Source organism: Sphingosinicella sp. LHD-64 (genome assembly GCF_031157375.1).
In the GTDB taxonomy this organism is placed as follows: domain Bacteria; phylum Pseudomonadota; class Alphaproteobacteria; order Sphingomonadales; family Sphingomonadaceae; genus Allosphingosinicella.
Genome location: NZ_JAVIFV010000001.1, coordinates 1 through 56,613, shown reverse-complemented (window position 1 = coordinate 56,613; position 56,613 = coordinate 1). Strand labels below are relative to the sequence as shown.

51 protein-coding genes and 3 tRNA genes (1 of these 54 only partly in view) are annotated in these 56,613 nt (G+C 68.2%); 7 read left to right on the top strand and 47 right to left on the bottom strand.

Annotation, left to right across the window (positions count from 1 at the left end):
* The 7 genes in view from RCO27_RS00270 to ccmC are tightly spaced (each overlapping or abutting the next) and all read right to left on the bottom strand, a layout consistent with a single transcriptional unit that may run on beyond the window.
* Positions 1-568, bottom strand: the 5' portion of a protein-coding gene (locus tag RCO27_RS00270; protein ID WP_309000639.1) for a tetratricopeptide repeat protein. Its footprint begins 131 nt before the window's first position; 568 of the gene's 699 nt are visible here — the first part of the coding sequence; it begins with the start codon at positions 566-568; its stop codon lies beyond the left edge, outside the window.
* Complete coding sequence (locus tag RCO27_RS00265) at positions 568-975, bottom strand: cytochrome c-type biogenesis protein CcmH (RefSeq protein ID WP_309000638.1); 408 nt, start codon at positions 973-975, stop codon at positions 568-570. The genes RCO27_RS00270 and RCO27_RS00265 overlap by 1 nt, the downstream gene beginning before the upstream one ends.
* The gene (locus RCO27_RS00260) at positions 972-1,502 is read right to left on the bottom strand and encodes a DsbE family thiol:disulfide interchange protein (protein WP_309000637.1); all 531 of its coding nucleotides are present in this window, start codon (positions 1,500-1,502) and stop codon (positions 972-974) included. Before RCO27_RS00260 ends, RCO27_RS00265 begins: the two co-directional genes overlap by 4 nt.
* Entirely contained in the window at positions 1,499-3,472 is a 1,974-nt protein-coding gene (locus RCO27_RS00255) for a heme lyase CcmF/NrfE family subunit (protein ID WP_309000636.1), read from the bottom strand. The genes RCO27_RS00260 and RCO27_RS00255 overlap by 4 nt, the downstream gene beginning before the upstream one ends.
* Positions 3,469-3,906, bottom strand: coding sequence for a cytochrome c maturation protein CcmE (ccmE, locus tag RCO27_RS00250; RefSeq protein WP_309000635.1), 438 nt, complete (start codon positions 3,904-3,906; stop codon positions 3,469-3,471). The genes RCO27_RS00255 and ccmE overlap by 4 nt, the downstream gene beginning before the upstream one ends.
* Positions 3,903-4,034 carry a heme exporter protein CcmD gene (locus RCO27_RS00245; RefSeq protein WP_309000634.1) on the bottom strand — a complete coding sequence of 44 codons (132 nt, stop codon included), beginning with the start codon at positions 4,032-4,034 and terminating at the stop codon, positions 3,903-3,905. Before RCO27_RS00245 ends, ccmE begins: the two co-directional genes overlap by 4 nt.
* Complete coding sequence (gene ccmC / locus RCO27_RS00240) at positions 4,031-4,777, bottom strand: heme ABC transporter permease CcmC (protein ID WP_309000633.1); 747 nt, start codon at positions 4,775-4,777, stop codon at positions 4,031-4,033. The genes RCO27_RS00245 and ccmC overlap by 4 nt, the downstream gene beginning before the upstream one ends.
* Before the next feature lie 78 nt (positions 4,778-4,855).
* Between ccmC and RCO27_RS00235 the strand changes: the two genes are divergently transcribed.
* Positions 4,856-5,764: a DMT family transporter gene (locus RCO27_RS00235; RefSeq protein WP_309000632.1), complete on the top strand. Its 909-nt coding sequence runs from the start codon at positions 4,856-4,858 to the stop codon at positions 5,762-5,764.
* On the opposite strand, the gene RCO27_RS00230 is transcribed toward RCO27_RS00235, so the two are convergent.
* The 8 genes from RCO27_RS00230 to lon all read right to left on the bottom strand — a co-directional run bounded on the left by RCO27_RS00230 (position 5,761) and on the right by lon (position 12,651).
* A complete protein-coding gene (locus RCO27_RS00230; protein WP_309000631.1) occupies positions 5,761-6,810 on the bottom strand; it encodes a Glu/Leu/Phe/Val dehydrogenase dimerization domain-containing protein in 1,050 nt (349 codons plus the stop codon). The genes RCO27_RS00235 and RCO27_RS00230 overlap by 4 nt on opposite strands.
* Before the next feature lie 30 nt (positions 6,811-6,840).
* Positions 6,841-6,917: transfer RNA gene (locus tag RCO27_RS00225), tRNA-His, on the bottom strand.
* A 64-nt stretch (positions 6,918-6,981) separates the two neighbouring features.
* Positions 6,982-7,134 (bottom strand): hypothetical protein, encoded by a 153-nt coding sequence (locus RCO27_RS00220; RefSeq protein WP_309000630.1) that lies wholly within the window; start codon positions 7,132-7,134, stop codon positions 6,982-6,984.
* Between the two features lie 164 nt (positions 7,135-7,298).
* On the bottom strand, positions 7,299-8,822 hold the full coding sequence (locus RCO27_RS00215; protein WP_309000629.1) for an ABC transporter permease/substrate-binding protein: 1,524 nt from the start codon (positions 8,820-8,822) through the stop codon (positions 7,299-7,301).
* Positions 8,819-9,556 (bottom strand): ABC transporter ATP-binding protein, encoded by a 738-nt coding sequence (locus tag RCO27_RS00210; protein ID WP_309000628.1) that lies wholly within the window; start codon positions 9,554-9,556, stop codon positions 8,819-8,821. The genes RCO27_RS00215 and RCO27_RS00210 overlap by 4 nt, the downstream gene beginning before the upstream one ends.
* Before the next feature lie 10 nt (positions 9,557-9,566).
* Positions 9,567-9,641, bottom strand: a tRNA-Val gene (locus RCO27_RS00205).
* Positions 9,642-9,823: 182 nt separating this feature from the next.
* A complete protein-coding gene (locus RCO27_RS00200; protein ID WP_309000627.1) occupies positions 9,824-10,099 on the bottom strand; it encodes an HU family DNA-binding protein in 276 nt (91 codons plus the stop codon).
* A gap of 140 nt (positions 10,100-10,239) precedes the next feature.
* Positions 10,240-12,651: an endopeptidase La gene (gene lon / locus RCO27_RS00195; RefSeq protein WP_309000626.1), complete on the bottom strand. Its 2,412-nt coding sequence runs from the start codon at positions 12,649-12,651 to the stop codon at positions 10,240-10,242.
* A 195-nt stretch (positions 12,652-12,846) separates the two neighbouring features.
* On the opposite strand from lon, the gene RCO27_RS00190 reads away from it, so the two are divergent.
* Both RCO27_RS00190 and RCO27_RS00185 read left to right on the top strand, forming a co-directional pair.
* Positions 12,847-13,335, top strand: coding sequence for a hypothetical protein (locus RCO27_RS00190; protein ID WP_309000625.1), 489 nt, complete (start codon positions 12,847-12,849; stop codon positions 13,333-13,335).
* A 29-nt stretch (positions 13,336-13,364) separates the two neighbouring features.
* Entirely contained in the window at positions 13,365-14,165 is an 801-nt protein-coding gene (locus RCO27_RS00185) for a hypothetical protein (RefSeq protein ID WP_309000624.1), read from the top strand.
* Between the two features lie 16 nt (positions 14,166-14,181).
* Here the strand turns inward: RCO27_RS00185 and RCO27_RS00180 are convergent, their stop codons facing one another.
* The 3 genes from RCO27_RS00180 to clpP form a co-directional block, all read right to left on the bottom strand.
* Complete coding sequence (locus tag RCO27_RS00180) at positions 14,182-15,252, bottom strand: ionic transporter y4hA (protein WP_309000623.1); 1,071 nt, start codon at positions 15,250-15,252, stop codon at positions 14,182-14,184.
* A 53-nt stretch (positions 15,253-15,305) separates the two neighbouring features.
* Positions 15,306-16,562 carry an ATP-dependent Clp protease ATP-binding subunit ClpX gene (clpX, locus tag RCO27_RS00175; RefSeq protein ID WP_309000622.1) on the bottom strand — a complete coding sequence of 419 codons (1,257 nt, stop codon included), beginning with the start codon at positions 16,560-16,562 and terminating at the stop codon, positions 15,306-15,308.
* Positions 16,563-16,719: 157 nt separating this feature from the next.
* The gene (clpP, locus tag RCO27_RS00170) at positions 16,720-17,358 is read right to left on the bottom strand and encodes an ATP-dependent Clp endopeptidase proteolytic subunit ClpP (protein WP_309000621.1); all 639 of its coding nucleotides are present in this window, start codon (positions 17,356-17,358) and stop codon (positions 16,720-16,722) included.
* Between the two features lie 150 nt (positions 17,359-17,508).
* On the opposite strand from clpP, the gene RCO27_RS00165 reads away from it, so the two are divergent.
* Positions 17,509-17,988 (top strand): GAF domain-containing protein, encoded by a 480-nt coding sequence (locus RCO27_RS00165; RefSeq protein WP_309000620.1) that lies wholly within the window; start codon positions 17,509-17,511, stop codon positions 17,986-17,988.
* Between the two features lie 7 nt (positions 17,989-17,995).
* On the opposite strand, the gene RCO27_RS00160 is transcribed toward RCO27_RS00165, so the two are convergent.
* The 17 genes from RCO27_RS00160 to RCO27_RS00080 all read right to left on the bottom strand — a co-directional run bounded on the left by RCO27_RS00160 (position 17,996) and on the right by RCO27_RS00080 (position 38,134).
* Positions 17,996-19,528: a PepSY-associated TM helix domain-containing protein gene (locus RCO27_RS00160; protein ID WP_309000619.1), complete on the bottom strand. Its 1,533-nt coding sequence runs from the start codon at positions 19,526-19,528 to the stop codon at positions 17,996-17,998.
* Positions 19,525-20,112, bottom strand: a complete 588-nt coding sequence (locus RCO27_RS00155; protein WP_309000618.1) for a hypothetical protein — start codon at positions 20,110-20,112, stop codon at positions 19,525-19,527. The genes RCO27_RS00160 and RCO27_RS00155 overlap by 4 nt, the downstream gene beginning before the upstream one ends.
* Positions 20,109-22,388, bottom strand: a complete 2,280-nt coding sequence (locus tag RCO27_RS00150; protein ID WP_309000617.1) for a TonB-dependent receptor — start codon at positions 22,386-22,388, stop codon at positions 20,109-20,111. The genes RCO27_RS00155 and RCO27_RS00150 overlap by 4 nt, the downstream gene beginning before the upstream one ends.
* A 140-nt stretch (positions 22,389-22,528) precedes the next feature.
* Positions 22,529-23,029 (bottom strand): hypothetical protein, encoded by a 501-nt coding sequence (locus RCO27_RS00145; protein ID WP_309000616.1) that lies wholly within the window; start codon positions 23,027-23,029, stop codon positions 22,529-22,531.
* A gap of 181 nt (positions 23,030-23,210) precedes the next feature.
* A complete protein-coding gene (locus RCO27_RS00140; protein WP_309000615.1) occupies positions 23,211-26,432 on the bottom strand; it encodes an autotransporter domain-containing protein in 3,222 nt (1,073 codons plus the stop codon).
* A 138-nt stretch (positions 26,433-26,570) separates the two neighbouring features.
* Positions 26,571-29,006 carry a TonB-dependent receptor gene (locus RCO27_RS00135; RefSeq protein WP_309000614.1) on the bottom strand — a complete coding sequence of 812 codons (2,436 nt, stop codon included), beginning with the start codon at positions 29,004-29,006 and terminating at the stop codon, positions 26,571-26,573.
* Positions 28,993-29,937 (bottom strand): FecR domain-containing protein, encoded by a 945-nt coding sequence (locus RCO27_RS00130; protein WP_309000613.1) that lies wholly within the window; start codon positions 29,935-29,937, stop codon positions 28,993-28,995. Before RCO27_RS00130 ends, RCO27_RS00135 begins: the two co-directional genes overlap by 14 nt.
* Positions 29,938-29,973: 36 nt before the next feature.
* On the bottom strand, positions 29,974-30,471 hold the full coding sequence (locus RCO27_RS00125) for an RNA polymerase sigma factor (protein ID WP_309000612.1): 498 nt from the start codon (positions 30,469-30,471) through the stop codon (positions 29,974-29,976).
* A 58-nt stretch (positions 30,472-30,529) separates the two neighbouring features.
* A complete protein-coding gene (speD, locus tag RCO27_RS00120; protein WP_309000611.1) occupies positions 30,530-30,934 on the bottom strand; it encodes an adenosylmethionine decarboxylase in 405 nt (134 codons plus the stop codon).
* Entirely contained in the window at positions 30,931-32,547 is a 1,617-nt protein-coding gene (locus RCO27_RS00115; protein WP_309000610.1) for an FAD-dependent oxidoreductase, read from the bottom strand. Before RCO27_RS00115 ends, speD begins: the two co-directional genes overlap by 4 nt.
* Complete coding sequence (locus tag RCO27_RS00110) at positions 32,537-34,063, bottom strand: polyamine aminopropyltransferase (protein WP_309000609.1); 1,527 nt, start codon at positions 34,061-34,063, stop codon at positions 32,537-32,539. Before RCO27_RS00110 ends, RCO27_RS00115 begins: the two co-directional genes overlap by 11 nt.
* Positions 34,056-34,274 (bottom strand): DUF350 domain-containing protein, encoded by a 219-nt coding sequence (locus RCO27_RS00105; protein ID WP_309000608.1) that lies wholly within the window; start codon positions 34,272-34,274, stop codon positions 34,056-34,058. The genes RCO27_RS00110 and RCO27_RS00105 overlap by 8 nt, the downstream gene beginning before the upstream one ends.
* Before the next feature lie 12 nt (positions 34,275-34,286).
* Positions 34,287-34,433, bottom strand: coding sequence for a hypothetical protein (locus tag RCO27_RS00100; RefSeq protein ID WP_309000607.1), 147 nt, complete (start codon positions 34,431-34,433; stop codon positions 34,287-34,289).
* Positions 34,433-35,785 carry a DUF4178 domain-containing protein gene (locus RCO27_RS00095; RefSeq protein WP_309000606.1) on the bottom strand — a complete coding sequence of 451 codons (1,353 nt, stop codon included), beginning with the start codon at positions 35,783-35,785 and terminating at the stop codon, positions 34,433-34,435. Before RCO27_RS00095 ends, RCO27_RS00100 begins: the two co-directional genes overlap by 1 nt.
* Before the next feature lie 4 nt (positions 35,786-35,789).
* Positions 35,790-36,464: a DUF4178 domain-containing protein gene (locus RCO27_RS00090; protein WP_309000605.1), complete on the bottom strand. Its 675-nt coding sequence runs from the start codon at positions 36,462-36,464 to the stop codon at positions 35,790-35,792.
* Positions 36,465-36,473: 9 nt separating this feature from the next.
* The gene (locus RCO27_RS00085; RefSeq protein WP_309000604.1) at positions 36,474-37,478 is read right to left on the bottom strand and encodes an SPFH domain-containing protein; all 1,005 of its coding nucleotides are present in this window, start codon (positions 37,476-37,478) and stop codon (positions 36,474-36,476) included.
* 95 nt (positions 37,479-37,573) lie between these two features.
* Entirely contained in the window at positions 37,574-38,134 is a 561-nt protein-coding gene (locus RCO27_RS00080; RefSeq protein WP_309000603.1) for a CGNR zinc finger domain-containing protein, read from the bottom strand.
* Positions 38,135-38,345: 211 nt separating this feature from the next.
* Between RCO27_RS00080 and RCO27_RS00075 the strand changes: the two genes are divergently transcribed.
* Positions 38,346-39,182: an alpha/beta hydrolase gene (locus RCO27_RS00075; protein ID WP_309000602.1), complete on the top strand. Its 837-nt coding sequence runs from the start codon at positions 38,346-38,348 to the stop codon at positions 39,180-39,182.
* Between the two features lie 66 nt (positions 39,183-39,248).
* On the opposite strand, the gene RCO27_RS00070 is transcribed toward RCO27_RS00075, so the two are convergent.
* Positions 39,249-39,325, bottom strand: a tRNA-Arg gene (locus RCO27_RS00070).
* 117 nt (positions 39,326-39,442) lie between these two features.
* Here RCO27_RS00070 and RCO27_RS00065 point away from each other — a divergent pair.
* The gene (locus RCO27_RS00065) at positions 39,443-39,946 is read left to right on the top strand and encodes a hypothetical protein (protein ID WP_309000601.1); all 504 of its coding nucleotides are present in this window, start codon (positions 39,443-39,445) and stop codon (positions 39,944-39,946) included.
* Positions 39,947-40,003: 57 nt separating this feature from the next.
* Here RCO27_RS00065 and RCO27_RS00060 read toward each other — a convergent pair whose 3' ends face one another.
* Positions 40,004-40,258 carry a hypothetical protein gene (locus RCO27_RS00060; RefSeq protein WP_309000600.1) on the bottom strand — a complete coding sequence of 85 codons (255 nt, stop codon included), beginning with the start codon at positions 40,256-40,258 and terminating at the stop codon, positions 40,004-40,006.
* A 182-nt stretch (positions 40,259-40,440) separates the two neighbouring features.
* Here RCO27_RS00060 and RCO27_RS00055 point away from each other — a divergent pair, with 182 nt between their 5' ends.
* Positions 40,441-42,105: a M28 family metallopeptidase gene (locus RCO27_RS00055; protein ID WP_309000599.1), complete on the top strand. Its 1,665-nt coding sequence runs from the start codon at positions 40,441-40,443 to the stop codon at positions 42,103-42,105.
* A 134-nt stretch (positions 42,106-42,239) separates the two neighbouring features.
* Here RCO27_RS00055 and RCO27_RS00050 read toward each other — a convergent pair whose 3' ends face one another.
* The 10 genes from RCO27_RS00050 to proS form a co-directional block, all read right to left on the bottom strand.
* Complete coding sequence (locus RCO27_RS00050) at positions 42,240-43,211, bottom strand: polysaccharide deacetylase family protein (protein ID WP_309000598.1); 972 nt, start codon at positions 43,209-43,211, stop codon at positions 42,240-42,242.
* Positions 43,208-44,062: a cupin-like domain-containing protein gene (locus RCO27_RS00045; protein WP_309000597.1), complete on the bottom strand. Its 855-nt coding sequence runs from the start codon at positions 44,060-44,062 to the stop codon at positions 43,208-43,210. Before RCO27_RS00045 ends, RCO27_RS00050 begins: the two co-directional genes overlap by 4 nt.
* On the bottom strand, positions 44,059-45,231 hold the full coding sequence (locus RCO27_RS00040; RefSeq protein ID WP_309000596.1) for a GNAT family N-acetyltransferase: 1,173 nt from the start codon (positions 45,229-45,231) through the stop codon (positions 44,059-44,061). The genes RCO27_RS00045 and RCO27_RS00040 overlap by 4 nt, the downstream gene beginning before the upstream one ends.
* Before the next feature lie 83 nt (positions 45,232-45,314).
* Complete coding sequence (locus RCO27_RS00035) at positions 45,315-46,925, bottom strand: long-chain fatty acid--CoA ligase (RefSeq protein ID WP_309000595.1); 1,611 nt, start codon at positions 46,923-46,925, stop codon at positions 45,315-45,317.
* A 117-nt stretch (positions 46,926-47,042) separates the two neighbouring features.
* Positions 47,043-50,522, bottom strand: a complete 3,480-nt coding sequence (gene dnaE, locus RCO27_RS00030) for a DNA polymerase III subunit alpha (protein WP_309000594.1) — start codon at positions 50,520-50,522, stop codon at positions 47,043-47,045.
* Between the two features lie 62 nt (positions 50,523-50,584).
* The gene (locus tag RCO27_RS00025; RefSeq protein WP_309000593.1) at positions 50,585-51,115 is read right to left on the bottom strand and encodes a hypothetical protein; all 531 of its coding nucleotides are present in this window, start codon (positions 51,113-51,115) and stop codon (positions 50,585-50,587) included.
* 72 nt (positions 51,116-51,187) lie between these two features.
* Entirely contained in the window at positions 51,188-53,065 is a 1,878-nt protein-coding gene (locus RCO27_RS00020; RefSeq protein WP_309000592.1) for a CocE/NonD family hydrolase, read from the bottom strand.
* A 57-nt stretch (positions 53,066-53,122) separates the two neighbouring features.
* A complete protein-coding gene (locus RCO27_RS00015; RefSeq protein WP_309000591.1) occupies positions 53,123-53,794 on the bottom strand; it encodes an ABC transporter ATP-binding protein in 672 nt (223 codons plus the stop codon).
* Positions 53,787-55,037 carry a lipoprotein-releasing ABC transporter permease subunit gene (locus tag RCO27_RS00010; protein ID WP_309000590.1) on the bottom strand — a complete coding sequence of 417 codons (1,251 nt, stop codon included), beginning with the start codon at positions 55,035-55,037 and terminating at the stop codon, positions 53,787-53,789. The genes RCO27_RS00015 and RCO27_RS00010 overlap by 8 nt, the downstream gene beginning before the upstream one ends.
* Before the next feature lie 109 nt (positions 55,038-55,146).
* The gene (proS, locus tag RCO27_RS00005) at positions 55,147-56,451 is read right to left on the bottom strand and encodes a proline--tRNA ligase (protein WP_309000589.1); all 1,305 of its coding nucleotides are present in this window, start codon (positions 56,449-56,451) and stop codon (positions 55,147-55,149) included.
* Between the last annotated feature and the right edge of the window lie 162 nt (positions 56,452-56,613).

Here is a 56,613-nt window from a genome sequence, read left to right as displayed (position 1 = left end):
GATATTCCGCGTCGGCCGGCGCTTCGGCGAGGAGCTGGCGCCAGATCTGCTCGGCCTGGTCGAAATTGCCGCCCTGGGCGAGCGCCAGGCCGTAGAAGAAGCGCGGGCCCGGATGATCCGGTGCGATCCGCTCGGCGCGGGCAAAGGCGAGCTGGGCCGCCGGGCTCATCATCCCGCCGCTGTGGACGACCAGCGCATTGCCGAGGCCGACCCAGAGATCGGCGTCTCTCGGCGCCTGGCGCAGCGCGCTCTGGAGGATTTCCGCGCCGCTCCGGGTGTCGCCGCGGCGCTGGTAGCTGTCGGCGATGGTGAGCCAGCGCGACGCATTGTCGAACCGGCCGAGCATATCCTCGCGCGTCTGGGCGAAGGCGCTCTCGTCCTGCCTGACCCGCTCGGGCGGCGGCTTGGGGCTCCCCGCAAGCGCCGGACGACCCTGCCAGGCATAGCCGGCGAGGGCGACGAGCAGCGCTGCGCCGAGGAACTGCAGCGCGCCCTTGTCCTTGCCGATGAACGGCCACAGTCCGGCGAAGACGAGCAGCGCGAGGATGAGGATGATCGCCCAGCCCATCACGCTTTTCTCCGCTTGAAGCGGCCGCGGGCGAGGAACAGCCCGAACAGGATGAAGAGGAACGGCGCCGCATAGAGGAGAAATGTGTCCCACCCGAGCGGCGGATTGTAGGTCACCCAATTGCCGTAGCGCGACACCAGCCAGTCGCGGATCTGCTCCGGGCTCTCGCCGGCCTGGACGCGGGTGCGAATCAGCGAGCGCATGTCGCCGGCCATCTCCGCATCGCTGTCCGAGATCGCCTGGCCCTGGCAGACGAGGCAGCGGATCGTTTCCATCAGCGCCTTGGCCTGCGCTTCCTGCCGCGGGTCGGGCAGCTGCCGGTTCGCATAGGGCGCGGCCGGCATCAGGGAATCGGCGAAGACCGGGGCCGCGACGACGAGCGCGATGGCGGCCAGCAACACCCTCATCGCGCCGCCTCCCAGGCCGTGACGATCGCCGGGACGTCCTGCGGCATGATCGCGCCGATATGCTGGTGGCGGATGACGCCGTTGCCGTCGATTACGAAGGTCTCCGGCACGCCGGCCGAACCGAGCGCGAGCTGGACCCGGCGGTCGGTGTCGGCGCCGATCGACTGGAACGGGTTGCCGTAGGTCGCAAGGAAGGCCTGAAGATCCTCCGGCCGGTCGCGTACCGCGACGCCGTCGATCGGCACGCCGCGCCGCGCCAGCTCCTCGAGCTGCGCCGCCTCGGCCCGACACGGGATGCACCAGCTGGCGAAGATGTTGACCACGCGTGGCTGGCCGCGGCGCAGCGATGCGCTGGAGAGGCCGGGCTGACCGGGGAGGCTCGGCTGGAGCGCGAATTCCGGCACATTCTGGCCGATCAGCGCCGACTGGATGTTGCGGTCGGCCGGCGCGTAGAGGCCCCAGGCGACGAAGCCGAGGAAGACGACGAAGACCGCCAGCGGCACCCAGATGATCAGGCCGCGTTTCACGCCAGCGCCTCCTTGCCCGGCAAGGACGCCGGCGGCGCATCTTCAGCCTCCGCGGCCTTGGCCGCCGCCTTGCGCTCACGGCGCAGGCGCCCGATCAGCGACAGCACGCCGCCGAGCGCGACCAGGCCGCCGCCGAACCAGATCAGGGTCACGAACGGCTTCCACCACAGGCGCAGCTGCCAGCGGCCCTGCTCGTCCTCCTCACCGATCGCGATATAGAGCTGGCCGTCCCAGCGGGTGGCGATCGCCGCCTCGCTGGTCGGGGTCGGCGGCGAGGAGAACATCCGCGCCTGCGGCCTCAACTCGAACGGCGCGCCGCCCTCGCCGCGCCGGGCGGTGAGCCGCGCCTCGATCGCGGTCCAGTTCGGGCCCGCGATCGGCTCGACCCCGTCGAAGCGCACGTTGAAGCCGCCGACATGCATGGTCTGGCCGGGGCTCGCCGCCACAAGCGTCTCTTTGGTGAACGCGCTTTCGGACGCCATGCCCGCCATGCTGACCGCGATGCCGAGATGGGCGATGACCATGCCGTAGATGAAGATCGGGGTGCGGCGCAGGTTGCGCTTCCACAGCGGCGCGATGCTGGCTGCGGCGACGCCGGCCGACACGGCGAGCCCGAGCAAGGGCAGGATGCGCGTGCCGGGCGCGAGCAGGATGATCGCGAACAAGGCGGCGGCGCTGATCAGGACGGGGATCGCGATGCGGTTGCCCAGCTCCTTCAGCCGGTCGCTGCGCCAGCGCAGCAGCGCGCCCATGCCCATGATCGCGACCAGAATGAGCGCAACCGGCCCGGCGGCGCTGTTGAAATAGGGCGGACCGACCGACAGCTTCTCGCCGGTCACCGCCTCGACGACCAGCGGATAGAGCGTGCCGACGAAGACGACGCCGAGGATCACGGTCAGCAGCAGGTTGTTGACGACCAGCGCGCCCTCGCGGCTGACGAGGTCGAAGCGCGCGCCCTCCTTCACCGTGCCGACGCGCAGGCCGAACAGGGCGAGCGCGCCGCCGATATAGAGGACGAGCAGCGCGAGGATGAAGGCGCCGCGCTGCGGATCGACGGCGAAGGCGTGGACGCTGGTCAGGATGCCGGAACGGACCAGGAAGGTGCCGATCATCGACATCGAGAAGGCGACCACGGCAAGCATGATCGTCCACGCGCGCAGGCCGTCGCGTGTGGCGAGGACGGTGACGCTGTGGAGCAAGGCAGTCGCCGCGAGCCAGGGCATCAGCGAGGCATTCTCGACCGGATCCCAGAACCACCACCCGCCCCAGCCGAGTTCGTAATAGGCCCAGTAGGAACCGGCGGCGATGCCGAGCGTCAGGAATATCCAGGCGCCGAGCACCCATGGACGCATCGCCCGGGCGAAGGCCGGGCCAACGTCGCGGGTGACGAGCGCGCCGACCGCGAAGGAAAAGGCGACCGAGATGCCGACATAGCCGAAATAGAGAGTCGGCGGATGGAAGGCGAGGCCCGGGTCCTGGAGCAGCGGGTTGAGGCCGTTGCCTTCGACCGGCACGGGCGAGAGCCGGGTGAACGGGTTCGAGGCGAAGAGCAGGAAGGCGTAGAAGCCGAGGCCGATCGCCGCCTGCGCCGCCAGCGTCGCGGCCAGCGTGTTCTTCAGGAGCCGGCGTTCGAACAGCGCCACGATCGCGCCGGCGACGGCGAGCACCGTCACCCAGAGCAGCATCGAGCCTTCGTGATTCCCCCAGGCGCCGGCGAACTTGTAGAGCCAGGGCTTGGCCGAATGGCTGTTGGCCGCGACGAGCTGGACCGACAGGTCGGTGCGCAGGAACAGCCAGATGAGGATCAGGAAGGCGAGCGCAGCCAGCACGCCTTGCGCCATCGCCACCGGCCGCACCGCGCGCAGCAGCTGCTCGCCGCCGGGCCGCAGTGCAGCCGCGCCGAGGAAGAGCTGGAGCAGCGACAGCGCCGCCGCCAGCCACAATGAAGCAAGCCCCCCTTCCGCGATCATTCGAGCGTTTCCGTCTTGTGCTGGCCCTGCGGCCCCAGACGGGGCGGCATATAGTTCTCGTCGTGCTTGGCAAGGATTTCGCTGGCGACGAAGCGACCGTCCGGCTGGAAGCGGCCTTCCGCGACCACGCCGCTATTTTCCCGGAACAGGTCCGGCGTAATGCCGGCAAAGCGCACCGGAATGGTCGCCTGCGTCTCGTCGCCGACGACGAAATCGATGGTGACGCCGTCGGGATGGCGCTGGATCGAGCCCTGGCGGACCATGCCGCCGATCCGGACCGCGCGGTCGAGCGGCAGGCCTTTGCGCGCGACGTCGCCGGGCGCGTAGAAGAAGGCGGCCTGATCGCGCATCGCGGACATGGCGAGCAGCACCGCGCCGATCACGGCGACGAGCGCGAGCACGACGAGGACGAGGCGCTGGTTCTTGGGCTTCATCTGTCGCGGCTCAGCTTTTCGACATCGGCCTCGGCGCGGCGCATCGCCGCCCAGCTCCACAAGGTCAGCCCCACGGTCGCGAGGAGGCCGATCGCATAGGCGCCGATGATGAAGGGCCAGTGGCTCATTGCGCCCGTCCTGAGCCTGACGAAGCGGCCGCCATCCGTCGCATCCGCGCCTCGAGCTTCTGGCGGGCGAGCTCGGCGCGCATCCGCATCAAGACGATCGCGCCGAACAGGAGGGTGAAGCCGGAGGCCGAGGCGAGCAATGGCCAGAGCATCGAGCTGTCGATCGACGAACGGCCCTGGACGATGTCGATGCTCTGCCCCTGATGCAATGTGTTCCACCACACGACCGAGTAGCGGATGATCGGCAGGTTGACCGCCCCGACCAGGCCGAAGATCGCGGTGATCCGGCCCTCCCCGCCCTTCTCCTTCTCGGCGCCTGCCAGCGCGATATAGGCCAGATAGAGGAAGAGGAGGACGAGCATCGAGGTCATCCGCCCGTCCCACTCCCAGTAGGTGCCCCAGGTGGGTCGCCCCCAGAGTGAGCCGGTGGCAAGGCAGACGAAGGTGAAGACGGCGCCGGGAACGGCAATCGCCCGGCCGGCGACGGCGGCGAGCGGATGGCGCCAGACCAGCTGCATCAGACTGGCGACCGCAATGCCGGTCCAGCCCGCCATGCCGAGCCACGCGGCAGGAACGTGGACGTAGATGATCCGGACGCTCTCGCCCTGAAGATAGTCGCGGGGCGCCAGAAACAGGCCGATGGCGAGCGCGACGCCGATCAGCGCGACACCCGCCCAGCCGAAAAGGCCCGTCAGGGGTCGCGCGATCTTCAGGAAGCGAGCCGGATTCGCGTAAACGTGCATGCCTGAGCGTTTCTGTAGCGAAGCGACGGGCGACGGGAAAGCTTGTGCTTTCGCGTCCGATTGCGCATCGGCCCGGGCGTGACCGCCGCCGCCTCCGTTCCGCAGAACCGACTCCTGGGGATCAGCCTTCGCATCGGCGCGGCGACCAGCTTCGGCTTCATGGCGGCGATGATCAAGCTGGGGAGCGAGATCGGCGTGAGCCTGGTCGAGCTCGCCTTCTACCGCTTCTTCTTCGGCCTCGTCCCGCTGCTCGCCTGGATGGCGATGACCCGCAACCTCGGCGCGTGGCGGACGAAGCGGCCGATGGCGCATGTGATCCGCGGCATAATCGGCCTGTCGACGATGGTCTGCGGCTTCTCCGCCGTCATCTGGCTGCCGCTCGCCGAGGCGACGACGATCAATTTCGCCGTGCCGCTGTTCGCGGTCATCCTGTCGGCCCTGATCCTGCACGAGCCGGTCGGGCGGCACCGCTGGAGCGCGGTCGCAATCGGCTTCGTCGGCGTGCTGGTCGTGATGCGGCCGGGCGGGACCGAGCTGCCCCCCGTCGGTCTCGCTTTCGCGGTCGCCGCAGCCTTCGGCGGCGCGGCGGTGACGATCACCATCCGCCAGATCGGCCGGACCGAAAGCACGCCGACCACGGTTTTGTGGTTCACCCTCTTCTCGATCGCCGCGACCGGGCTCTTCATGCCCGTCTTCGCGCGCGGGCATGACGGGGCGACCTGGGCGATCCTCGTCGCGCTCGGCCTGTTCGGCGGGGTCGGCCAGCTTTTCCTGACCTCGGCGCTGCGATTCGCACCGGTCTCGGTGGTGGTGCCGTTCGACTACACCCAGCTCGTCTGGGCAGTCCTCCTCGGCTGGCTGATCTGGGGCAGGCAGCCCGCGGCCACGACCTGGATTGGCGGCGCCGTCATCGTTGCGAGCGGACTCTATACCCTCTATCGCGAGCACAAGCTCGGGCGAGAGAAGCCCGGCCCGGAACCGCTCTAGGCGCGACCGATCAGCTTGCGGGCCATGCCGTCGGCGACCTCGGCCGGATTGCGGCCGGTGGCGGCGCTTTCCGCCCAGATCTGCTCGAGCCGGCCGGGAATCGCCTCGATGCGCTGGCGGACCACCGCCTCGTCGCCGTCGCCGACATATTCGGTCGAGACATTGATGATGCCGCCGGCGTTGATGACGTAGTCCGGCGCATACAGGATGCCGCGCGCCTGGACGCGGTCGCCGTCCGCCGGAGTGGCGAGCTGGTTGTTGGCGCCGCCGGCGACGATCGGCACGTTCAAGGCCGCGATCGACTGCTCGTCGAGGATCGCGCCGAGCGCATTGGGGCTGAGCACGTCGGCCTCCAAGGTCATGATCGCCTCCGGAGCGACGACGGCGCCACCGACCTCGTCGGCGAGCTTCTGCGCCCGCGCCGTGTCGATATCGGTGATGCTGAGCCGCGCCCCCTCTTGCGCGGCGCGGCGGGCAAGGCCACCGGCAACGCTGCCTGCGCCTTGCAGCGCGATGTGGAGGCCGGCGAGGCTGTCACGCCCAAGCGCCCGCTTCACCGCCGCCTTGACGCCGAGGAAGACGCCATAGCTGGTGTGCGGCCCGGGGTCGCCGCCGACCGCGCCCTCCGCGACGGGCAGGCCCGCGACGAATTTGGTCTGCTTCGAAATTTCGACCATGTCGGCGACGTTCACCCCGACATCCTCGGCGGTGACGTAGCGGCCGCCGAGGCCGCCCACGGCGCGCCCGAAGGCGGCGATCATCCCGGGTGTCTTGGTCCGGGCCGCGTCGGCGAGGATCACCGCCTTGCCGCCGCCGAGCGGCAGGCCGGCCATGGCGTTCTTGTAGCTCATGCCGCGCGACAGGCGCAGCACGTCGGCGATCGCATCGCCGGTCTTCGCATAATGCCAGAATCGGGTGCCGCCTGCACCCGGGCCGAGATGGGTCGAATGGACCGCGATGATCGCCCTGAGGCCGGTTGTCTCGTCGGTGACGAAATGCGCGAATTCATGCCCGTCGAAATCGGGATAGTCCCAGAGCGAGTCCATGATGATCCTGTGAGGCGGGTTCAGACGAAATGGGGCGATCGACGGGACTTGAACCCGCGACCCTCGGTACCACAAACCGATGCTCTAACCAGCTGAGCTACGATCGCCATGCAGTGGAATGCGCTGCGCACATAGTGGGGGGCGGCCCCCACCGTCAAGGGAAGTACGGCGTCAGGCGCCGGGCGCGTGCGCGGCTTCGTGTCGGGCCGAGAGCAGCTCGGCGAGCTCGAGGTGACGGCGCCTGGCGTCGTCGGTCCGGGCGCGCGCCGCGGCGTCACGCTCTTCGGCCGCCCGGCGGGCGTAATAGATGCGGTCGTTGGTCATGTGTTCCCGATCCCCGGTGGGATAGCGCCATTAGGTGGCAGCGATATGAACCGACAGGGCGGGCGCGTCAGGGCGGGCCGGTTTCGAGACGGCGCGACGGCTCCCGTGTGGAAATGTCGATGAGCCGAGGTCCGTTGCGGGTCTGCCTGCCTTCGGCGTAGCGCTTACGGATCCAGCCATCGGGCGGCCTCCGCCGGCGTGCGCTTGTCGGTGTCGCGATCGACGAGCAGGTTGGCCTGGCGCATCCGCCCAACCGGAATCGCGCCGATCAGCGGCCGCAGCGCCTCGGCCAACCTCGAATCTGCGTCGTGACGCGGCGCGAGCAACAGGACCGCGTCGTAGCTGGGCAAGGCTCGCCGCGGGTCGCCCAGCGTCACCAGGTCCAGCGCGGCGATGCGCCCGTCCGAGGAGAAGGCGGTGATCACGTCGGCCGACCCATTGGCGACGGCGCGGTACATGAAGGTCGGGCTGTAGGAGGTCTGCGCCGCGAAGCGCAGGCGATAGGCACCCTGCACCGCGCGCCATTCGGGCCGGGTCAGGAATTCGAGGTCGGCGCCGAGACGGAGCTGTGGCGCGACGAGCGTCAGGTCGCCGAGCGAACGCACGCCCAGCGCCGCGGCCCGGCTCCGGCGCATCGCCAGTGCATAGGCGTTCTCGAAGCCGAGCGGACCGAGCAAAGTCACGCCGTCGCGGCGGCGCAGCTCTTCGGTCAGCACCTGCCGCATCCGGTTGGCCGGCGGCGTGTCGGTGCGGCCGAGGATATTGGCCCAGAGCGTGCCCGAATAGTCGACGTAGACGTCGATATCGCCGGCAGCGAGCGCCTGATAGGCGACGGTCGAGCCGAGATTGTCGCGCCGCTCGGTGCGGAAGCCGGCGGCCTGCAGGCGCCGCTCGATCGCGCTCGCCAGGATATATTGCTCGGAGAAGTTCTTGGCGCCGACGACGATCGTCTCGCCGCCGCTCGGGCCCGCGGGCAGCATGGCGAGGCCGAGCGCCGTGGCCAGCGCCATCAGGCCGGTACGAACCCGCCATCGGGAACGCCGTCTCAGACCCGTCTCGACCAGCGCGAGCAGCCCGTCGACGGCGAGCGCCAGTGCCGCGGCGGCAGCGCAGCCGGTCAGCACGCGCACCCAGTTCTCGGTCTGAAGCCCGGAGAAGATGAGGTCGCCGAGGCTCGGCTGGCCGACGGTGGTGGCAAGGGTCGCGGCGCCGATCGTCCAGACCGAGGCGGTGCGGATGCCGGCGAGGATGACCGGCGCGCCGAGCGGCAGCTCGATCAGGGTCAGGCGCTGGCGGGCAGTCATGCCGAGTCCGTCAGCCGCTTCCAGCACGGCGGGGTCGATCCCCTGCAGCGCCGCGACTCCGTTCCGGACGATCGGCAGCAGCGCATAGAGGCTGAGCGCGATCAGCGCCGGCAGGAAGCCGAGTGCCGGAATGGCGAGCCCGGTCGCCTGGCCGAGGATGAGCAGCGCGGGGTAGAAGAGCGCGAGCAGCGCCAGCGCCGGCACGGTCTGGACCAGTCCCGCGAGCCCGAGCACCGGAGTGCGCAGGCGAGGATGGCGGGCCGAGAGGATGGCGAGCGGCAGTCCGAGCGCCACCCCGATCAGCACCGCCGAACCGCTGAGCAGGAGATGGGCACGTGCCAGCACCGGGAGCGCGGCAAGCGCGTCGGCGAGCGTCGGGCTCACAGCGCCTGGAGCCTTTCCGCCTGCCGGCGCGGCACCTCGACCATGGCGCGCACCTCGGGATCGTCGCTGACGAGCAAAGTCGCCGGGGCGGCATCGGCGCGGATGCGGCCCGCGAGCAGCACGACGATCCGGTCGGCAAGCAGCAGCGCCTCAGCGATATCGTGGGTCACCATCAGCGTGGTGAGGCCGAGCCGCTCGTGGAGCGCACGATAGGCGCGGCCGAGCGAATCGCGGGTCACCGGGTCGAGCGCCCCGAACGGCTCGTCCATCAACATCAGGCCGGGCCGGGCCGCCAGCGCCCGGGCAAGGCCGACGCGCTGCGCCTGGCCACCGGAAAGCTCGCGCGGATAGCGTCCGGCGAAGTCCGCCGGCAGCGCGGCCAGGTCGAGCAGCTCGGCGACGCGATCTTCCCCCACCCCCATCAATCGCGGCACGATGCCGATATTCTCGGCGACCGTCAGATGCGGGAACAGGCCGATGCCCTGGATGACGTAGCCGATGCCGTGGCGCAGGTCGGCGAGCGGGACCTCGCACACGCCGCGGCCGTCGATGCGGATCGTCCCGGCGTCAGGTTCGACGAGGCGGTTGATCGATTTGAGCAACGTCGTCTTGCCCGATCCCGAAGGACCGACGAGGGCGACGAATTCGCCGGACCCGATCGACAGGCTGACATCGTCCAATGCCGCGCGGCCGTCATGGCGCTTGGTCAGGCCGGCGATGTCGAGCTTGCTCACGGGAAAGGCGTGGTGGGCGCGGCAAGGATTGAACTTGCGACCCCTGCGGTGTGAACACAGTGCTCTACCACTGAGCTACGCGCCCACGCCTAGGTTGCATCCGGTGTGGTAGACCCGGACGGAAGGCGGCCCATAACTGGCGCATTCGCGACTGTCTAGCCACGTCCTCGTCATTGCGAGGAGCGCAGCGACGAAGCAATCCAGCCGGATCCGAGCGTCGCACTGGATTGCTTCGCTTCGCTCGCAATGACGAGCTGGGAAGGCCGTTCAGCCGTTGACCGCATCCTTCAGGCCCTTGCCGGGCTTGAATTTGGGCTGGGTGGATTCCTTGATCTGCATCGGCTCGCCGGTGCGCGGATTGCGGCCAGTCGACGCCTTGCGGCGCGAGCAGGAGAAGGTGCCGAAGCCGACCAGGCGCACCTCATCGCCCCGCTGGAGCGCGCCGGTGATCGTGTCGAACACGGTTTCGACGGCCCGCGATGCATCTCCCCGCGCCAGCCCAGTAAGCTCCGCCACGCGACCGATCAGCTCCTGCTTGTTCATCTGTCCCGAACCCCTGTTCCCGATGACTCGCGGCGCCCGCGCGCCGGACGTTTACATGCCACGGGCGGGACGGGAGTCAAAGGAAAGAGGCGCCTTTCACCCGAAAAGCGCCTCTTCCGGACCATTCGTCACGACGAACGTCAGTGCCGGATCGACACCGGTGTCCCATCTTCGGACGCAGGCGCCAGCTCCGACGGCGGCAGCGCGGCGAGCTCGTCGGATTCGCTCCACTCGATCGGCACGACCGGCTGGGCGAGCGCCTGGGCCAGCACCTCGTCGACATGGCTGACGATGACGATCTCCAGCCCCTCGCGGATGTTGGCGGGGATTTCGGCGAGGTCCTTCTCGTTTTCCGCCGGAATCAGCACCCTGGCGATGCCGCCGCGCAGCGCCGCCAGGAGCTTCTCCTTGAGGCCGCCGATCGGCAGCACGCGGCCGCGCAGCGTGACCTCGCCGGTCATCGCGACGTCGCGGCGGACCGGGATTCCGGTCACCGTCGAGATGATCGCCGTCACCATCCCGATGCCCGCCGACGGCCCGTCCTTGGGCACCGCGCCCTCGGGCAGGTGGACGTGGATGTCCTTGCGGCCGAACAGGCTGGGCCGGACGCCATAGCCGGGCGCGCGCGCCTTCACGAAAGAGAAGGCGGCCTGCACCGATTCCTGCATGACCTCGCCGAGCTTGCCGGTGGTCTTGATCAGGCCCTTGCCCGGGACGGTCACCGCCTCGATGGTCAGCAGTTCGCCGCCCACTTCGGTCCAGGCGAGGCCGGTGACCGCGCCGATCTGGTCCTCCTCCTCGCCGACGCCGTGGCGATACTTCCGCACGCCGAGGAACTCGCCGAGATTGTCGGCGGTCACTTCGACCCGCTCGGCCTTGCCTTCGAGGATCTGGCGCAGGGCCTTGCGGGCGATCTTGGCGATCTCGCGCTCCAGCGTGCGCACGCCGGCCTCGCGGGTGTAATGACGGATCGCGCCGCGCAGACCCTCCTCGGTCAGGCTGAACTCGCCCTCCTTGAGACCGTGGCTCTCGATCTGCTTGGGGAGCAGGTGGCGAAGCGCGATCTCGACCTTCTCGTCCTCGGTATAGCCTTCGAGCCGGATGATCTCCATGCGGTCGAGCAGCGGCTGCGGCAGATTCAGCGAGTTCGCGGTGGTCACGAACATCACGTCGGAGAGATCGTAGTCGATCTCCAGATAGTGATCCTGGAACTTGTTGTTCTGTTCCGGATCGAGCACCTCGAGCAAGGCCGAGGCGGGATCGCCGCGGAAGTCCTGGCCGAGCTTGTCGATCTCATCGAGCAGGAACAGCGGATTGCTCGTTCCCGCTTTCTTGAGGTTGGTGACGATCTTGCCCGGCAGCGAGCCGATATAGGTGCGCCGGTGGCCGCGGATCTCGGCTTCGTCGCGCACGCCGCCAAGGCTCTGCCGGACGAACTCGCGGCCCGTGGCACGCGCGATCGAGCGGCCAAGCGAGGTCTTGCCGACGCCGGGCGGGCCGACGAGGCAGAGGATTGGGCCCTTGAGCTTGTTGGTCCGCGCCTGGACGGCGAGATATTCGACGATCCGATCCTTGACCTTCTCAAGGCCATAATGGTCCTCGTCGAGAATCCGCTCGGCCTCGGGGATGTCATGCTTCAGCTTCGACTTCTTGCCCCAGGGCAGGCCGAGCAGCACGTCGAGATAGTTGCGACTGACCGTCGCCTCGGCCGACATCGGCGCCATGCCGCGCAGCTTCTTGAGCTCGCCCTGCGCCTTGGTCCTGGCTTCCTTGGAGAGCTTGGTACGCTCGATCTTGCGGGTGAGCTCGGCGAGCTCGTCGCCCTCGCCTTCCTCACCGGCATTGCCGAGCTCGCGCTGGATCGCCTTCAACTGCTCGTTCAGATAATATTCGCGCTGCGTCTTCTCCATCTGGCGCTTGACGCGGCTGCGGATCTTCTTCTCGACCTGGAGCACGCCCAGCTCGCCTTCCATGAAGGCGAAGGCCATTTCGAGCCGACGCACCGGATCGAGCTCGGCGAGCAGGGTCTGCTTGTCCGAGACCTTGATGTTGATGTTGGCGGCAACCGCATCGGCGAGCTTCGAGGCTTCCTCGATCTGGCCGAGCTGGACGGCGGTCTCGGCCGGCAGCTTGCGGTTGAGCTTCGCATAATTCTCGAACTGCTCGACGACCGAGCGCATCAGCGCCTGCGCCTCGGCGCCCTCGGCCTCGCGCACGTCGACGAGGTCGATCTCGGCGGCGAGGTGGCCGCCCTCCTGGGTCAGGGTGCGCAGCGACGCCCGCTCCCGGCCCTCGACCAGCACCCGCACCGTGCCGTCGGGCAGCTTCAGGAGCTGCAGGACGGTCGCGATGACGCCGAGGTCGTAAAGCGCCTCGCGGTCGGGATCGTCCTCGGCGGGATCGAGCTGCGAGACGAGGAAGATGCTCTTGTCCGCCGCCATCGCGCTTTCGAGCGCCGCCACCGATTTGTCGCGGCCGACGAACAGCGGCACGATCATCTGGGGGAAAACGACAATGTCGCGCAGGGGCAGGACGGGGTAGGATTGACTCATGTAGACTCCAGGGCGCGGACGATGGGTCCGCTCGTCCGCTATATGGGGCGGTTATAGGGCGGCATCAATGAAGTCGCGTTAACGCCGGCGAAAGAGACGCTTTGCAATTGACCCCCTACCGGGGGAGGTCTAAAATTTCCGGCCTTTAGTGGGGAGGGACTTTCTATGTTTCGCGCTCTGATTATCGCAGCGCCGATGGCGCTCGCCTCGATGACGGTGATCCCCGTCGCCGCGCCGGCGCTGGCCTGGCAGGACAATGGCGGCCAGTGCCCGAGCTCCGAGACCCGCCGCCAGCGCGGCCGTGGCATCGGCAGCATGCTGGGCGGCATCGCCGGCGCGGTCGGCGGCCGGATGGGCGGCGTCGGCGGCATGATCGCCAACAACCTGCCGATCGGCGAGATGCTGGGCGAGGCGATCGCCAGCCTGCTCGACCAGTGCGAGCAGCAGAAGGCGGCCGCGGCGACCGACGAGGCGCTCCGTGGCGGCGTCGGCACCTCCGTGGAGTGGCAGAGCGAGACGCGTGCGGGCGTCACCGGCCGCTCCGAAGTCACCGCGCAGCAGGCGGAAGCCGGCGGCGGCGATTGCATGACCGTCACCGATATCGTCATCGTCGACGGCGAAGAGACGCGCGCGCCCAAGCGCATGTGCCGCCGCCCGCCGTCGACCCGTTATGTCCGCGTCTGATCTGTTTGACTGACCTCGGGAGATTCGCGTTGCGCCGGTATGCGTCCTTCGTTGCCCTCGCCGCCCTCGCCTTCGCGCAGGCGGCGCAGGCGCAGCGCGACCCCAACAACCCGACCTGCCCGCAAAATCCGGGCTGGTCGCTCAACCGTCAGATGACGTTCACGCCGCAGCAGGCGGGCGGCCGCAACGTGCTGGTCGCCGAGGGCTTCATCGACGACAATCTCGTGCCGCGGCTCGAGGCGGCGCTGCGCGACAATCCGCAGGCCGAGGAGCTCTGGCTGCGATCGCCGGGCGGCAACGCCCGGGTCGGCAACCAGGCAGGCCGGATCATCCGCGAGGCGGGCATCCCGACGCGAATCCCGAACGGCTATGCCTGCTTCTCCGCCTGCAACTTCCTGTTCATGGGCGGCATCGCCCGCTTCGTGGACAATGGCGGCCTGTTCATCGTCCATATGTTCACGCACACCAACAACCGCGAGGTCATCCGCCAGGAGGTCGCGCAGGGCGAGGACAACACGATCGGCCTGATCGGCGAGATCGAGCAGCAATCGGCCCTGCTCGCCAGCGAGGACAATGATTTCCTGATCCGCATGGGCGTCTCGCGCAACCTCCTGACCGAGGTGATGTACCGGACGAGCGCGGTCCAGGACGCCCGCAACCGCGAAACCCGCCGCTGCCTCACCCAGCAGGAGGTCAACCGCTACAACGTCGCGACCACGCCATGGCGCGGCGCGGAAGCGACGCCACGAGGCGGTGGCTCCCCGGGGAATGCCGGAAGCAGCGCCTCACGGAGCGCCGAACCGGTCCAGGACGGCAAGGGCGAGAAATAGCGCGCTCGCGCGTGCCTCAGGGCACGATCGTCACGAACAGATAGGCGGCGAGGATGACCAGGTGAACGATCCCCTGAAGAATCGTCGTGCGCCCGGTGCTCAGCGAGATCACCGAGACGAAGAGCGACAGGCCGAGCAGGGTCAGCGCCTTGGGGCCGATGCCGAGATGCAGCTCCCAGCCCATGACGAGCGAGACGACGGCAACCGTCGGAATGGTGAGGCCGATCGTCGCAAGGGCCGAGCCGAGGGCGAGATTGAGGCTGGTCTGGAGGCGGTTGCGCCGCGTCGCCTTCAACGCGGCGAGACTTTCGGGCGCGAGCACCAGCGCGGCGATGACGATGCCGACCAGGGCATAGGGCAGCCCTGCCCCGGCCACCGCGCCCTCGATGGTCGGTGCCAGCCCCTTGGCCAGCAGCACAACCCCGACCAGGGCGACGAGCAGCAGGCCGAAGGCGATCCGGGTCTGCGCCAGCGAGGGCGGTGCGGCATGCGCGTCTTCCGGCAGGTCGCCGCCGCCTTCCGGCAGGAAATAGTCGCGGTGCCGCACCGTCTGGACCAGCACGAAAGTCGCGTAGAGCAGCAGCGAGACGATGGCGGTGAACAGGAGCTGTGACGGTGAGAAGGCGGGACCGGCCGCGCTCGATAGGTAATTGGGCAGGACCAGGGTCAGGACCGACATCGCCGCCAGCACGCAAAGCGCGGCGCTGACGCCCTGCTGCATGAAGCTCTGCTCGTGATGTCGCATGCCGCCGGAGAGCAGGCACAGGCCGACGATGCCGTTGAGGATCAGCATGATCGCGGCGAACACGGTGTCGCGGGCCAGCGTCGCTGCATCGCCGGCATTCGAGAGCATCAGCGAGACGATCAGCGACACCTCGATCACCGTGACCGCGACGGCGAGGACCAACGTACCGAACGGCTCGCCGACGCGATGCGCGACAACCTCGGCGTGATGGACCGCGGCGAGAACGCAGCCGATCAGGATCGCGCCCGCGGCGAGGATGCCAGGCGTGCCCAGCTTCGCCAGCCCGATCGCGAGCGCGACGAGACCCAGCGCCGGAAGCGCCAGCGACCATTTGGGCAGCATCGCGCGATCGAAAAGCCGACCCTCGTCCGGGACGAGCGGTTCGGCGTCGGTGCTCAGGCCGCGTCCTCAGCCTTCTTGGCGAACACCCGCACCGGCTCCTTGGTGCCGGCGACGACATCCTTGTCGATCAGCACCTCGTCGACGCCGTCCATGCTGGGCAGGTCGAACATCGTGTCGAGAAGGATGTTCTCGAGGATCGACCGGAGGCCGCGCGCACCGGTCTTGCGCTCGATCGCCTTCTTGGCGACCGCGACCAGCGCCTCGTCGGTGAAGGTGAGCTTCACGTCTTCCATGTCGAACAGCTTGGAATATTGCTTCACCAGCGCGTTCTTCGGCTCCTGGAGAATCTTGACGAGCGCTTCGGTGTCGAGGTCCTCCAGCGTCGCGATCACCGGCAGGCGGCCGACGAATTCGGGGATGAGGCCGAACTTCAGGAGGTCGTCCGGTTCACCCTGGCGAAGGATCTCGCCGGTGCGACGCTCCTCTGGCGCGGCGACATGGGCGCCGAAGCCGATCGACTTGCCCTCCAGCCGGTCCGCGATGATCTTCTCGAGGCCGGCGAAGGCGCCGCCGCAGATGAACAGGATGTTGGTCGTGTCGACCTGCAGGAACTCCTGCTGCGGATGCTTGCGCCCGCCCTGCGGCGGAACGGAGGCGACGGTGCCCTCCATCATCTTGAGCAGCGCCTGCTGGACGCCCTCGCCCGAGACGTCGCGGGTGATGGACGGATTGTCCGATTTGCGGCTGATCTTGTCGATCTCGTCGATATAGACGATCCCGCGCTGCGCCCGCTCGACATTGTAGTCCGATGCCTGGAGCAGCTTGAGGATGATGTTCTCGACATCCTCGCCGACATAGCCGGCTTCAGTGAGCGTCGTGGCGTCGGCCATGGTGAACGGCACGTCGAGCAGGCGCGCCAGCGTCTGGGCGAGCAGCGTCTTGCCGCAGCCGGTCGGTCCGACGAGCAGGATGTTCGATTTCGAAAGCTCGACCTCGCCCGACTTCGCGCCATGGGCGAGTCGCTTGTAGTGATTGTGGACGGCGACAGAGAGGACGCGCTTGGCGCGGTTCTGTCCGATCACATAATCGTCGAGATGCCTGCAGATCTCCAACGGCGTCGGCACGCCATCGCGGGTCTTCACAAGGGCCGACTTGGTTTCCTCGCGGATGATGTCGTTGCACAGCTCGACGCATTCGTCGCAGATGAACACGGTCGGGCCGGCGATCAGCTTGCGCACTTCGTGCTGGGACTTGCCGCAGAACGAGCAGTACAGGGTGCTCTTGCTATCGCCGCCACTCAGCTTCGTCATACTCTTTCCTTCGGGCCATCCGGGCCCGCTTTACAACGGGCACATATCCTGACGGCAAATTATCACGACCACAATGCCTGAATCGTTAAACCGCTCCAGAGTGGGGCGGCGCGGCGACCGGGCCTTAAGCCGGGCACCGGGGCCGTCCTCATCTCGCTCAGGCCGCCTTGGCGGCCTCCTCGTCCGCCGGCACCGGACGCTTGTCGAACACCTCGTCGACCAGACCGAACTCCTTCGCCTCGAGCGCCGAGAAGAACTTGTCGCGCTCCACATTCTTCTCGATCTCCTCGAGCGTGCGGCCGGTGAAGCCGGCCATCAGCTCGTTCATCCGGTGACGAATGCGCAGGATCTCGCGCGCCTGGATCTCGATGTCGCTCGCCATGCCCTGGGCGCCGCCGGAAGGCTGATGGATCATGATCCGCGCATTGGTGAGGGCGACCCGCATGCCGGGCTCGCCGGCCGAGAGCAGGAACGCGCCCATCGAGGCGGCCTGGCCGATGCAGACCGTCCCGACGCGCGGGCGGATGTACTGCATCGTGTCATGGATGGCCATGCCCGCCGTGACGACCCCGCCCGGCGAGTTGATGTACATGTAGATGTCTTTCTTGGGGTTTTCCGATTCGAGGTAGAGCAGCTGGGCGGTGACCAGCGTCGCCATATGGTCCTCGACCGGCCCGGTCACGAACACGATCCGCTCGCGCAGCAGCCGCGAATAGATGTCGAAGCTGCGCTCGCCGCGGTTCGACTGCTCGATGACGATGGGGACGAGCCCGGCGATGATGTCCTTGTGGTCCATGGCTGCGATGAGATCCTGTTGCCTGGGTGTTGGTCGACAACAGGCAACATCGGAGGATCGTCGCCAAGGTTCAAGGGGCGACGTGGCGGCCGGCATGATCGGCTGCGTTCGGTTAATGCATTCGACGCTCCGTTCCGCTAGCGTTCCGGCATGAGGGACGACTTTGCCGGGGAGGTGGCGGAGCAAGGGGACGACGCGGCGATCGTCGAGATCCTGCATGAGGTCTGCCGGGTGACCGGCATGGGGTTCGCCGCGGTGGCACGTGTTACGGAAACCCGCTGGATCGCCGCCCAGGTCGAGGACCGGATCGAGTTCGGACTCAACCCCGGCGACGAGCTGGAGATCAAGAAGACGATCTGCGACGACATCCGCCGCGACGGCCGGGCGATCGTCATCGACCATATCGGCGCGGACCCGGACTGGCGGACGCATCCCGTGCCCGCCCTCTATGGATTCGAGAGCTATGCCTCGCTGCCCGTCGTGCTGGCCGACGGCAGCTTCTACGGAACCCTGTGCGCGATCGATCCCGCGCCCCGCCTGCTCAGCGCGCACGAGACGATGGCCGCGCTGCAAGTGCTCGCCGATCGGGTTTCGGCCATCCTGTCCCGCAAGATACTCGGCGACAGCTGAGCGCGGGCTACCGCCTTGCACCGGAGTTTGTCGTGGGCCTCTTCAGCACCGTGGCCAGGAGCAACAGGCCGATCGCCATCAGCCAGCCATTGACTGCCCAGGCCGTCATGTCGGCCGTACGACCGCCGGCGAGCGCCGCGTGGGCCAGCACGACGACGACCAGCAATGCGCCGCTTGCCCCGCGGCCAACCCCCGACAGGCGCACCGGGCTCATCACCGTCGCTGCGGCAAGACAGGCGAGAGTCACGCCGCCCCAGACGGCGAGCGGCAGGGCGACGGTGACATCATGCGCGCCTGCCCCGCCGATCAGGATCACCGCCACGGCCGACGCGGCCAGCGCCAGGGGCTGGCCCCAGACGACGGCGGTCCAGAGTCGCTCCAGCCCGGGCGCGGCCCGCCCCTTGTCGCGCCTGCGGGCGAGCCAGATGAAAACGCCGCCGGCCGCAAGATAGGTGAGCCCGAGGCCGAGCAGGCCGTAGGCGAGCTTGATGATGCCGCCACCGAACCAGCCGAAATGCAGCGTGCCGAGCGCGCCCAGGATCTGCTCGCCGAGATTGTTTTCGCGTGCCGGAGAGGCATGGTAAAGCCGCCCGGTGCGGTCGAACGCATAGGCATCGACGTTGGTCAGGTTGCTCGAGCCGTCATCGACGTTGAACAGGGCCGCCCCGCCCATTTCGGTGGGATGTTCGAGGAAGACATATTCGACCCGCCCGCCCGGCGCGCGCTCCGCCACCTGGGCGAACATCGGCCGCAGGTCGAGCAACGGCGCGGCCTCGGGATTGTCGGCCGGATGCGGCGGGACGAAGAGATCGTAGACGCGGTTTACGTCGCCCTGGAACAAGGCGAGTCCCAGCACGCCGACGATGATGGTGGTGAGCCCGAGCAACGCACCGGTGAGCGAGACGAGGACATGGAAGGGCAATGCCCAGACGCCGATCCGGTTGTGCAGATCGGCCTCCTGGAGTCGCCGCGATCCGCCCAGCCTGAGGTGGAAGGCGTCGCGGAAGATCCGCGGGTGGGCGAACAGGCCGGAGATCAGCGAGGACAGCAAGGCGACCCCGGTCAGCCCGACGAGGAAGATGCCCCAGCTGCGCGGCAGATGGAGGTTGATGTGGAGCGCCGTGAGAAAGTCGGTCCAGGGCGAGGCGGCTGATTCGGTGATCCGGCCGCTCTCGTCGGCCGCCCAGCTCTGCGTGCGGCCGGCGACATCGGTGGTGACCAGCAGCCACGGCAGCTCAGCGCCCGGCAATGTCATATAGACATGCTCGACCCCCGGGCCGGCGCGGGCCACCGCCTGGCTTAACGCGGTCTGGACCGCCTCCGGCGACGCGGCGGTCATCGGCGCGATCGCCGGATTCTCCCAGCGCTGGAACTCCCGGGCGAACACGGCGACCGTCCCGGTCAGGCAGACCAGGTAGATCGCGGCGGCGAAGGCGAGGCCGAGCAGGCTGTGCCCCTTCAGCACGGCGCGGACGAAATCGGCCGGAATCCACGCCTTGCGCTTGGCCGGCGCGCGCGCCGTTCCGCTGTCCGCGTTCATGCGAAACCTTTCAGGATCGAGGCGGCGAAGCCAAGGAAGGCGGTGCCGACCAGCACCGCGGTCGCGCGCAGGATACGGTTGTCGGCGAGCGTCCAGGCCATCGCCCCGCCCCACAGGACGGGAACCAGCAGGCCGCCGATCAGCAGCCGGGTCTGCGGCTCGCCGGGCACCCAGACGGCGTAGCAGATGCCTACGGCCATCGCCGCGATCATCCCGATCGGGCCGGCGAGCAGCCAGCGCAGCGTCGTGCGCCACCAGGTCGACGGCCGCTCGAGCGGTTCGGGCGCCAGGCTCTCGTTGTTCCGGGTGCGCCCGGCGCGTGCCGCGCGCCGCTGCAACCCGCTTGCGACGACCGCGAGCGCGGCGACCGAAACCAGGGTGAAAGCGGTGAAGGTGCCGCGTGCCGAACCCAGCAGCCAGGCGGTGACCAGGGTGAGAACGACCAGGAGAGACCAGCCGGCGACAATGAAGGCCCGGCGCCGGTCGGTCTTCCGCCACCAGGCGCGCTGCAGCAGCCAGGCGCCACCGGCGGCGGCGCCCAGGATCGCCGCGCCGCCGAGCGCGCCGGGCGCGACGAGGCTCAAAACCGTCCCTCCAGCGTCAGGCCGAACACCCGGGGGGCGCCGATCACGGCCCGCTGCAGGCTGATCGCATTGTACTGGATATACGCCTCGTCGAAGAGATTGTTGACGAACGCGGAGATGGTCACGTGCTCGATCTCATAGCCGATCCGCGCGTTGACGAGCGTGCGGCTGCCGACCCGCCAGAGCGACTGATCCTCGGCAACGTCGGTGAAGACACCGCTGCGGTGGCTGGCATTGGCGTTGGCGAAGAAACCGCCGCCGAAGCGCAGGTTGGCGCCCGCCGCGAAGGTCCAGCGCGGGGCATAGGGGAATTCCTGGCCCGAGCGGTCGTCCTCCGGGCTCGTGCCGATCGCGAACTCGTCGAACTCGGTGCGGGTGTGGCCGATCGAGACGTACCAGTCGAACATCCGGCTCGGCCGGTGGGTCATCTCCACCTCGAAACCGTAAAGGTGGCTGCTGCCGGCATTGACTGTGTTGTAGTCGTAAAGGTTGAGCCCGAAATTGATCGAGACCTGCTGGTCGGTCCAGTCGATATAGAAGGCATTGGCGTTGAGGGTCAGCGCCCCGTCGAGCCACTGCGAGCGCAGCGACAGCTCGTAGTTCCAGCTATATTCGGGATCGTAGGGGACGACGGTTGCCCGCGCGATGTTCTGGCTCGATCCGCCCGAACGATAGCCGCGCTGGACGACGAAGGCGACCGAGAGGTCGTCAGTGAAATCATAGTCGAGGCCGAACTTGGGCAGGAAGGCATCGAAGGTCCGCCGCGATCTCGGAGTAACCGCCGCGGCCTGGCCGACGAACTGGCCGACCGCCTGGTTGATGCCGGCGATAGCGAGAAACAGGGGCGAGCCAGGCGCACCGAATGCGGCCGGATTGGGATAGGTTCCGGCAAACACCGCTGTGGACGTGTTCTGGGTCGTGTTGACCTCGTGATCCCAGCGGAAGCCGCCGATCAGCGAGAGCTGGTCGAAGATCCGCCAGCGCCCGTCGCCGAAGATCGCGAAGGTCTCGACCTCGCTGGTGCCGAGCGACGCGTAGTCGACCGAAATGACCGGCAGGGCCTGGGCGTAAAGGGTGGCGATGGTCGTCGCCGTCGCCGCCGGAAAGCCGGCGCCCTGCAGCACCGCCGCGATCGTCGGCACCGGGGTCGGCACGTCGGTGCGGCTGGTGTTGGTGAAGTCCTGGTCGCGGCGATAGTAGAAGGCGCCGAGCAGGCCGCTCAACCGGCCGGATTCGTAGGCCAGCCGCAGCTCCTGCGAAATCGTGTCATAGTCGCGGTCCTGGGTGCCATAGCCCTGGTTCGCCGGTCCACGGTCGCCGTCATAGGCGGTCGATTCGACCACGGCGTTGTAGGAGGTGACGCTGGTCAGGGTGAACGCATCCGACAGGTCGTAGGTGAGTTCGAGATTGGCGATGTCGGCGTCGATATTGCCGACATTGGGCGTGTTGTCCGGCACCGTGCGGTGGTCGAAGAAGTCCGGCACCGTCGTGTCGACATAGACGAACTGATAGGCGCCCTCGCGCTCGAAACGGGTGTAGCTGAGCCGCGCGGTGAGGCCGGGCAGCGCGCGCGGCGTCCAGCGCAGCACGCCGCGCAGGTTCAGCGTCTCGAGCGGGTCTTCCGGCGCGTTCCGGGTGACGTTGCGGATGAAGCCGTCGGAATCCCGATATTCGGCGGCGATCCGGACGCCGAGTTCGTCGGCGACGAGCGGGCCGCCGATGGCCAGCGCATAGGCCTGATCGTCGGAATCGGTGAGGTACAGCCGGGCGCGGCCGTTCCAGTCATTGCCCGGGTCCGCGGTGCGCAGGATCACCGCGCCGGCAAGGGTGTTGAGCCCCTGCAGGGTCGATTGCGGCCCGCGCAGGATCTCGACCTGCGCCACGTCCCACAGGTCGGTCGGCGCGCCGTAGAGGATCGACGAGGGCAAGGCGGCGCCGTCGAGATAGACGGTGGCGAGCGGCGCATCGCCCGCCGACGACACGCCGTTGTTGGCGATGCCGCGAATGGTGAAGCCAGCGGCGCCATAGGTTTCCGACACGTTGGCGGTGCGGTTGAAGATGTCGCGCAGGCTCTGGAGATTCTCCTGCTCGATCCGCCGCGCGGTAATGACCGCCACGCTGGTCGTCGTTTCCTGCAGCGAGCGATCGACCTTCTCGCCGGTGACGACGATCTCCTCGACCTCCTGCATGGCATCGCCGGCCGTCTGCGCCGATGCCGCGGCAGGCAGGCAGATCGCGGGCAGGCTGGCGGAAACGAACAAGACAGCACGCAACATCGACGCCCCCGGAGAAAAGTCCCCGGGTCGCCTATCCATGTCAGTTATTGCGAGTCAATATCATTCGCAAAAAGACTGTGCCGTTTCGCGTCGGACCACGGCCGCCGGTCAGCCGAAAACCCAGCCCGGACTCGGAGCGCTTATTTCGCCCCTCCCGTCTCGGTCTCCTCGCCACAGCGCCAACTGAAGTTCGCGCCTTCGGTGCGCTCGGCGGTGCACGGCACGCGGGTCTCGCCTCCGCCTTCGCGGACCACGACATAGCCCGCCATATGATTGTCGTCGCCGGCGCGCTCGAGGCTGACCTCCGCCACGTCGGCCTGCTGGGCGAGCTGGGTGCGGATCTGCCCCTCCATCTCGTCGAGCACGGCCTGGTCGATCGCCGGCGAGCAGCGCCAGTTGAAATTGGCGCCTTCGGTGCGCTGCGCGGTGCAATTGAGGCGTCCGGAGCGGCCGCTATGCTCGCGGATCGTCGCATAGCCGACCATGTTGTTCTCGTCCTGGCGGGTGAGATTCACCTCCTGCACGGTGCCCTGTTTGCCAAGCTCTTCGCGGATCGAGTTTTCGAGCCGATCCTCCTCGCTCGCCATGTTGCACCCGGCCGCGCCGAGCAGCGCAGCCATGACGATCACCGTCCTGTTCATGTCGTTCCCCCCGCTGGATCGCTCGGGGCAGTCTCCGCCGCTTCGGATGCGGATGCAAGATGGAACCGCTCGGTCCGGCGCTCGCCCGGCCCGGCTTTCATACCGTCATCAACGCGGTCGGCGAAGCCACCGCGCGCGCCATAGGGCCGATGAAGCCGCGAGCGGTTGTCCGGCTTTCCGGTTACAAGCCGACCCGCAGCGACACGCGGAAGGCGATCGCCGCCTTGCCGAGCTGCTCCTCGGCGCTCGCCTCGCCGCCCAGCGAGAACGGACCCTCGCCGCCGACCACGCGCAACCGGCCAACCCAGCCGTCGGTGCGGTCCTCGGGCACCAGCGTGAACGGATCACCGTCCTTGAAGCGCGCCGTCGTCTCGCCGAGCGACCCGCCGAGGATTTGGCGCCGACCAGCTTCCAGCTCGGTTCGCAGCCAGCCGCCGCCAGCCTCTCGCCGGCCGAAATCATAGCCGACGGTCAGGGTTGCATTGAGCGCGAACTCGTCGCTGGTGCGATCGTCGACGATGAGGTTGAAGGCATCGCCGCCGCCCTCTTCCGTGTAGCCGTCCTCGCTGAGCCGGTAATAGTCGATCGAGGCGAGCGGCCTCAGGCTGAACCTGCCGAAGCCGAGCTCGTAGGAGACGCCCGCCGCCGCCGAATAGAGCTGACCGCCCCAATCGCCCTTGGCAGTGCGGGTGAACTCCTCGATGCCGTCATTGCCGGTGAAGACGCGGGTGCCGCGGAAGTCGATCAGCGCTGCCGAGACGCGTGCCCAGGCGCGCAAGCCGCCCCAGCCGCCGCGCCAATGGGCTGCGAGCTCATATTGCTCCGCGCGGACCTGGTTGTTGGTCTCGCCGTCGTCGTCCTCGCCATTCAGATAGGCGAGTGACAGACCGAAATTGCCGATGCCGCCGCCCTGGATCTCCGCCCCGGCCGAGGTGCCCCAGCCGGCAATGTCGTAGGAGGCGGTGTCGCCCAGATCCTTGGACGAGCCCCAGGCGACCTGCTGCACCCAGAAGCCCCAGCCGCCCATGTCGGCGAGCGGCGCATGCGGATCGGCGAGGAATCGCGCAGTCGCCCGCGAGCCCTGGGTCACGGCGTCGAACGCGCCGCCGGCATGGTCGGGAAGCATCTGGCGGATCGTGGCCTGTACCCCCTCGGCATTGGTGAGCGCGAGGAAGGCGTCGGCAACATCCTCGTCGCTGTCGAGCGCAGCGAAGACCGCGTCATAAGCGCGGCTTTCCGAGCCGTTGAAGCCAAGCTCGGTCGCGGTGCGGCGCGTGACCACCACGGCGACTTCGCCGGCTGTCGCCGTGTCGAGCGCGCCCTTGAAAAGGAAGGGCAGCGAGGAATCCGTCAGGTTGAGTCCCCCTGCCCCGGTCAGCGTCCCCGAGCGAAGGAAGACGTAGCGGCCTTCCGACTCGCTCACATTGGCCAGGCGGACACGCACGTCGGCGCCGTTCGCGATCGTCGTGGTGCCGGTCACATCGTAGAACGTATTGGTGCCGGCGGCCGCGTCGACATTGACCCCGAGCGCGGCATCGGCCCCCAGCGTCAGCGAGGACAAGGTGACCGTACCGAGGTTGGTCGCCTCGAACAGGCCGCCCTGCGCATTGACGCTGAGCCCGGCCGTGTTGGAGATGTTGCTGCGGAAGCTCGCCGTGCCGGAAAGCTCGAGCACGTCCGCGCCGCCGCCGAAATCGGTGCTGCCGCTGAAGGTGCTGGTTCCGCCCAATGTCACGCGGTCTGCCCCGGCGCCGAAGACGGCATTGCCCGAATAGGCAGCGTCGCCGGAAAGCTGGAGGCGGTTGGCGCCGGCGCCGAATCGCGTCGTACCCGTGACGGCACCGTCCGCCACGTCGAGCAAATCGTCGCCGGCGCCGAACAGGACGTCACCGGTGATCGTCGGGGAAGTGACACCCTGTCCAACCGTCGTCTGGCGCACCGTCGCGCCAGCATTGTTCGCCGAGAGGTCGATCGCGACGTTGCGGCCGCTGTTCGCGGTCGCGCCCGTCGCCGAGATGCGGCCGCTGTTCTCGACCAGCGAGACGCCGCCGGAACGATCGATGATCGCGCCGGCACCGCCGTCGGCACCGGAGACCGCGTTGACCTGACCGCTGTTGCGGATCGTCGTGACGGTCGCGCCGCTTTCGATCAGGATGGACTGGCTGAGCTTGCCGCCGAGGGTGGCGCCGCCGGCATTGATCTGGCCCGAATTGCGGATTTCGTTGACCGTCGCGCCGGCGCCGATCCGCACCGCCGTCGCATTGGAATCGACGGAGCCGGCGGTGATCGTGCTGGTGTTGGTCATGCCGCCGGCGATGGTGACGTCTCCGCCGAGACCACCGATCTGCATGCCGGTGCTGTCGACCCCTTTGTAGAGTCCCGCGCCGGTAACGGTGCCATTGATGACCAGGCCGTGGCCGTTGGCATCGCCCGCCACCGCGCCGACCGCGATGTCCTCCGCGGCGCTGCCGATCTGCACGGCCGGGGCCGCACCGCGCGAAATGACGTTGGCCGTCCCTTCCTGCGCGTCGGGGATGCCGTCATCGTCCTCGTCGGTGTCGCTCTCGCTGTTGTCGGCCGGTGGGCGGGCGAAGATGATGCCGCCCGCGACATTGCCGGCGATGCGCAGCGCCGGGCCGCCCTGCAGCAGATCATCGGCGTCGAGCTTGGACGTATCGGACGGCGGCGTCGTGTAGCGGTAGCCGGTGGACGAGATCGACCCCTGGATGGTGAGCGCGCCCCCGATGTCGCCGTCCAGCGCCACGCCGATCGACTCGCTGCCCAGCACGTTGATCGTGCCGGCGACCCGGACGTTGCCGGTAACATCGCTGGTCCGGATACCGACCGAGCGGTCGCCGGTCACATTGATGGTGCCGTTGCTGGTGAAATTGCCCTGGAGTCGGCTGTCCACCGCGATGCCGGCGGAGTCGTTGCCTTCGACCGCGATCGTGCCGCCATTGTGGGCAATGTTCCCGGTGAAGGTACCGCCCGGCGCGACGCGGATGCCGAAGCGGCGGGCGCCCTGGGCGAACGGGCCGTCGATGTCGCCGTCATTGTCTCCGTCGGTCGGCGTATAGCTCTCGTCGATCGTGATGTTGCCGGAATTGGTGATGTTGCCGGCGAAGCCCGGATTGGCGAGGATGCCGGTGGCGTCGTTGGCGCCGGTGATCTGGATCGTGCCGAGATTCTCGACGCTGTGATTGCTGTCGATCGTGACCGCCGTCCCGCCGCTCGGATTCACATTGCCGTTTGCGGTGATCCTGATGTTGTCCGGAGATCCGTTGGACGCGGTCGAGGTCGAGATCGGCGTGGTGATCTTCGTGTCGACCGTCCGTTCGGCATGAACTGCGCCGGCGTAGAGGGTGACGGGGGTGAGGCAGGTGCAGGCCAGCAACAGACGCATCAACGATCTTTCCTTGGAGCATTCAAAAAAAGGGGAGAGCGGCGCCTTGGGGTGGGGGAGTCAGGCACCGCTCTCTGATCGTCAGACGTCGCCGTCCGTACGGACCCGCAGCGCAGTGCGGAAAAAATTCGGGAAAGGCTAGAAGCGCAGCTCCCAGCCGATCCGGACGGTGCGCGGCCGGAGCGGCGTGATCTGGCGCTGCAGGGCCAGCGTAAACGGCGAGCCCATCGCGAACCGGTTGCCGACCGTGTCGAGCAGGTTGGTGATGCCGAGCGTGAAGGCGTGGCGGCCACGCTCCAGCCGCGCACCGGCGCTGAGGTCGAACCAGTCGCCCTGCTCTTCGCCGAGGATGGGACCGATGCCGAGGCGTGACGTGCCGGCGTAACGGCCCGAGCCCCAGAGCGTCAGCGCGAGATCGTCGGCGAGGTCGATGCGGTAGTCGGTGCCGAAATAGCCGTTGACCTTGGCGACGTTGGGCAACGGCGAGCTGGCGCCGATGATGATGCTCGGCGCCGGATTGGTGACCTCGCTGTCGTTCAGCACCGCCGCCGCCTCGAGATTGAGGCCGGGCACCGGCCGCCAGTTCGCCCGCACATCGAGCGTGTAGATCCGCCCGTTGCCGATATTCTGGGTCGACTGGAAGCCGAACAGGTCGATGACGTCAGCCTGGATATCGGTCCAGCGCGTGTAGGCGACCGAAGCCGCAAGGTCGAAGGCGCCGGCGCCCGGGCGGCCGTAGCGCAGGCCGGCCTCCAGGGTCGCGACCTCGTCATTCTCGAACCGGCCCACCGCCACAAGGCGCGCGACGGCGTCTCCCGGCTCCACCGCCGCCACGACGCCATTCCTGATCGCCACGCTCGCGGTGAACGGCGCGAAGACGGACAGGCCGCCGGGCCGGAAACCTTCCTGATAGCGGGCGTAGAAGAGCAGGTCGTCGCGTGCCTCGGCCGCCACTGCAAAGGACGGCAGGAACACGGTCTCGGAACGATGCGCGCGCAGCGTCGCCAGCAGCGCGTACGTGGATTCGGGGGCGTCCAGCACCGAGCCCGACAGGCGCGAATGGGTGATGCGGCCGCCGGCCGTCGCCGTCACGCCCTCGGCCAGCCGGAACGTGGCCTCGCCGAACGCGGTGATCTCGTTCACCGTGTTGCGCACGCCGGTGATCGGCAGCGGACCGTCCGGATCGCCGAGCGCCCGCTCCAGCTCCGATTCGTGCGAGATGAAGCTGGTGCCGATCAACCAGCCGGTTCCGTCCCCGGCCCCGCGCGAAAGCCGGCTTTCCGCCGAGAACATCGTGAGGCGGTTGAGCTGGTCATAGGCCTGCGGCGCTTCATCGGGGCGGCTCGAATCGTACCGCTCCTCGAGCCGCTGGCGGACGAAGCCGGCGGTCGTCACGAAGCGCATGCCGTCGCCCCAGCCGCGCTCGACGACGACATCGGCGAGGAGATATTCGTTGGTATAATCCTCGGCGATCGGGCTTGCGCGGGTCAGCGGTGGCGCATCGCGGTCGGCGAACTGGCCGTCCTCGCCGCGAATATACTGGCCGGCGATGCCGGCATCGATCGTCCAGCTCCCGGCATGGGCGCGCAGCCGGGCGCGGCCACCATAGGTGCGGGTGCGATTGACGTCGTCGAGGCCCCGCAGCGTGTCGTCGATATAGCCGCCCTCGGTGGCACCGTAGCCGACCAGCCGCAACCCGACCGCATCTGCAACGATCGGCAGGTTCAGCATGGCCGAGGCCTCGCCACCCGGATCGCCATGCTCGGTCAGCGAGGCGCCGGCCGAAACGGCGCCCTGCACCTCGCCGAGCCGCGGCGCGTTGGGCACGATCCTCAGGATGCCGCCGAGCGATCCCGCCCCGTAGAGTGTCCCCTGCGGCCCCGGCAGCACCTCGACCCGTTCGATATCCTGCAGACGCAGGTTCGGATCCGGCGTGTTGTAGTTGAGCCGGGTCTCGCCGAGATACTGGCCGACCGTCGCCTGGGTCGGTCCGTTGAAGCTCGAATCGGCAATGCCGCGGATGAAGAGCTTGTTGCGGCCGGTGCCGAGATGGGTCGAGTTGAGCCCCGGCAGCCGCGCCGTCAGCCCCTCCGTCCCCTGCCCATAGGCCGCGAGGACGGGGTCGTCGCCTTCTGCAAGCAGCACCGCACCGGGAAAGGACGCGAGGCGGAACGAGCGCTTGCTGGCGGTGATGATGATGTCCGGTTGCTCGATCTCCACGGGCGGCAGCGGCGGCGCGTGGGGGCGCCGGTGCATGGCCGCCTGCCGCACCGGCTCGGGCGCCCGCACGACGCGGTAGGTCCGCGCATCGATCGCGATCGGACGCCCGCCGCTGCCCTGCAGCAGCCGGGTCAGTGCCTGATCGACCGACATGCGGCCGCGCACCGACGCGACATGGCGCGACGCCAGCGACGGATCGGAGACGCCGATGCTGATCCCCGCCTGCTGTCCAAGGGCGACCAGCGCATCGCCGAGGCGGCCCGCCGGCAGGTTGAATTGGTGACGCGCGCCGGCGGCCACCGCCGGCGCGTGGATCAGGATCGCCGCACTGAGAGCCAGACTAGCGAGTCGCACCGCCCCCCACCGACAGGTTCCAGCCGTCGCCCGCCCGCTGCGGACGTACCTCGAGCAGAGCGCCGACGCGCTGCATGGTGACCGCCGGATTGCGGTCGATCACGATCACGCCGCTGAACTGCCGCGCCGCCGCGCGATCGTCGATCGAGACCCGCGTGCCGAGATTGCGGCTGAGATCGGCGGCGACCATGTCGTAGCGGGCGCCGGAATAGCTGAGCCGGCCTTCGCGCCAGCCGCCGATATTGGCCGGCGTCTCGCGCGTGACGATGGGTCGCGCGCCGCCACGCTGGCTGAGCGCCATGCCGGCGGCGAGATCGACCCGGCTGTCGCCGCGCTGCCAGCGCACCGCCCCTTCCGCCACCGCGACATCGGTCCGCTCGCCGTCATGAATCACGTTGAAGACCGTGCCGAGATCGTGGAGCCGCGCCTGGCCGGCCTCGACCCGGAACGGCCGCGCCGTGTCATGGACGACGGTGAAGAGCGCCTCGCCCTGCTCGACGCGCGCGAACCGGGGATTGTCGCGATCGAGGACGAGCCGTGTCGCGCCGTTCAGCTCGATGCGGCTGCCGTCGTCCAGCGCCACCGTCCTGCGCTCGCCGGTACCTGTCGCGACCTCGTAGGTGCTGGCACCTGACGGCATGAGTGTGATCGCGCCGACAACGGCTGCGGCCACGGCTGCGCCGCCCCAGCCCAGGAACGCGCGGCGGCTCCGCCTCGGCTCCGGCTGGAAGACAAGCGGCGCGGGCTTGGCGAGCGGCAGATCGTCGAGCTCGAGATCGGCAAGGGCGATCAGGTCGTAGGCGGCGCCATGGGCGGGATCGGCCTCGAGCCAGGCGGTGAACGCCTCCCAGTCAGCGCCCGACGCGTCCGTACGCAGCCGGATCAGCCAGGCGGCCGCTTCCTCGTCGATCCTGTTCCACGCGTCGGCCATTACATTCCTTCCCGTGGCATGACGCCGCCGCTCCGCTTATTCCGCATCGAGGCGTCTCCTCAATTCGGCGAGGGCGCGATAGGCCTTCTGCAGGTGCTTCTCGACCGCCGACAGGCTGATGCCGAACTCGGCGGCAATGTCGCGCTGGCTCTGCCCGTCGAGACGGTAGCGGCGGAAGATCGCATCGGTCCGCTCGCCGAGATCGGTCAGGGTCCGCTCGACCTGATCGAGCCGCTCGCGGGCGATCAACTTGTGCTCGCCCTCGGGCGCAGCCGTATCGTCGCCGGTCTCGCTCCAAAGCGCGTCGCGGCGGGCACCGCGCAGATCGGCCCGGCGCCGATCCAGCATCAGGTTGTTCGCGGTACGGTAGAGGTAGGCGAGCGGCTCGGCGATCGGGCCATGGGCGCCCGCCGATGCCTTGATCCACAATTCCTGGAGCAGGTCTTCGGCGCCATCGCCGGCGCCGCGCGCGCGCAGGAAACGCAGCAGCGTCGGGCGGTTGTCGAGGAAGACGGCCTCCAGGCCACCTGACATGCGTGACTCCACGATCGAGCGGGGGATCGCCGCGGCGCGCTCCGAAAGGGAGCGGGACTTAACGTGCGGTCGCGGTACTGTCCATTGCCCTGGCGTTCCGGCGGGTGGCGAAACCGCGGGCAATGACCTGCTTGTCGACCTGCCCGGCTCTCAGCGCGGCGCTGATCACCGCCAATCCGGCCCCGACATCGTGCCGTCTGCCGCACAGGAAGATGTCGATCGCCGCGTATCCACGCTCCGGCCATGTATGGATCGAGATGTGCGATTCGGCGAGAAGGGCAACGCCTGTCACCCCCTGCCCCGCGCCGAAGCTGTGCAACCGCACCTCGAGCACGGTGGCCCGCACCGCCGCGGCCGCATCGATCAGGGCGCATTCGATCAGCCCGGCATCGTCCAGCCCCGCGCAGCCGTACAGCTCGGCGATCAGGTGACGGCCGTCATAGGCGTCGGCGGACATCGTCATAACAGGCTTTCGAACCCATGGCCGAGATGGCGCATGGCCCCCTCCGCAGCGAAGGTGCCACGATAATGCGCTTCCTCGAACAAGGACAGGCCGGAGAGATCGGAATGGGCGAGGAAGAGCGGCGGTCGCACCTGCGCCGCCGCAGGGGCCTGGCCCCAGATGAAGCCTGGCGTTGGCCGGATCATCGCATGGCCCCAGCGCCAGAGGTCGACCGAGCGGATCGCGCCGTCCAGATCCGGGTTCATCGCGAGGAGATCGTCGACGACGATCCGGCGCCACTCCCCGGCGGAGCGTTCGAGCAGCAGGCGGCGGCCTTCGCCGGGCGCCATGTCGGACAACGGCAGGTACCAGGTGAGCACGGTGGCGGTCTGGATCGCCGTCGGCCCCTGATGGGTGGCGACGACATAGCCGAGCGAGTTGCTGGTTGCCGAGACATTGTCCCACGCGAGCGGCGCCCCCCTGCCCTCGGGCAACCGGTCGACGGTGACGTTCGCGACCAGCCACGGCGCGTAGGTGAAGGCGCGGTCGGCAGGCACCTCGGCGGGCGCGATCCGGGCCGCGATGAAATGAGGCATGGCGAGGATCGCCGCACGGGCGCGCATCCGCACCGTCCGGTTCGCGGCGACGTCGAAGTTGTCGATCAGCACCGAATCGCCCTCCCGTGCGATGCGATGCACGATCCGGCCGGGGCGGATGCGGTCCCGAAAGCGGGCTGCCATGCCGTGCACCAGCCGGTCGTTCCCCTCCGGCCAGGTCAGGACATTGTCGGCCGTCTCGCCCTCGGCCCAGCCGCGATGCCCGGCGAAATAATGGATGCCGGCCCAGGCCGAGACCTGATCGACCTCGCAGCCATAGTCGTCGCGCATCGCATAGCGCAGATGCGCGCGCAGCACCGGCGAATCCCAGCCTTGCCCGTCGAGCCAGGCGGCAAACGCTTGTCGATCGAGCGCGCGCAGGTCCGGGTCCTGCGAGCTGTAGGCGACCGGCAGCGCGAAGGCCGGCTTGCCGTCGCGGCCGATGCGGTCGCGGAAGGCACGCATCGCGGCGTCGAACGCTTCGAGATGGTCGCGGTCGCGCGGCGTCAGGCCGGTGCGCGGGATCAGGCCTTCCTGCCAGCGGCCTTTCCAGAACAGCCGTTCCTGGAGGTCCGCGCAGAGCTGGTATTCGTCGTAAACCGGGACGCCGTTCCGGTCGCCGACGATCATACCGAGACGGCGGAGCAGATGCTGGAGCGCCCGTGCCTCGCGATTGGCGACAGGGAGATAGTGCGCCCCAAATGGAAAGGCCGACACGGCGTTGCGGCCGCTGCGCGCATTGCCGCCGACCCGGTCCTCCAGCTCCAGCAGCCGGAAATCGCCGAAGCCGGCCTCGGCCAGGGTCCAGCCCGCCGCCAGGCCGGATATGCCGCCGCCGGCGATGACGATTCCGGCGTCTTCCGTCACGCTCGGCGCCGGAAAGCCGCCGTCGCGCAGGCGATGGCCTCGCGCCACGTCCGCGCCGCCCATCGTCACCGCAGGTGGATTCGGGCGGGTGGCCACCCAGCCAAGGCCTGCCGCGGCGGCTGCCCCGAGCGCGCCGAGACCGCCCACGGCGGCGCGGCGGCTAACCTTCATAGCGCGCCCATTCGTCGGCGAACTCGCGGACCAGCGCCTGGTTGTCGAGCCGGTTCACCGGCGTCGGCCGCCGCGCCATGTCCGGCGGAAAATCGAACAGGCGCGACGCGATTTGAGGCGTGAGGAAGCGGCCGTTCGGGATCGCGGCGGCTTCGGGGATCGGCCGGTGGGCGGCGAGCGTGAAACCCCATTCGCCGAAGCTCGGCACGTAGGCGTGATAGGCCCGGGTCCGGAGGCCGGCCGCTTCCAGCGTCGTGGAGATCGTCCAGAAGGATTTGGGCGCGACCAGCGGTGACGTGCTCTGGATCACCGCCATGCCCTCGGGCGCGAGCAATCGTCCCAGCTCGCGGTAGAAGCTCTCGGTGTAGAGCTTGCCGACCGAGAAATCGACCGGATCGGGGAAATCGACGATGATCGCGTCATAACGTCCCTGCGCCTCGCGCGCCCAGCGAAAGCCGTCGGCATTGATCACGGTGAGCCTGGGATTGGTGAGGGATCCCTGGTTGAGCGCGGCCAGCATCGGGGTCCGCTGGAACAATCGGGTCATCGACGGATCGAGATCGACCAGGGTGATGCGACGAACCTCCGGATGGCGGAGCACCTCGCGCGCCGCCAGCCCGTCACCGCCTCCGAGGATCAGGACATTGGCCGGTCGCGCGACCCGTCCGAGCGCCGGATGCACCAGTGCCTCATGATAACGATATTCGTCGCGCGACGAGAATTGCAGGTTGCCGTTGAGATAGAGTCTGAGATCGTCGCCGCGCCGGGTCAGCACGATGCGCTGGAAGCGGCTCGATTCCGCATAGACGACCGGTTCCTGGTAGCTCGCCACCTCCGCCCAGCGCTGCAGCCGCTCCGAGGCGACGAAGCCGGCGATCAGGAAGGCGAGCACGAGGACCGAGGCCGCCTTCTCGAACAGCATCCGCGTCCCGCGCGGCAGGACGAGCAGCAGCGCCAGCGCGATGGCGGCATTGAGGATGCCGAACAGGAAGCCGGTGCGGATCATGCCGAGATAGGGCATCAGGATCAGCGGGAAGAGCAGGCTCGCCGCCAGCGCGCCGACATAGTCGAAGGTCAGCACGCTCGAGACGACCTCGCGGAAGTCGTACCCTTTGAGGATCCGCATCAGCAGCGGGATTTCGAGCCCGACGAAGAAGCCGATCGCCAGCACGATAGCGTAGAGCGCGACACGGAAATGAGCAATCATCGGGAAGAGCATGAACAAGGCCGCGGCCGAGCAGCCGCCGATCACGGCGATCAGCAGCTCGATCCGGACGAACAGCCGAAGCTCGTTGCCGCGCACGTAGCGCGAGACCCAGCTCCCGATCCCCATCGCGAAGAGATAGGCGCCGATGACCGTCGAGAACTGGGTGACGCTGTCGCCGAGGAGATAGCTGGCGAGCGTGCTCGCGAGCAGTTCGTAGATCAGGCCGCAGGTCGCAACGACGAAGGCAGAGGCGAGGAGCGCAGCCGTGGGCGCCGACGCACGAAGCGCCGGCGGGGACTTATCAGCCATGAATCGCCGCGGCAACGATGATCGCGAGGCCGAGGCCCATGAAGCCGGCGAAGATCGCGACCGCCTGGTTCTGCTTGCTGTTGATCTCTTCCCAGAGCTTGCCTGGTGTCAGCAGGTCGAGGACGATGAAGCCGACGACGAAGACGACGAGGCCGATGCCGGCATAGATGAGCGTGTTCAGCATGGCCGCGGTGGTGGTGAGCGTGTCCATGTCCTGCTTCTCCTATTTGTGGGTGGGGCCGTAGATGCCGGCGCGCGCAGGCGCGCGGCCGCCATCGGCGAAGGGCGAGTAGCCGAACAGGGTCGCGGCGAGGAACAGGGCGCCGATCCCGCCCGACCAGACGCTGTAGAAGATGTTCCTGGGGTCCATCAGTCCTCCTCTTCGTCGGTCCCGGTGAAGACCTTGGCCATGCCGGTGCGGCCGACGTCGCTTTCGTCCTGGCGCGCCTGTTCGAACTTGAGATGCTTCCACCAGAACCAGATGAGCGGCAGCAGGATCAGGATCAGCGCGATGACGAAGTTCGAGGGGAACACCGAGGCGCGCGTGACTCGGATGTTGAGTGTGCTGCCCTGGCTGTAGGACCCGTAGGCGGCGTCGGTCCAGCCGTTGCCGGTATATTCGACGACGAGGTCGTAGGTCCCGCGCGGCACCGCGGCGAGCTTGGTCGTCGCGCCGCGGCTCCCTTCCGACCAGGCACCATCGGAATCGCGGCCGGAATAGCGCTCGGCGACGCCATAGGCTTCGTAGCTCTCCTGCGTCGCCCGGTTGACCAGCGCATAGTCGAGGTCGATCCAGCCATTTTCCAGGTTCGGCGCCCAGGCCTCGATCGAGATGAGCTGATAGGGCCGGGTCGCCTCGATCGGCCCGGCGGTCACGTTCTGGGCGCGCCGGTCCAGCTCGACCGGCACATAGCCTTCGAACAGGCTCGGCCCGCCGCTCATCAGCAGGGTGAGCAGGAACATGACCCCGACCGCGATCAGCGCGATCCTGGCGCCGACCTTCATCACGCCGCGATAGGGCGACGGCTGGTGCGGCAGCGGGGGCCACGGGTCGCGCGGCGCCCGCACGCCGAACGCCTGCTCGATCTCCGCCGGCTTCAGCAGCGCGGAGATCGTCCAGCTCACCTCCTTGTCGTTGGCCTCGCGCGACAGCATGAAGCCGGGCCGGACATAATCGTCGGTGGCGGCCTCCTCACCGACCTGAACGCGCCAGTAGAATTCGCCGACGACATAATCGACCTGTGCCTGGCCGTCGACGAAGAAGGGCTCGTAACTCTCGCCATCGAGCGCCGGCCCGCTATGGCCCCAATCGGGCGCGCGGGTCAGCATCTCGCCGAAGCTCCAGCCGCGCCCGTTGGTGATCAGCCAGCGATAGCCGTGATAGGGATTGAACAGCAGATATTCCACCCAGGGATAGGCGCCGTGCTCCGAGCGGCGGACGAAGCCGATCGCCTCCCATTCCACGTCGCGCAACGTGCCGCGCGTGCCGAGCGGGATTTCGAGCTCGGCGGCGGCCTGATGATATTCGGTGATCAGCCGCACCTCGGGACTGGCGACGTCGAGGATGGAGCCGCAATACTGGCAGGCCACGGTCACCGTATAGCCGGCTGCCTTGAGGTTGATCGTGCCGCCGCAGCTCGGGCAGCTCAGCGCCTTGACCGACGGCGCCGGCGGCCGCGCGGGCGGCGCCTCCATTTCCAGTGCGGCGGTCCCCCCGGTCATCGTGTCAGGTCCCATAAGCCGGCATCGGCCAGCCGTCGATCGCGCGCAGGTGGCGCGGCCTCAGCTCGGCGAGGGTGACGTAGCGGCCCTGATAGAAGCTCGACAGCGTCTTCTCGCGCTGCAGGCTGGCGAGGGCACCGGTGGTCGACCGGAAATCGATGCTGTAGATCGTCGTGCCGGTGATCGCGGTGAACGGCAGCTCGCCCTCGGCCGCCAGACAGGTCGCCTCGCGCGCATCGGAGACGATGAAGGTCTCGCCGTCGACCTGGGCTTCCGTTCCGATCGGTACCCGCTCGCCCAGGATGATGGCGCGGATCGTCGGGTCGCTCTGCACGTCGCCGAGCGGGCGTTCCTTCGTCAGCATGAACTGACCCATCGCCTCGCCGAGCCAGCCGTCGCTGCCGTCACCGAACAGGACGAGCCATTCGTTCCACGACCCGTCGGTCCAGCCCCAGCGGACCCGGCCGACCACCGTGAAGTCGCGGCCGTCGAAGGTCCCCGCCGTGCCGATCTGGATCGGGCTCACGTCGAACGGCAGCACCGCCGCCTTGCCGACCTGCTCGATGCCGCCGCCGCTGCGCACCAGGATGGTGTGGCAGTAATCGCAGATCCGCGACGGCAGCGCGGGCGAGCGGAACGTCACCTCCGCGCCGCAATTGGGGCAGGAGACCTTCTGCATGGCCTTAGGTCAGCGGATCCGGCCCAGCAATTCGGCCTTCTTGGCGTCGAACTCCTCCTGGGTGATGGCGCCGATGGTGAGCAGCTTGTGCAACTTCTCGACCTGCGCGAAGGCATCCTCCTGCGGCGCGGCAGGCGCCGCCGGCACTGCCTGCGCCGGCGCTGCGGGCGTCAGGCCGCCGGCCATGGCCTGGCCGATCGCCATGCCGGCCGCCGCACCGGCGCCGATTCCCGCAATGCCGCCCGGATTGGCCGCCGCCGTCTCGATCGCCTCGGCGGTCTGGAACCTGGCATATTTGTCGAGGTCGCCGAGCACCCGCATCGAGCTCGACTTGTCGAGATACTTCTGCACCTCTTCGGGGAGCGACACGCTCTCGACGAAGAAGCTCGGCACCGCCAGGCCCCATTGCGCGAAGACCGGGTTCACCGCTTCCTTGAGCTTCTCCGACATCAGGGTCTGGTTGGCGGCGAGATCGAGGAACGGCACGTCGCTGCCGCCGAGGCCGGTCGCCAGCGCGGTCGCGATCGCCGCCCTGAGCTGCGGCTCGAGGCTCTCCGTCGTCACCTTCTCGAGCGAACCCATCAGCTTGACCGAGAAGGCGGCGACGTCCTCGAGCCGGAACGAATAACTGCCGAAGGCGCGCAGCCGGATCGGGCCGAATTCCTTGTCGCGCACCGTCACCGGCTGCGCTGTGCCCCACTTGAGGTTGATCTGCTCGCGGGTCGAGAAGAAATAGACGTCCGACTTGAACGGGGAGGCGAACGCCTTGTCCCAGTTCATGATCGAGGTCAGCACCGGCAGGTTCGAGGTCTCCAGCGTGTGGAGGCCCGGCCCGAACACGTCGGCGACCCGGCCCTCGTTGATGAAGGCGGCCATCTGGCCCTCGCGGACCGTCAGCTGCGCGCCGTTCTGGATTTCCTTGTCCGCCATCGGATAACGGATGGCGAGCACGCCCGGCTCGTCCGTCCAGTCGATGACGTCGACGAATTGCTTTCTGATCCAGTCGAGAACCACGGCACGTCCCTCCGCTGTGAGGGCGCGATCCTAGCGGGAATCCCTCACCCGGAACAGGGCCATCGGAACGGCGCGGCGGCGCTCGGCATGAGACGTCACGCCCGTTGGCGATGCCGTGCCACCTTCTCGCGATTGCCGCACAGGTTCATGCTGCACCAACGGCGCTGGTTGCCCTTCGACGTATCGGTGAACAGCCAGCCGCATCGCGGACAGGCGCGCAGGCGCGCCGGTGGCAGGCGATAAAGGGCATCGAGCGCCAGGGCCGCCAGCAACGCCGGCACGTCATGGGCACCGAAATCAGGTGCAAGAGCGACACGGGCCGGCATCGCCTCCCAGGCCAGTGCACGACTGGCGAACCCGACACCGGCCGTGCTGAGCAGGCCTCCCACGGCCTTCGAGTCGGGCGACCGGCCGCCCGCAACCGCATCGAACACATTGAAGGCGGCATCGCGGACCAGCCAGACCGTCCGCAGGGGTTCCGGGTCAAGCGACGCAACGTCCGCCGCCTGCTCATCCCGGACGAGCTTCTGCGACCGAAGCCACGCCGCGAGCTCCTGACCGGTCTTGAGCAGCTCATTGTCGACCGGCGGGTCGTGTCGATCATAGACCGTGTTCACCAGATCGAGCGCCGGGTGCCCGCCGATGAAATGCCCCATCGTCCAGGGCGACACAGGCCTAACCATCGGAACCTAACCTGACCAAGCGCATTGAGCATCGCGAGCGTGTAACCGGTAAAGCATGTTAGCCGGTTGTGATGCCAGCGTCAAAAGATCCACGAGAGACCGCGCTGCCGAGGCATGCTGAAGAAGAAGGATGACCATGCTGAGCGTTCAGAAAACCAGACATCACACCGTCGACGTGGATAGAGTGAATCTGTTCTATCGCGAGGCGGGGCGGCGCGACGCGCCCGGCGTGCTGCTTCTCCATGGCCAGCCCAGCTCATCGTACAGCTTCCGCGAGGTCATCAGCCCCTTGGCCGAGGTGGCGCGGGTCGTCGCGCCAGACCTGCCCGGGTTCGGCTTCACGGAGGCACCCGACGACTACGAATACACGTTCGACGCCATGACGCGGACGGTCGATGCCTTGACCCGGAAGATCGGGCTCGAGCGGTTCTTCCTCTACGTCCACGATTTCGGGGCGCCCGTCGCCTATTATCTGGCACTGGCGCGTCCGGACCGTGTGCTGGGGCTGATCATCCAGAACGGCAATGCCCACGAGGAAGGCCTTGGCCCGGACTGGGTCGCGAACAAGGCCTACTGGGCGGACCCCAGCCCGGAGAACCGCGCGAAGCTCCCCGAATGGCTGAATTTCGAGGGTGTGCGGCACACCTATGTCGGCGACATCCCGGATCGGCTCAAGCCGCAGTTCCCGCCGGAAGGTTGGCACCTCGACTGGGAACGGATGCGCCGGCCGGGCCTCGTCGAGATCCAGTTCCGCATCTTCGCCGACTATGGCCGATATGTCGCCCGGTTCCCCGAGATCTCGGCCTATCATCGCGAACATCGGCCGCCCGCCTTGATGCTATGGGGTCGACACGACCCCTATTTCGAGATTGAGGAGGTGCTCGCCTATGCCCGCGAACTCGACCGACTCGACATGCACATCTACGACGGCGCGCACCTCCTGCTCGAGACGCACCATCAGGAGTGCGCCGCGCTGATGCGCGAGTTCATCTTGAACGTCCAGGCCGGAATGGATGCGTAGCGCCACGAACGACGCTGGCGCAGTCTGGACCACCTCGCACGAGATACGGCGGCAGACGGCGGTATTTGGCGCGCCCGGAAGGATTCGAACCTCCGGCCCCCAGATTCGTAGTCTGGTGCTCTATCCAGCTGAGCTACGGGCGCGCGGGAAGCGGCGGCATAGGCAGACAATCCGCGCGACGCAAGCCCGAATGCGCGACCTTCGGCCCATCGAAGAGGAACACCCGTTGCCCCCGCGCGCGCGTCATCATAGGAGCAGGCATGGCTTTGCGCTTGCCGATCATCCCGCTCGCCGGTTCGGCGCTGGTGCTGGGCGGCTGCGTGTCGCAGGGCACCTATCCGTCGCTCGCGCCGCGACCGGGCGAGCGCGAGATTTCCATCGCCGAGCCGGTGCGGCCGAGCGCCGACGTGCCCGGCGACGCGGCCTTGCGACAGCGCGTCGCAGCGCTGCAGGCGCAGGCTGCGGCGGGTCAGCGTGCCTTTGAGGGCGCGTACGGCGCGGCCGCCGCCGCAGTCAACCGCGCAGGGGCACCGGAGTCCGAATCCTGGATCGTCGCGCAGGAGGCACTATCGCGCCTCGAAGCGGCCCGCGGTGCAACGCCCGAGGCGCTGGCCGCATTGGACCGCCTTCAAACCGACCGGACCGATCAGCCGACCAGCACCGACGATTTCGCCCTGATCGGCGCAGCGATCGCTGAAACCACGCGCCTGGCCGAGGCGCAGGAGGTTCGAATCGCCGGGCTGCGGCGCCGGATCGGAGGCTGACCGTCCGATCGGCCGAAGAAGGTGAGGCTGATTTCGAGATGGTCGCTGGCGACGGGGTCAGGCGGCTTCGGCGAACTCGACGGGGCGGCGGGTGGTCCGGAACAGGCCGGCGCCGAGCGTCATCTTCTCGACCAGCGGCAGCGCCGTGCCGCAGAAGCCGCATTCGGCGGACAGACGCCCGATATACCAGTGCGAGCGGCCGCAGCCGGGGCAGTGGTTTACCTCGTTCTCGCGATAGACGACATGATAGCCGCGCAGCGACGGATCGCTGAGGTGGCCCGTGCCGCGCTTGCCGAAGATCGAGACCGACATTTTCCTTACTCCCTTTTCGCCGCTCCGATGAGCTGCGATGAAGCGTTGTTTTCCATAGATGAGTTGAACGCCAGCTGACTGACAAGGTTCCCTCCCGTTCAGCTTTGGCAAAGTCCGTTGCGGCGGCCGGCGCACCGTTCTACGCCAGTGCATCACCACGTTCGGGAAAGTTTTCGCGCCCTATGAAGTCCAGGATCCTGCTCGCCGGCCTCGGCGCCCTCTCGCTCTCGTCGTCGGCGCTTGCCCAGGCGCCGGCCGCCGCGCCGGACTTCTCGGCCGAGGCGTTCCGCGCCCATGTCGCCTTCCTCGCCGACGACCTGCTGGAAGGGCGCGAGGCGGGAACGCGCGGCTATGACCTCGCGGCGCGCTATGTGGCGGCGCAGTTCGCGGCGCTGGGCCTGCAGCCGGCCGCGAACGGCAACTGGTACCAGCGAGTCGAGTTCCTGCGCTTCACCCCAACCGGCACGCCGCAACTCACCATCGGTGGCCGGAGCTTCGCGCAGGGGGAGGAGGTCGTGTTCCGGGCGAGCCCGAGCACCGAGGCGCTGGCGCTCGACGCCGGGCTGGTCTTCGCCGGCTACGGGATCGACGCGCCGCCGCAGGGCTTCGACGATTATGCCGGGCTCGACGTCCGGGGGAAGGTGGTCGTGATCATCGCCGGTTCGCCGAACGGCACGCCGAGCGACGTTGCCGCCCATCTCAATTCGGCGAAGGCGCGGATGGCGGCGGCGCGCGGCGCGATCGGGATGATCGTCGTCCGCAGCCGCGCCGAGGCCGAGGCGACCCCCTGGAACCGGCTCGTGACCGGCGCGCGTCGTCCCGGGACGACCTGGATTGGACGCGACGGTCAGCCCTTCGACGGGAGCGGCCTGCGCTTCACCGCCTATGCCGACGGCGCCGCGGCCGCGGCCCTGTTTCAGGGGTCGCGCCGCTCACTCGACCAGGTGCTGAACGAGGCGGCCCGCCGCGGCGCCCGGCCACGCGGTTTCGCGCTCACCCGGACGGCGCGGGTCGAGCGGCCGGCGGCGGAGACCTCGCGCTTCGCCAGCGAGAATGTCGTCGCATTGCTGCCGGGCACCGATCCGGCGCTCGCCGACGAATATGTGCTGCTGATGGCGCATCTCGACGGGCTCGGCGTTCGCGAGGCGGAAGCGGGCGACACCGCCAATGCCGACCGCATCCGCAACGGCGCGATGGACAATGCGACCGGCATCGCGACCCTGATCGAGGTCGCCCGGGCGATGTCGCAGCCGGGCAATCGTCCACGCAGGCCGGTGCTGATCGCGGCGGTGACCGCAGAGGAGAAGGGCCTGCTCGGTGCCGAGTTCCTGTCGCGCAACCCGATCGTCGACGGTCGCATCGTCGGCCTGGTCAATCTCGACATGCCGGTGCTGACCTACGACTTCCAGGACGTGATCGCCTTCGGCGCCGAGCATTCGACGCTGGGGCCGATCGTCCGGCGCGCCGCCGCACGGATGAACGTCGTGCTGGCCGGCGACCCGCTGCCGCAGGAAAGCCTGTTCGTCCGCTCGGACCACTACAAGTTCGTGCTGGAAGGGGTGCCGTCGGTCTTCCTGATGACCGGTTTCGGCGGCGCGGGGCAGGAACGGTTCACCAGCTTCCTGCGCACCTTCTACCACAGCCCGGAGGACGACATCGCCCTCCCCTTCAACTGGGCCGCCGGCGCGAAGTTCGCGCAGCTCAACTATCTGATCGCCCGCGAGATCGCCGACGGCGCGGAGGCGCCGCGCTGGTATGCCGACAGCTTCTTCGGAACGACGCTGGCGCGCGATCAGCAGCTGGCGCAGCGCCCGGCAGCGACCGCCGATCGCGGCGGAACGCGTTAGAATATGGGCACCTAAGCTAGCCTCGTCATTGCGAGCGTAGCAAAGCAATCCAGTGCGGCGTCCGAAGCAGACTAGATTGCTTCGTCGCTTCGCTCCTCGCAATGACGAGGTGCTTCAGATCGACTGACCGCCCGCTAGGCGGCGGCGCGGCGGGCGGCCCAATCCTCCCGCACCCGGGTCAACGTGGTGAAACGGCCGCCCATCGCGTCGCGGAAGAAGGTGAGGACCGTCTCGATGTCGGCGAGGAAGCGGGCGAGGTCGGCCGCGTCGCGGACATAGGAGGTGTGGCCCGGCTCGAGGCTCGGACTGTGATAGGTCAGGCTGAAGGTGCGGTGGCCGCGTGCGTGCATCGCCGCAATCAGGCGGCATTGTTCGTCGGCCGAGGTGCCTTCGGGCGTGAGGCGGGAGCGCGCCACCAGGCCGGCGCGGGACAGCGCACCCGGAACGTGCAGCCGGGCGGCGCGACGGTCGTCGAACAGTCGGTCGAACCTGCCGCCGAACCGTGCGAGCGCGCCGAGATGTCCGATGGTCAGCGGCACCTCCAGCAGGCCCGCCGCCTCGTCGAGCCAGTGCGGCGCATCGGGGGCATGACGGAAGTCCGGGCCGCTCTTGTCGCGGAAACTGGTATGCGGGGTGATGCTGCAATCGATCTGGTAGCCGAGATCGACGAGCACCCGCTGCGTGTTCGCGCCGAAACCGTAGCGACCGGCCTTGAACATCTTCGGGCGCGCGCCGAATGCCGTTTCGATCGCCGCGGTAATCGTCTCGATCTTGGCGCGTTCGAGCTCGGGCGGCAGGTTGCAATGGAAGGAGTTGCGCTCGTTCACCTCCTCGATATGCGGCGGCGTCACCCAGGGATGGAGATGGGCGCCGATCTCCGCCTTGCCGGCGTCGGCCAGCCTCTTGAGGAACGCGACGGCGGCGGGATCCGTCGCCACCGGATAGTCCACCACATAGGTCGGGACGACGCCGAAGCGGTCGTAGATCTCGTGCGCCCGTGCCTGGGCGGGAATGCTGCGCGTCGTCGTCGCGTCACGCGAGAAGGGCGCGTTCCAGTCGAACTCCTCCTCGGTGTCGACGACGACGAGCAGCTCGGGCGCGCTCACCCTGCGCGCCCCGTCATCCGCCGCGCCTTGTCGATGACGCGATAGCCCAGCGACTTCGCGTGGTTCTGGTGCGGATAGCGCCGGGGTGCGGCCGGATCTATCCCGGCCTTGCGCAGCACCGCGTTCATCCGGCGCGCATATTCCTCGCGATAGCTCCAGTCCGAACGCCAGGTGATCGAGAAGGAGATCGACACTTCCGGGCCGTTCTGGACCCAGTGCGGCGCCTTGACCGGCACATAGACCGCCCTGCCGGGGGTCAGGTGGAAGGGCTGCCCCTTGGCGGCGAATTCGTCGCGCCAGGCGAGGTTGCGATGGCCGCCATTGTGGAACGCTTCGTGCTGCGCGCCGTCGGCCAGCGCCTCGTCGGCGGCGGGGAAGACGGTCATCATCTTGCGGCCGCGGATCTGGAGCAGGATGTTGTGCTCAGGATCGAAATGGAAGGGCGTCACCGCGTCGGGCGAGGAGATGAAGATGAAGGCCTCCTGCTTCAGCATCGCCCCCGTCGTCGGCCGCACGTCGTCCGTGAGCTCGGCCAGCGTCTCGGCGAGCAGCGCGCGATAGAGCGGGTCCTGCTCGACGAACTTCAGCACCATCCAGGAGCCGTTCTCCTCGATCGAACGGATCGTCTCTTCGATAGAGAGGCCGTTGGCCGGCGTGTCGCCGGGATCGATGCCGACGGGAATGTCGCCGCGATTATATTCGGCATCGACCGGGCGAATGCGTCGGGCGAGCGCCGCCAGCGCGTCGAGCTTCAGCAAGGGATGGTCGGCGAGGCCGTGGTCGAGCCGGGTCGGCCGCTCCGGATAGGCGGCGGCGAAGTCGGCATGGGCCTTGGCGTCGAAGACGGTCATCGGGCTTTCCCCATCAGGCAGCGGAGCGCGGTCCAGCCGATCTCGGCCGTGCGGGCGGCGGCATAGGTGGCGCTGCGGCGGGCGCCGGCGAGGCGGACGGTGACGCGCACCATATGGCGGCGCCCGGTCCACAGGCTGTCGATCATCGGATGGTCCTCGACCGCGCAGCTGTCCATCCAGGCGATATCGGGGCGATCGAGGATGTCGAGATTCTCGAGCTGGATCAGCACGCCGGGCGAGAAGCGGGCGTACGCCTCGTCGAACGCGGTCTTGAACGAGAAGCTGCCGGGCGGGGTCAGGAAGTTGACCAGCATGGCGATCGGCCGATCGTCGAGGTCGAGGCGAAGGAACTGCAGCCGGCCTGCCTCCCATGCACCGGCAAGGGCGGTGAAGAAGAAGCTTTCCGTCTCGGGGGTGGAGGCGAGCGCGCTTCCAGCCTGGCCCTTCCAGCCCGCCTTTTCGAGTGCGAGGAAGGCGTCCGCCCAGGCGTGCAGATCGGCGCCCTCCTCCAGCCGGCGGACACGCACCTTGCCCAGCTCGCCGAGCCGATTCTGGAGGCGGCGGATTTCCTTGCGCTTCTTTGGGCGGACCGCCTGCTTATAATACGCGTCGGGCGAGAGATCGCTCTCCAGAAATGCCCGGGTTTCGCGATGCACGATCGTGCCGGGCCGGACGTCGAGCAATGCCCGATGCACCGGTCCCTCCTCGACGACGCCGCGCAGGTGGAAGAAGCCGGTCGCCCAATCGGCACCGTCGAGCAGCTCGAAGACAGCAGTCCAGAATGCCCGCCCTTGGCCGGCGCGGACCAGCGGGGTGCCGAGGAACATCTGATGGTGGCACCAATTCTGGAGGAAGCGGACCGGCATGCGGCCGTAGCGATGCTCGATCGCGACCGGCATCATGCCGATCAGCGCGTTGCCGCTCCGCACCTCGATCAGCCGCACGTCGCGCGTCGCGCCGAAGGCGGCGAGCGAGGCGGCGACGAACCACGGCTCCGCAAAGGCGTTGGGTTCGGCCGCGTCGGCGGCGAGCGCCATCCATTCGGCGGCGAGCTCGGGATCGATCGTGTCGCGAACCCGCGCCCCTAGCCCATCAGGCGCAGCGTCGAGTCGGACAGGCGCCGTGCCTGCCCGGTCCGTCGGCGTCGCGATCTGTCCGGCCGGATGCATGGCTTCCGCCTAGCGCGCGGTGGTAAAGGAAAGATGGCCTGTTTTGACCGCGTCCCGTTGCGGGACAGGCTGGCGACGATCTCTTACGCCTGGGCAAGCGGCGGCGCTGTGGCCGTCGCCAGCTGATGGTCGCGATACTGCTCGCGCAACGCCGTCTTGAGCAGCTTGCCGGTCGCGGTGTGCGGCAGGCTCTCGACGAACAGGATCTCGTCGGGCAGCCACCATTTGGCGACATGGTTGGCGAGATGCGTTTGGATGTCGTCGGCGGTGACCTCCGACCCCTCCTTGCGGACGACCAGCAGCAACGGCCTCTCGTCCCATTTGGGATGCCTGACCCCGATCGCGGCCGCTTCGGCGACGCCCGCGCAGCCGACCGCGGCGTTTTCGAGCTCGACGGAGCTGATCCATTCGCCGCCCGACTTGATCACGTCCTTGGATCGGTCGGTGATCTGCATCGTGCCGCAGGGATGGAGCACGGCGACGTCACCGGTATCGAACCAGGCGTCGCGATCGATGCAGTCGCCAGCCGCGTCCTGGAAATAGCGCTTGATGACCCAGGGCCCGCGGATCTGGAGGCGGCCCGAGCTGACGCCGTCGCGCGGCTGGACCTCGTCATCGTCGTTGACGACGCGCAGCTCCACGCCGAACGGCACCCGCCCCTGTTTGCAGACGAGGTCGACCTGCGCGTCGAAGTCCAGCTCGTCCCAATGGGCGGGCGGCGAGCCGATCGTGCCGATCGGCGAGGTCTCGGTCATGCCCCAGGCGTGGCCGACGCGGATGCCCATCCTCATCAGCCGCTCGATCATCGCGCGCGGCGCGGCCGAGCCGCCGATGGTGACGATCTTCAGATGCTCCGGCTTCTTTCCGGTCGCGTCCATATACTGGAACATGGCGAGCCAGACGGTGGGGACGCCGGCCGAATGGGTGACCTTCTCCTCGTTCATCAACGTGCAGAGCACGGTCGGATCGTTGACCGCCGAATAGACGAGCTTGAGGCCCGCAATGGCGCTGGCGAACGGCAGGCCCCAGGCGGCGGCATGGAACATCGGCACGATCGGCAGCGCGACCGACGAGGTCGACAGATCGAAGCAGGCCGGCGAGATTTCGGTCAGCGCGTGGATGACGGACGAGCGATGCTCGTAGAGAACGCCCTTCGGATTGCCGGTGGTGCCGGAGGTGTAGCAGAGCATGCACGGCTCGCGCTCCGGTCCCTCGACCCAGGCATAGTTCCCGTCCTCCCGGGCGATCATCTCCTCGAATTGGCGATCGTCGAAACAGACATAATGTTCGATGCTCGTCCACTGGGTCCTCAGGCGATCGACGATCGGCTGGAAGACCTTGTCGTAGAGGAGGACCTTATCCTCGGCATGGTTGGCGATGTAGACGAGCTGCTCGTCGAACAGGCGCGGGTTGATCGTGTGGATGACCCCGCCCATGCCGATCGCGCCGTACCAGGCGACGAGGTGGCGGCTATGGTTCATCGCGAGGGTCGCGACGCGGTCGCCGCGCTTCACCCTCAGCTTCTCCAGGGCCTGGGCGAGCTTGCGGGCGTCGCGGGCGATGCCGGCCCAGCTCGTGCGGGTGGTCGTGCCGTCCGCCCAGTAGCTGACGATCTCGCGCCCGCCATGCTCGCGCTCGGCATGGTCGATCAGGCGCGGGACACGCAGCTCATAGTCCTGCATCCCGCCAAACATGGCATCTCTCCCGCTTTATCTTCTTCGCGTCATTCCAGCGAAAGCTGGAATCTCATTGCCTTCTTGTCGAGAGGAAAAAGCAAGAGGGATTCCGGCTTCCGCCGGAATGACGGGTGGTCAGGACACCAGCGCAAGGCGGGGCGGTTCGGCGAGCGAGAGCTGCACCGCGCGGATGCCGGGGAGGCGCTCGATCCGGGCCGCGAGCTCGGCATCGACGGTAAGGTCGCGGCCGAGGATGACCTCAGCTATGCCGCCCTCGAACCGCGCCTTGAGGCGGACCTGGCCATTGCCGTTGCGGTCGCCCGCCAGCGCCTCGGCAAGGATGGGAAGCGCGGCGGGATCATCGACCTCGACCTCCAACTGGAGCCGCGTGCGCTTCGACAGGCTCTCGAAGCTCTGCAGACTGCGGATCGTCACACGCGGGGTTTCCTCGCCGGGGCGGCGGTCGAGCTCGACCCCGAGCAGCGCGCAGGTGCCGGCCTTGGCGGCGTTCGCGACCTGCTCGGCGACCATGTCGTCGAAGATCGTCGCCTCGAACTGGCCGGAGGAATCGGAGAGCGTCGCCATCATGTAGCGGCGGCCCCTCGCGGAGGTGCGCCAGCGCGTGTCCTCGACGAGCGCGGCCATGGTCGCGCCGGTGCGGCTGCCGTCGGCCGGCGCGGGCATCGCGGCAATGTCCCCGAAGCTGCGCGCACCATTGGCGGCAGCGATATGGCGGTAGTTGTCCACCGGATGAGCCGAGAAGTAGAAGCCGAAGCTCTCCTTTTCCGCCGCCATGGTCTGGGCGAGCGTCCAGGTCTCGCAGGTCGGCATGCGAATCGGCGCGACATTGGCCGCGCCCTCGCCGAACAGCCCCCCCTGCCCGCTCGTCCGTGCCTCCGCGGCGCTGTTGGCGGCGGCGAGGATCGTCTCGGCGGCGGCGAAGGCCGACCAGCGCTCGGCAAGGCCGTCGAAGGCGCCGCCGCCGGCGAGGCTTTCGAGCTGGCGTCGGTTGAGCGCGCGCGGATCGATCCGCGCGGCGAAATCGTCGAGATCGCGGAACGGCCCGCCGGCGCGGCGCTCGGCGACAAGCTGCTCCATCGCCTTCTCGCCGACCCCCTTGAGCGCGCCGAGGGCATAGCGGACGGCGTGACCGTCCCCTGATGGCTCGACACTGAAGTCCGCCTCGCTGGCATTGATCGCGGGCGGCAGGCATTCGACCTCGAGGCGGCGCATGTCGTCGACGAAGATGGCGAGCTTGTCGGTCTGATGGATATCGAACGCCATCGATGCGGCGAAGAATTCGACCGGGTAATGGGCTTTCAGCCAGGCGGTCTGGTAGGCGACCAGCGCATAGGCGGCGGCGTGGCTCTTGTTGAAGCCGTAGCCGGCGAACTTGTCGATCAAATCGAACAGTTCGTTCGCTTTGGATTTGCCGATCTGGTTCGACGCGCAGCCGGTGACGAACCGCTCGCGCTGCGCATCCATCTCCGCCTTGATCTTCTTGCCCATCGCGCGGCGGAGCAGGTCGGCCTCGCCGAGGCTGTAGCCGGCCAACACCTTGGCCGCTTCCATCACCTGCTCCTGATAGACGAAGATGCCGTAGGTTTCCTTCAGCACCTCTTCGAGCAAGGGATGGGGATATTCGATCGCGGCGCGGCCGTTCTTGCGGTCGCCGAACATCGGAATGTTGTCCATCGGCCCCGGCCGGTAGAGCGAGACGAGCGCGATGATGTCGCCGAAGTTCGACGGCTTCACGGCGGCGAGCGTGCGGCGCATGCCTTCAGATTCCAGCTGGAACACGCCCACCGTGTCGGCCCGCTGGAGCAGCGCGTAGACCGCCGGATCGTTCCACGGCATCAGCCGGTCGAGATCGATCGCAACACCCCGCTTCGCCAGCAACTCGACCGCCTTGCGCAGCACCGAGAGCGTCTTGAGGCCGAGGAAATCGAACTTCACCAGCCCCGCCGCCTCGACATATTTCATATCGAACTGGGTGACCGGCATGTCCGAGCGTGGATCGCGGTAGAGCGGGACCAGCTGGTCGAGCGGCCGATCGCCGATCACCACGCCGGCGGCATGGGTCGAGCTGTGCCGCGGCAGGCCCTCCAGCTCCTTGGCGAGATCGAACAGGCGGCGGACGTCGACGTCGTTGGCATATTCGGCAGCGAGCTCGCTGACGCCGTTCAACGCCCGCTCCAGCGTCCACGGGTCGGTCGGGTGGTTGGGCACCAGCTTGGCGAGCCGGTCGACCTGGCCATAGGGCATCTGGAGGACGCGGCCGGTGTCCTTGAGGACGGCGCGGGCCTTCAGCTTTCCGAAGGTGATGATCTGCGCGACCTTGTCGGCGCCGTAACGCTCCTGGACGTAACGAATCACCTCGCCGCGCCGGGTTTCGCAGAAGTCGATGTCGAAGTCCGGCATCGACACGCGCTCGGGATTGAGGAAGCGCTCGAACAGCAGGCCGAGCTTCAGCGGGTCGAGATCGGTGATGGTGAGCGCCCAGGCGACCACCGAACCGGCGCCCGAGCCGCGGCCCGGACCCACGGGAATCCCCTGCTCCTTTGCCCACTTGATGAAGTCGGCAACGATCAGGAAGTAGCCCGGGAACCCCATGCCGGCGATGACGTCGGTCTCGTAGGCGAGCCGGTCGAAATAGGCCTGCCGATCGGCGTCCGTAAGGTCGTCGTAGACGGCGAGCCGCGCCTCCAGGCCTTCGCGGGCATCGCGGCGGAGCTGTTCGGCCTCGGCATCGGTATCGCCGGCGATGCTGGGCAGGATCGGCTTGCGCTTGGGCGCGCCGACGGCGCAGCGCCGCGCGATCACGGCGGTATTGGCGATCGCCTCGGGCAGGTCGGCGAACAGCGCCCGCATCTCGGCGGCCGGCTTCATCCAGGTCTCGGGCGAGGAACGATTGCGGTCGTCGCGCGCCACCTGGCTCGATTGCGCGATGCACAGCATCGCGTCGTGGGCGCCGTGGAAGGCCGCCTCGACATAGGCCGCCGGATTGGTCGCCGCCAGCGGCAGGTCGCGCGCATAGGCAAGCTCGATCAGCGCCGCCTCGGCCGCCTGCTCGACCGGATCGCCGCGCCGGCTGAGCTCGATATAGAGCCGCCCGGGGAACAGCGCCTCGAGCTGCGCCGCGATCGCCTTGGCGGGTTCGTCCAGGCCCTCAGCGAACAGCCGGGCGAGCGCCCCCTCCCCACCTCCGGTCAGCGCGATCAGGCCGTCGGTGCGCCCGGTCAGCGCCTCGAACGGCACATGCGCGTCCTGTTCGACCGGTCGATCGAGATGCGCGGCCGAGACGAGCGCGCAGAGATTGGCGTAGCCGGCCTCGTCCTGCGCATAGAGCGCCAGCCAGTCGATGACCGCCGGCTTGCCTTGCGGCGTGCCGGGGCGGGCCACGCCGAGCAGCGTCCCGATAATCGGCTGGACGCCCTCGCCGATGCAGGCCTCGGTGAACGGCATGGCGGCATAAAGCCCGTTGCGGTCAACGAGGGCGGCCGCAGGAAAGTCCAGCTTCTTCGCCTGCTTGGCGATCGCCTTGGGATCGATCGCCCCTTCGAGCATCGTGTAGCAGGAGAAGTTGCGCAGCGGGACGTAAGGCGCGGACGACATGCCCTTTTATGGGCGCTTGGGACGCGGAGGGAAACCCGTGCGCGCGCCTTGTCCACAGGAAATCACGAGCCCGGCTGTGCCGGCGCCGGCGAGGCCGAGGGCCGATAGGTGAAATCGAAGCTCGGCGCCCAGGTCGCCCCGCCATCGGTCGAGACCTGTCCGTGCTGACGCACCGCGCCGTTCGCTTCCCTTGTGTAGCGCATGCGCATCAGCCCGTCTTGTCCCGGCGCGACCACGCCGCGCCAGTTGCCGGTCAGCTCCATCGCATCGCCGGCCATGCCACCGGTGAACTCGACCCAGCCGCCGCTCGAATCGACCCAGGTCTGGCGCCACCGACCGGTGTCGGGTCGCCAGGCGCTGAAGCTGCCGCCTTCCTGCCCTGGCAACGGCATCCAGTTCTCGCGGATGGCGCAGCCCGCATAGCGGCGCTCGATCAGGCTGTGCGCCACCAGCCGCTCGGTGCCGGTCTGATAGACGTCCCAGTAACCGACCCAGAAATCGAACTGGCGATGCTCGGGTGTGACGCAGGCCGGTGGCGAGGGCGTCGCCGGCTGGGCAGTCTGCAAGGCGGCAAGGGCAATGGCGACGAGCACGGGAGAACCTCCCTTCAGCGAGCCACCGCACTCAACCTCCGCCGAAAGCCTGCGACGCGCAAGCCCGATCTGCTAGCGCGGCACCACCGGTAGCTCGATGTAGGAGACGTTCTCGCCGGCATGATGGATCACATTGTCCGCCACGACGCCGGTACGCTCGCTCTCGTTCGGCCCGCCGGTGTTGAGGTTGCGGACGAACTTGGGGAAGTTGGACGAGGTCACCTCGATGCGGATGCGGTGGCCGACGCCGAAGCGGATGCCGGTCGCCATCGGGGTCGGCTGGATGCGGTAGACGCCGCCGGGCTCCATGAAGACCGGCCGCTCGTAGCCGTCGCGGTAGCGGGCGCGGATGATCGTGTCGCCGATGATCCAGGCGGTGCCGTCCGGCGCGACGTCGACCAGCTTCACCGCGAAGTCGGTGTCGCGGGCGCTGGAGGAGACGCTGAGCAGCGCGTTGACGAAGCCGCTCACCTCGATCGGCTCGGTCAGGGGCTCACTCGTGTAGACGAGCACGTCGTCCCGCGCCTCGATCTGGCGCTGGTCGTAGGCGCCGGGGATGACGAGGCCGCCATTGCAGCAATCGCCGCCGCCGATCGTCTGGACCGGGTTCATCGGATCGTAGCGGTAGCGATCCGAAGCCTCGCCTGCCGGCGGCGCCTCGGCCGCCAAGCGGCCGTCGCCGTTGAGGCTGTTCGCGTTGCCGCCGCTGCGCAGATAGAAGCGCATCGTCTCGGTGCCGCGCGGCGGCCAGTCCGCCGCCGAGCGCCAGCGATTCTCGCCCATCACGAAATAGCGGACATGCGGGGTCGAGGCCGGGAAGGCGCTCCGGTCGTTCTTCAGCCAGCGGTCGAACCAGCCGAAAATCTGGCCGTCGACGTCGAAGCTGGTGTCGCCCATCGCCCGCTCGCCGACCACCGTGTCCGGGCCGAGCCGGTTGTACTGGCAATGCGGGGTCGGCGCGATCACGACATATTGGTTGGCGCTCGCCTCGCGGTCCGAATTGGCGCGGCGGGCATGGTTGAACAGCTCGAGATTGGGGCCGATCGAGACGTCGTACCAAGAGTTGAACCAGAGCGCCGGCACGCCCCAGCCCATGTCGTCATGATAGAGCCCGCTTTGCCGCCAGGCCGGATCGGCCGGCGTGCGGGCGATGAACTGCTCGAAGGTCGCCGGCGGCTCGCCGAGATCGGAGAGGATTTCGCTGACCGGCAGGTGGCGGATCTGCCGCTGCCAGTTCACGTCGGGCTTCGACGCGTTGAGATCGTTGTAGCGGGCGATGCGGGCGCGGGTCGGCTGGTCGAGACCGGAAGGGAGCTGGGCGCGCAGCGGATTGTCGACGCCGTAGAGCCAGACGAAGAACAGGGTGCGCGGGACGCCGCCCGTGTACCAGTTGCCCTGCTCGTGGAAGCGGCCGACCGTGCCGATGCCGGCGCCCGAGGCCATCGGCACCATCGCCGCGTGGGCCGGATGGTTCTGCGCGGCCAGCGCCAGCTGCCATTCCGCCGAAGAGGAACAGCCGAGCGTGCCGACCCGGCCGTTCGACCAGCCCTGGTCGGCGATCCAAGTCAGCGCGTCATAGCCGTCGGTCTGGGGATGGCCGAGGATCTCGAACGTGCCTTCGGAGAAATAGCGGCCGCGCTCGTTCTGGACGATGAAGGCATAGCCGCGGCGCGCCGCCTCCAGCGCATATCGCAGCGTCGAGCCGCGCAGGCGATGCTCGTTGTAGGGCGTTCGCCAGAAGATGGTCGGCAGCCGCCCCTCGGCCTCGCGCGGGCGGTAGATGTTGGTCGAGAGGCCGACGCCGTCGCGCATCGGCACCAGCACCGCCTCCTCCGAGGTTGCGATCCGGTCCAGCTGCTGGCGCAGGGCATCGTCGGCGGTTTCGGGCTGGCGCTGGGCGGCGGCGGGGACGGCGAGCAGCAGCGCCGCGATGACGAGCAGGCGTTTCACGAACGATCCTCCCTGTTTGGGAGCAATGTAGCCCGCCGCCGTGGGGCGGCGTCAAGCTCAGGTGAGCACACCGTCGTGCAGTCGCAGCACCCGGTCCATCTTGGCCGCGATCCGCTCGTTATGGGTCGCGACCAGCGCCGCGCTGCCTTCCTCGCGGACGAGCCGGAGGAACTCCGCGAACACGATGTCGGCGGTCGCCTCGTCGAGATTGCCGGTGGGCTCGTCGGCAAGGACCAGCGTCGGACGATTGGCCAGCGCGCGGGCAACGGCGACGCGCTGCTGCTCGCCACCGGAAAGCTTGGACGGGCGATGGGTCAGTCGCTCGGCGAGACCGAGCGCGCCGAGCAGCGATTCGGCGCGCTCTTCCGCCTCGGCGCGGGTGGCGCCGCGCACGAGCTGCGGCAGGACGACATTCTCGATCGCGTTGAAGTCCGGCAGCAGGTGATGAAACTGGTAGACGAAGCCCAGCGCGTCGCGCCGGACGCGCGTGCGGTCGCCGTCGTCGAGCGTCGCGACCTCCTCGCCGGCGATTTGGATCGAGCCCTCGAAACCACCTTCGAGCAGGCCGACGGCCTGCAACAAGGTCGATTTGCCCGAGCCGGAAGGCCCGAGCAGGGCGACGATCTCCCCGGCCCCGACATGCAGGTCGACGCCGCGCAGCACGTCGATCACCACCCCGGCCTGCTTGAAGCTGCGCTTCAGGCCGCGGACCGAAAGGACGTCACTCATAGCGCAGCACCTGCACCGGATCGGTGCTCGCCGCCTTCCACGCGGGATAGAGCGTGGCGAGGAAACTCAGGACCAGCGCCATGAGGACGATCGCGGCGACCTCGAACGGATCGGTCTTGGCCGGCAGCTCGGTCAGAAAGCGGATCGAGGGGTCCCAGAGATTCTGGCCGGTAACGGTCTGGACGAAGCGGACGACACCCTGCCGGTAGTAGAGGAAGATCGCGCCGAGGATCATGCCGGCCAGGATGCCGAGCACGCCGATTGTCACGCCCACCGTCATGAACACCCGCATCAGCCCGGCGCGGCTCGCGCCCATGGTGCGCAGGATCGCGATGTCGCGGGTCTTGGCGCGGACCAGCATGATGAGGGACGAAAGGATGTTGAACACCGCGACCAGCACGATGATCGAGAGCACGACGAACATCGCGACGCGCTCGACCTGCAATGCCTCGAACAGGGCCGAATTCATCGAACGCCAGTCATTCACTACCGCTCGGCCCGCGACCGCTTGGGCGACCGGTGCGAGGATGTCCTGCACCCGGTCGGGATCAGTGGTCTCCACCTCGATCATGCCGATGGCATCGCCCATCAGCAGGAAGTTCTGCGCCTCCGCCATCGGCATCACCACGAAGGCGCGATCGAAATCGTAGAGGCCGACCTCGAAGATCGCGGCGACGCGATAGTCGACGATGCGCGGCACCGTGCCGAACGGCGTCGAGCGGCCCTGCGGGCTGATGATCGTGATCGATTCGCCGACGCTGAGGCCGAGCAGTTCGGCGAGCCGCGAGCCGATCGCGACATTCTCAGTGCCTTCGCGGACCTCGGCCATCGATCCGGCGACAACGTTGCGATTGAGCGTCTGGTTGTGGGCGATCTCATCCGGCGTGACGCCGCGCAGCAGGATCGCCTCGACCCGGCCGGAATTGCTCGCCATCAACGGCTGCTCGATGAGCGCGGTGGCGGAGGTGACGCCCGGCGTGCGCTGCGCCTCCTCGAGGATCGGCCGCCAGTTCTCGAGCCGGCCGCCATAGCCCTGGATCACCGCATGGCCGTTGAGGCCGACCACCTTGTCGAACAGCTCGGCGCGAAAGCCGTTCATCACGCTCATCACGATGATCAGCGCGGCGACGCCGAGCATCACCGCGACCAGGCTGATCGAGGCGACGAGGAAGATGAAGCCCTCGCCCTTGCCCGGCATCAGGTAGCGCCGGGCGATCATCCGCTCGTAGCGGGAGAGGATCATGCGATCTCGCCCGTCATTCCAGCGAAAGCTGGAATCTCATTGCCTTGCAACAGCCGGGGAAGAAAAAGAGAGATTCCAGCTTTCGCTGGAATGACGGATTTGCGACCTGTCATCCCGCCAACCTCGCCAGCGCGCTTTCGATGCTCACTTCCTCGCGCTCCCCGGTGGCGCGGCGCTTCAATTCGACCACGCCCTTCTCCAGTCCGCGCGGGCCGACGACGAGCTGCCAGGGCAGGCCGATCAGGTCCATGGTCGCGAACTTGGCGCCGCCACGCTCGTCGCGATCGTCGTAGAGAGTGTCCACGCCAGCCGCGGCGAGCTTGTCGTAAATATCGTCGGACGCCGCGGCGCAGGCCGCGTCGTCGGCGCGCATGTTGACCAGCCCGACCTTGTACGGCGCCACGCTCTCGGGCCAGATGATCCCAGCCTCGTCATGGCTCGCCTCGATGATCGCGCCCATCAGCCGCGAGACGCCAATGCCGTAGCTGCCCATGTGCGGATGGACCTGGCTGCCGTCGGCCGCCTGGACGGAAAAGCCCATCGACGCGCTGTACTTGGTGCCGAAGGCGAAGATATGGCCGACCTCGATGCCGCGGCGCCGGTGCAGGCGATCGGACGGGACCGGGCAGGTCTCGATCTTGGCATGCTCCTCCTCCTCCATCGCGTAGAGGCTGGTGAGCTTCGCGATCGTCGAGGCGTCGGCGGCGAGCAGCTCGTCACGCGATACGTCCTCCAACGCAGCGTCGTAGAAGACGGCGCTTTCGCCGGTGTCGGCGAGGATGTGGAATTCGTGGCTGAGGTTGCCGCCGATCGGCCCGGTCGGCGCGCGCACCGGCACCGCCTGGAGGCCGAGCCGCGCGAACGTACGCAGATACGCGACGAACATCGCCTCGTAGCTCCCGGTGAGCCCGGCCTCGTCGAGATCGAAGCTGTAGGCGTCCTTCATCAGGAACTCGCGGCCGCGCATCACGCCGAAGCGCGGGCGGACCTCGTCGCGGAACTTCCACTGGATGTGATAGAGCGTGCGCGGCAGGTCGCGATAGGATTTGACGGACCCCAAGAAGATCTGGGTAATCATCTCCTCGTTGGTCGGCCCGTAGAGCATCTCGGTGCCCTTGCGGTCCGGGAAGCGCAGCATTTCCGGGCCGTAGGCGTCGTAGCGGCCCGACTGGCGCCACAGGTCCGCCGACTGGATCGTCGGCATCAAGAGCTCGATCGCCCCGGCCCGGTCCTGCTCCTCGCGGACGATCTGCTCGATCTTCTTCAGCACCCGATACCCGAACGGCAGCCAGGCATAGATGCCGGCGGCGGTCTGGCGGATCAGGCCGGCGCGCAGCATCAGCTTGTGGCTGACGATCTGGGCGTCGGCGGGCGTTTCCCTGGTGACGGGCAGGAAATAGCGGGACAGGCGCATGGGGCTCGAACGGCTCCGCGGAGGAATGACCCGCGGACCTCTAGGGCCTGTACCCATAACCGGCAATGGTCGTGATCGTCTGGAGAGGTCCGCTGGCAAGGAGCGCAGCGCAGTCGCGTAGCTGACCGCTACGCGCAAGCAAGCGACGCCGCCAGCAGGCCT

Excerpts from the sequence above, each read along its gene's own strand:
- RCO27_RS00265 (WP_309000638.1), bottom strand. The coding sequence starts at position 975 with ATGAGGGTGTTGCTGGCCGCCATCGCGCTCGTCGTCGCGGCCCCGGTC.
- RCO27_RS00255 (WP_309000636.1), bottom strand. The coding sequence starts at position 3,472 with ATGATCGCGGAAGGGGGGCTTGCTTCATTGTGGCTGGCGGCGGCGCTG.
- ccmE (WP_309000635.1), bottom strand. The coding sequence starts at position 3,906 with ATGAAGCCCAAGAACCAGCGCCTCGTCCTCGTCGTGCTCGCGCTCGTC.
- RCO27_RS00245 (WP_309000634.1), bottom strand. The coding sequence starts at position 4,034 with ATGAGCCACTGGCCCTTCATCATCGGCGCCTATGCGATCGGCCTCCTC.
- ccmC (WP_309000633.1), bottom strand. The coding sequence starts at position 4,777 with ATGCACGTTTACGCGAATCCGGCTCGCTTCCTGAAGATCGCGCGACCC.
- RCO27_RS00230 (WP_309000631.1), bottom strand. The coding sequence starts at position 6,810 with ATGGACTCGCTCTGGGACTATCCCGATTTCGACGGGCATGAATTCGCG.
- RCO27_RS00220 (WP_309000630.1), bottom strand. The coding sequence starts at position 7,134 with ATGACCAACGACCGCATCTATTACGCCCGCCGGGCGGCCGAAGAGCGT.
- RCO27_RS00200 (WP_309000627.1), bottom strand. The coding sequence starts at position 10,099 with ATGAACAAGCAGGAGCTGATCGGTCGCGTGGCGGAGCTTACTGGGCTG.
- lon (WP_309000626.1), bottom strand. The coding sequence starts at position 12,651 with ATGAGTCAATCCTACCCCGTCCTGCCCCTGCGCGACATTGTCGTTTTC.
- RCO27_RS00190 (WP_309000625.1), top strand. The coding sequence starts at position 12,847 with ATGGCGCTCGCCTCGATGACGGTGATCCCCGTCGCCGCGCCGGCGCTG.
- RCO27_RS00180 (WP_309000623.1), bottom strand. The coding sequence starts at position 15,252 with ATGCTGCCCAAATGGTCGCTGGCGCTTCCGGCGCTGGGTCTCGTCGCG.
- clpX (WP_309000622.1), bottom strand. The coding sequence starts at position 16,562 with ATGACGAAGCTGAGTGGCGGCGATAGCAAGAGCACCCTGTACTGCTCG.
- clpP (WP_309000621.1), bottom strand. The coding sequence starts at position 17,358 with ATGGACCACAAGGACATCATCGCCGGGCTCGTCCCCATCGTCATCGAG.
- RCO27_RS00165 (WP_309000620.1), top strand. The coding sequence starts at position 17,509 with ATGAGGGACGACTTTGCCGGGGAGGTGGCGGAGCAAGGGGACGACGCG.
- RCO27_RS00160 (WP_309000619.1), bottom strand. The coding sequence starts at position 19,528 with ATGAACGCGGACAGCGGAACGGCGCGCGCGCCGGCCAAGCGCAAGGCG.
- RCO27_RS00150 (WP_309000617.1), bottom strand. The coding sequence starts at position 22,388 with ATGTTGCGTGCTGTCTTGTTCGTTTCCGCCAGCCTGCCCGCGATCTGC.
- RCO27_RS00145 (WP_309000616.1), bottom strand. The coding sequence starts at position 23,029 with ATGAACAGGACGGTGATCGTCATGGCTGCGCTGCTCGGCGCGGCCGGG.
- RCO27_RS00140 (WP_309000615.1), bottom strand. The coding sequence starts at position 26,432 with ATGCGTCTGTTGCTGGCCTGCACCTGCCTCACCCCCGTCACCCTCTAC.
- RCO27_RS00130 (WP_309000613.1), bottom strand. The coding sequence starts at position 29,937 with ATGGCCGACGCGTGGAACAGGATCGACGAGGAAGCGGCCGCCTGGCTG.
- RCO27_RS00125 (WP_309000612.1), bottom strand. The coding sequence starts at position 30,471 with ATGTCAGGTGGCCTGGAGGCCGTCTTCCTCGACAACCGCCCGACGCTG.
- speD (WP_309000611.1), bottom strand. The coding sequence starts at position 30,934 with ATGACGATGTCCGCCGACGCCTATGACGGCCGTCACCTGATCGCCGAG.
- RCO27_RS00115 (WP_309000610.1), bottom strand. The coding sequence starts at position 32,547 with ATGAAGGTTAGCCGCCGCGCCGCCGTGGGCGGTCTCGGCGCGCTCGGG.
- RCO27_RS00110 (WP_309000609.1), bottom strand. The coding sequence starts at position 34,063 with ATGGCTGATAAGTCCCCGCCGGCGCTTCGTGCGTCGGCGCCCACGGCT.
- RCO27_RS00105 (WP_309000608.1), bottom strand. The coding sequence starts at position 34,274 with ATGGACACGCTCACCACCACCGCGGCCATGCTGAACACGCTCATCTAT.
- RCO27_RS00100 (WP_309000607.1), bottom strand. The coding sequence starts at position 34,433 with ATGGACCCCAGGAACATCTTCTACAGCGTCTGGTCGGGCGGGATCGGC.
- RCO27_RS00095 (WP_309000606.1), bottom strand. The coding sequence starts at position 35,785 with ATGACCGGGGGGACCGCCGCACTGGAAATGGAGGCGCCGCCCGCGCGG.
- RCO27_RS00090 (WP_309000605.1), bottom strand. The coding sequence starts at position 36,464 with ATGCAGAAGGTCTCCTGCCCCAATTGCGGCGCGGAGGTGACGTTCCGC.
- RCO27_RS00080 (WP_309000603.1), bottom strand. The coding sequence starts at position 38,134 with ATGGGGCATTTCATCGGCGGGCACCCGGCGCTCGATCTGGTGAACACG.
- RCO27_RS00065 (WP_309000601.1), top strand. The coding sequence starts at position 39,443 with ATGGCTTTGCGCTTGCCGATCATCCCGCTCGCCGGTTCGGCGCTGGTG.
- RCO27_RS00060 (WP_309000600.1), bottom strand. The coding sequence starts at position 40,258 with ATGTCGGTCTCGATCTTCGGCAAGCGCGGCACGGGCCACCTCAGCGAT.
- RCO27_RS00055 (WP_309000599.1), top strand. The coding sequence starts at position 40,441 with ATGAAGTCCAGGATCCTGCTCGCCGGCCTCGGCGCCCTCTCGCTCTCG.
- RCO27_RS00045 (WP_309000597.1), bottom strand. The coding sequence starts at position 44,062 with ATGACCGTCTTCGACGCCAAGGCCCATGCCGACTTCGCCGCCGCCTAT.
- RCO27_RS00040 (WP_309000596.1), bottom strand. The coding sequence starts at position 45,231 with ATGCATCCGGCCGGACAGATCGCGACGCCGACGGACCGGGCAGGCACG.
- RCO27_RS00035 (WP_309000595.1), bottom strand. The coding sequence starts at position 46,925 with ATGTTTGGCGGGATGCAGGACTATGAGCTGCGTGTCCCGCGCCTGATC.
- dnaE (WP_309000594.1), bottom strand. The coding sequence starts at position 50,522 with ATGTCGTCCGCGCCTTACGTCCCGCTGCGCAACTTCTCCTGCTACACG.
- RCO27_RS00015 (WP_309000591.1), bottom strand. The coding sequence starts at position 53,794 with ATGAGTGACGTCCTTTCGGTCCGCGGCCTGAAGCGCAGCTTCAAGCAG.
- RCO27_RS00010 (WP_309000590.1), bottom strand. The coding sequence starts at position 55,037 with ATGATCCTCTCCCGCTACGAGCGGATGATCGCCCGGCGCTACCTGATG.
- proS (WP_309000589.1), bottom strand. The coding sequence starts at position 56,451 with ATGCGCCTGTCCCGCTATTTCCTGCCCGTCACCAGGGAAACGCCCGCC.